Source organism: Pedobacter sp. Leaf194 (assembly GCF_001423945.1).
Lineage (GTDB): Bacteria > Bacteroidota > Bacteroidia > Sphingobacteriales > Sphingobacteriaceae > Pedobacter.
The window spans coordinates 749,731-807,401 of sequence record NZ_LMPU01000001.1 but is presented as its reverse complement, the minus strand read 5'-3'; the positions used below and the strand labels follow the sequence as shown (position 1 = coordinate 807,401).

Annotated in this window: 40 protein-coding genes and 3 tRNA genes (2 of these 43 only partly in view); 13 read left to right on the top strand and 30 right to left on the bottom strand. The window is 38.7% G+C overall.

All coding sequences use genetic code 11. The features are described from left to right. From ASG14_RS03665 to ASG14_RS03630, 8 genes are all read right to left on the bottom strand, one after another. Positions 1-2,912, bottom strand: the 5' portion of a protein-coding gene (locus ASG14_RS03665) for a TonB-dependent receptor (protein WP_056869678.1). Its footprint begins 229 nt before the window's first position; 2,912 of the gene's 3,141 nt are visible here — the first part of the coding sequence; it begins with the start codon at positions 2,910-2,912; its stop codon lies beyond the left edge, outside the window. A gap of 253 nt (positions 2,913-3,165) precedes the next feature. Beyond that, a complete protein-coding gene (locus ASG14_RS03660) occupies positions 3,166-6,081 on the bottom strand; it encodes a triple tyrosine motif-containing protein (RefSeq protein ID WP_056869677.1) in 2,916 nt (971 codons plus the stop codon). Between the two features lie 36 nt (positions 6,082-6,117). Further along, positions 6,118-6,774 (bottom strand): GDSL-type esterase/lipase family protein, encoded by a 657-nt coding sequence (locus ASG14_RS03655; RefSeq protein ID WP_056869676.1) that lies wholly within the window; start codon positions 6,772-6,774, stop codon positions 6,118-6,120. Between the two features lie 186 nt (positions 6,775-6,960). Further along, positions 6,961-7,033 (bottom strand) — tRNA-Lys (locus ASG14_RS03650). A gap of 74 nt (positions 7,034-7,107) precedes the next feature. Further along, the gene (locus ASG14_RS03645) at positions 7,108-7,473 is read right to left on the bottom strand and encodes a hypothetical protein (RefSeq protein ID WP_056869675.1); all 366 of its coding nucleotides are present in this window, start codon (positions 7,471-7,473) and stop codon (positions 7,108-7,110) included. A gap of 63 nt (positions 7,474-7,536) precedes the next feature. After that, on the bottom strand, positions 7,537-9,984 hold the full coding sequence (locus ASG14_RS03640) for a TonB-dependent receptor domain-containing protein (RefSeq protein ID WP_056869674.1): 2,448 nt from the start codon (positions 9,982-9,984) through the stop codon (positions 7,537-7,539). 139 nt (positions 9,985-10,123) lie between these two features. Beyond that, positions 10,124-11,875 carry a PspC domain-containing protein gene (locus tag ASG14_RS03635; protein ID WP_056869673.1) on the bottom strand — a complete coding sequence of 584 codons (1,752 nt, stop codon included), beginning with the start codon at positions 11,873-11,875 and terminating at the stop codon, positions 10,124-10,126. Between the two features lie 20 nt (positions 11,876-11,895). Beyond that, positions 11,896-12,231, bottom strand: coding sequence for a PadR family transcriptional regulator (locus ASG14_RS03630; protein ID WP_056869672.1), 336 nt, complete (start codon positions 12,229-12,231; stop codon positions 11,896-11,898). Between the two features lie 495 nt (positions 12,232-12,726). On the opposite strand from ASG14_RS03630, the gene ASG14_RS03625 reads away from it, so the two are divergent. Beyond that, entirely contained in the window at positions 12,727-14,163 is a 1,437-nt protein-coding gene (locus ASG14_RS03625) for an amino acid permease (RefSeq protein WP_056869671.1), read from the top strand. Positions 14,164-14,533: 370 nt separating this feature from the next. On the opposite strand, the gene ASG14_RS03620 is transcribed toward ASG14_RS03625, so the two are convergent. The 5 genes from ASG14_RS03620 to recO form a co-directional block, all read right to left on the bottom strand. Beyond that, positions 14,534-15,181 (bottom strand): class I SAM-dependent methyltransferase, encoded by a 648-nt coding sequence (locus ASG14_RS03620; protein ID WP_056869670.1) that lies wholly within the window; start codon positions 15,179-15,181, stop codon positions 14,534-14,536. Between the two features lie 94 nt (positions 15,182-15,275). Next, the gene (locus ASG14_RS03615) at positions 15,276-16,184 is read right to left on the bottom strand and encodes a hypothetical protein (protein WP_056869669.1); all 909 of its coding nucleotides are present in this window, start codon (positions 16,182-16,184) and stop codon (positions 15,276-15,278) included. Positions 16,185-16,364: 180 nt separating this feature from the next. After that, positions 16,365-16,439, bottom strand: a tRNA-Val gene (locus ASG14_RS03610). A 61-nt stretch (positions 16,440-16,500) separates the two neighbouring features. Then, positions 16,501-16,575, bottom strand: a tRNA-Val gene (locus ASG14_RS03605). Positions 16,576-16,638: 63 nt separating this feature from the next. Continuing rightward, complete coding sequence (gene recO / locus ASG14_RS03600) at positions 16,639-17,364, bottom strand: DNA repair protein RecO (RefSeq protein WP_056870227.1); 726 nt, start codon at positions 17,362-17,364, stop codon at positions 16,639-16,641. Between the two features lie 122 nt (positions 17,365-17,486). On the opposite strand from recO, the gene ASG14_RS03595 reads away from it, so the two are divergent. Beyond that, positions 17,487-19,838 (top strand): RND family transporter, encoded by a 2,352-nt coding sequence (locus ASG14_RS03595; RefSeq protein WP_235528503.1) that lies wholly within the window; start codon positions 17,487-17,489, stop codon positions 19,836-19,838. Between the two features lie 381 nt (positions 19,839-20,219). Here ASG14_RS03595 and ASG14_RS03590 read toward each other — a convergent pair whose 3' ends face one another. After that, positions 20,220-20,492, bottom strand: coding sequence for a hypothetical protein (locus tag ASG14_RS03590; protein WP_056869668.1), 273 nt, complete (start codon positions 20,490-20,492; stop codon positions 20,220-20,222). 267 nt (positions 20,493-20,759) lie between these two features. Between ASG14_RS03590 and ileS the strand changes: the two genes are divergently transcribed. From ileS to ASG14_RS03570, 4 genes are all read left to right on the top strand, one after another. After that, positions 20,760-24,212, top strand: a complete 3,453-nt coding sequence (gene ileS / locus ASG14_RS03585) for an isoleucine--tRNA ligase (protein ID WP_056869667.1) — start codon at positions 20,760-20,762, stop codon at positions 24,210-24,212. Between the two features lie 30 nt (positions 24,213-24,242). Beyond that, a complete protein-coding gene (locus ASG14_RS03580; protein WP_056869666.1) occupies positions 24,243-24,626 on the top strand; it encodes a TraR/DksA C4-type zinc finger protein in 384 nt (127 codons plus the stop codon). Beyond that, positions 24,626-25,228: a lipoprotein signal peptidase gene (locus ASG14_RS03575; protein WP_056869665.1), complete on the top strand. Its 603-nt coding sequence runs from the start codon at positions 24,626-24,628 to the stop codon at positions 25,226-25,228. The genes ASG14_RS03580 and ASG14_RS03575 overlap by 1 nt, the downstream gene beginning before the upstream one ends. A 208-nt stretch (positions 25,229-25,436) precedes the next feature. Further along, positions 25,437-25,955 carry a DUF4269 domain-containing protein gene (locus ASG14_RS03570; protein WP_056869664.1) on the top strand — a complete coding sequence of 173 codons (519 nt, stop codon included), beginning with the start codon at positions 25,437-25,439 and terminating at the stop codon, positions 25,953-25,955. A gap of 57 nt (positions 25,956-26,012) precedes the next feature. On the opposite strand, the gene ASG14_RS03565 is transcribed toward ASG14_RS03570, so the two are convergent. The 4 genes from ASG14_RS03565 to ASG14_RS03550 form a co-directional block, all read right to left on the bottom strand. Continuing rightward, positions 26,013-26,372 carry a DUF2809 domain-containing protein gene (locus tag ASG14_RS03565; RefSeq protein ID WP_056869663.1) on the bottom strand — a complete coding sequence of 120 codons (360 nt, stop codon included), beginning with the start codon at positions 26,370-26,372 and terminating at the stop codon, positions 26,013-26,015. Between the two features lie 171 nt (positions 26,373-26,543). After that, positions 26,544-27,773, bottom strand: a complete 1,230-nt coding sequence (gene odhB / locus ASG14_RS03560; protein WP_056869662.1) for a 2-oxoglutarate dehydrogenase complex dihydrolipoyllysine-residue succinyltransferase — start codon at positions 27,771-27,773, stop codon at positions 26,544-26,546. Positions 27,774-27,890: 117 nt separating this feature from the next. Then, positions 27,891-30,689: a 2-oxoglutarate dehydrogenase E1 component gene (locus ASG14_RS03555; RefSeq protein WP_056869661.1), complete on the bottom strand. Its 2,799-nt coding sequence runs from the start codon at positions 30,687-30,689 to the stop codon at positions 27,891-27,893. Between the two features lie 186 nt (positions 30,690-30,875). Then, positions 30,876-32,150, bottom strand: coding sequence for a DASH family cryptochrome (locus tag ASG14_RS03550; RefSeq protein WP_056869660.1), 1,275 nt, complete (start codon positions 32,148-32,150; stop codon positions 30,876-30,878). Positions 32,151-32,326: 176 nt separating this feature from the next. Between ASG14_RS03550 and ASG14_RS03545 the strand changes: the two genes are divergently transcribed. From ASG14_RS03545 to ASG14_RS03535, 3 genes are all read left to right on the top strand, one after another. Beyond that, entirely contained in the window at positions 32,327-33,973 is a 1,647-nt protein-coding gene (locus tag ASG14_RS03545; protein ID WP_056869659.1) for a DUF4139 domain-containing protein, read from the top strand. 100 nt (positions 33,974-34,073) lie between these two features. Next, on the top strand, positions 34,074-34,994 hold the full coding sequence (locus ASG14_RS03540) for a TIGR01777 family oxidoreductase (protein ID WP_056869658.1): 921 nt from the start codon (positions 34,074-34,076) through the stop codon (positions 34,992-34,994). Between the two features lie 30 nt (positions 34,995-35,024). After that, entirely contained in the window at positions 35,025-36,365 is a 1,341-nt protein-coding gene (locus ASG14_RS03535; RefSeq protein ID WP_056869657.1) for a deoxyribodipyrimidine photo-lyase, read from the top strand. Here the strand turns inward: ASG14_RS03535 and ASG14_RS03530 are convergent. The 8 genes from ASG14_RS03530 to ASG14_RS03495 form a co-directional block, all read right to left on the bottom strand. After that, positions 36,362-37,294, bottom strand: coding sequence for an FKBP-type peptidyl-prolyl cis-trans isomerase (locus ASG14_RS03530; protein ID WP_056869656.1), 933 nt, complete (start codon positions 37,292-37,294; stop codon positions 36,362-36,364). The genes ASG14_RS03535 and ASG14_RS03530 overlap by 4 nt on opposite strands. Before the next feature lie 3 nt (positions 37,295-37,297). Further along, positions 37,298-37,750: an FKBP-type peptidyl-prolyl cis-trans isomerase gene (locus ASG14_RS03525; RefSeq protein ID WP_056869655.1), complete on the bottom strand. Its 453-nt coding sequence runs from the start codon at positions 37,748-37,750 to the stop codon at positions 37,298-37,300. Further along, a complete protein-coding gene (locus ASG14_RS03520; RefSeq protein WP_235528502.1) occupies positions 37,750-38,253 on the bottom strand; it encodes an FKBP-type peptidyl-prolyl cis-trans isomerase in 504 nt (167 codons plus the stop codon). The genes ASG14_RS03525 and ASG14_RS03520 overlap by 1 nt, the downstream gene beginning before the upstream one ends. A gap of 173 nt (positions 38,254-38,426) precedes the next feature. Next, positions 38,427-40,220: an acyl-CoA dehydrogenase family protein gene (locus tag ASG14_RS03515; protein WP_056869653.1), complete on the bottom strand. Its 1,794-nt coding sequence runs from the start codon at positions 40,218-40,220 to the stop codon at positions 38,427-38,429. Positions 40,221-40,297: 77 nt separating this feature from the next. Next, positions 40,298-40,651 carry a four helix bundle protein gene (locus tag ASG14_RS03510; protein WP_056869652.1) on the bottom strand — a complete coding sequence of 118 codons (354 nt, stop codon included), beginning with the start codon at positions 40,649-40,651 and terminating at the stop codon, positions 40,298-40,300. 109 nt (positions 40,652-40,760) lie between these two features. Then, positions 40,761-41,936 carry an acetyl-CoA C-acyltransferase gene (locus tag ASG14_RS03505; protein ID WP_056869651.1) on the bottom strand — a complete coding sequence of 392 codons (1,176 nt, stop codon included), beginning with the start codon at positions 41,934-41,936 and terminating at the stop codon, positions 40,761-40,763. Between the two features lie 321 nt (positions 41,937-42,257). Further along, complete coding sequence (locus tag ASG14_RS03500; RefSeq protein ID WP_056869650.1) at positions 42,258-44,663, bottom strand: 3-hydroxyacyl-CoA dehydrogenase/enoyl-CoA hydratase family protein; 2,406 nt, start codon at positions 44,661-44,663, stop codon at positions 42,258-42,260. A gap of 96 nt (positions 44,664-44,759) precedes the next feature. Next, complete coding sequence (locus ASG14_RS03495; RefSeq protein WP_056869649.1) at positions 44,760-45,194, bottom strand: MarR family winged helix-turn-helix transcriptional regulator; 435 nt, start codon at positions 45,192-45,194, stop codon at positions 44,760-44,762. A gap of 109 nt (positions 45,195-45,303) precedes the next feature. On the opposite strand from ASG14_RS03495, the gene ASG14_RS03490 reads away from it, so the two are divergent. Next, positions 45,304-46,281, top strand: coding sequence for a hypothetical protein (locus tag ASG14_RS03490; protein WP_056869648.1), 978 nt, complete (start codon positions 45,304-45,306; stop codon positions 46,279-46,281). A gap of 53 nt (positions 46,282-46,334) precedes the next feature. Here ASG14_RS03490 and ASG14_RS03485 read toward each other — a convergent pair whose 3' ends face one another. The 3 genes from ASG14_RS03485 to ASG14_RS03475 form a co-directional block, all read right to left on the bottom strand. Further along, positions 46,335-47,654: a DUF6089 family protein gene (locus tag ASG14_RS03485; RefSeq protein WP_056869647.1), complete on the bottom strand. Its 1,320-nt coding sequence runs from the start codon at positions 47,652-47,654 to the stop codon at positions 46,335-46,337. A gap of 94 nt (positions 47,655-47,748) precedes the next feature. Next, the gene (gene ggt / locus ASG14_RS03480; protein ID WP_056869646.1) at positions 47,749-49,467 is read right to left on the bottom strand and encodes a gamma-glutamyltransferase; all 1,719 of its coding nucleotides are present in this window, start codon (positions 49,465-49,467) and stop codon (positions 47,749-47,751) included. Further along, positions 49,439-51,214: a long-chain fatty acid--CoA ligase gene (locus ASG14_RS03475; protein ID WP_056869645.1), complete on the bottom strand. Its 1,776-nt coding sequence runs from the start codon at positions 51,212-51,214 to the stop codon at positions 49,439-49,441. Before ASG14_RS03475 ends, ggt begins: the two co-directional genes overlap by 29 nt. Positions 51,215-51,467: 253 nt before the next feature. Between ASG14_RS03475 and ASG14_RS03470 the strand changes: the two genes are divergently transcribed. After that, positions 51,468-51,935 (top strand): hypothetical protein, encoded by a 468-nt coding sequence (locus ASG14_RS03470; RefSeq protein WP_056869644.1) that lies wholly within the window; start codon positions 51,468-51,470, stop codon positions 51,933-51,935. Between the two features lie 76 nt (positions 51,936-52,011). Here the strand turns inward: ASG14_RS03470 and ASG14_RS03465 are convergent, their stop codons facing one another. Then, on the bottom strand, positions 52,012-53,841 hold the full coding sequence (locus ASG14_RS03465; RefSeq protein WP_082491321.1) for a M61 family metallopeptidase: 1,830 nt from the start codon (positions 53,839-53,841) through the stop codon (positions 52,012-52,014). Between the two features lie 279 nt (positions 53,842-54,120). Here ASG14_RS03465 and ASG14_RS03460 point away from each other — a divergent pair, with 279 nt between their 5' ends. Together ASG14_RS03460 and ASG14_RS03455 are read left to right on the top strand one after the other, a co-directional pair. Beyond that, complete coding sequence (locus tag ASG14_RS03460; protein ID WP_056870224.1) at positions 54,121-55,218, top strand: efflux RND transporter periplasmic adaptor subunit; 1,098 nt, start codon at positions 54,121-54,123, stop codon at positions 55,216-55,218. A gap of 2 nt (positions 55,219-55,220) precedes the next feature. Further along, a protein-coding gene (locus ASG14_RS03455) for an efflux RND transporter permease subunit (RefSeq protein ID WP_056869643.1) crosses the window boundary here: on the top strand, positions 55,221-57,671 show its 5' portion. The gene runs 660 nt beyond the window's last position; the window shows 2,451 of its 3,111 coding nt (coding positions 1-2,451); it begins with the start codon at positions 55,221-55,223; the stop codon falls past the right edge of the window.

Here is a 57,671-nt window from a genome sequence, read left to right as displayed (position 1 = left end):
CTGAAATAATCTCCTTTTTCTAAATATAATGAAGAGAATTTAGTTAAGTTTTTATTTAAATCTGCATCTGTTAAGCGTGGTTGAGTAGTTGATGGGTTTGTTGGAGTCCATCTATCTAACCTTGTAGTTAAATAATTGGCATTCGGAATGTCCAGTCTTCTCAAACCCTGGAAGATCATATTTCCGGCAACACCGCTACCAAAAGCAATTAAATCCCAATTTTTGTACGTTAAGTTTATCGTTAAGCCATAAGTAAAATTAGGCAAGCCGTTTCCGATAAAGTCTCTATCGCTTTCATTGATGGAATTATCGCCGTTTAAGTTTGCGAATTTAACATCACCAGGTTTAGCCAAAGGTTGCAATGGCTGACCATTAGGACCAACGTATGCATTGATTTCTGCTTGCGATTGAAAGATACCCTGATTTACATAACCGTAAAATTCGTTATAAGCATGGCCAATCTGGGTACGGGTAATGTTACCTAAAGTCTGGAATGTTGCCTGGTTATCATCTATAAAGTTAACACCTGGACTTAGCTTATCAATTGTGTTTTTAATGAACGAGCCGTTACCACTAACATTTAAACCAAACTCACCGATTTTTTTGCGGTAAGAAACCTCAAATTCAAAACCTTTGTTAGACATATCTGCAATGTTTGCAGCCGGACTACCGCTACCAATATAACCTGGAACAGGAGGATTTTGTAGAATACCAACAGTTTTCTTATTATAGATATCGGCTGTTATGGTAAAATCTTTGAAAACCGTTGCATCAATACCTAAGTTGGTCGATCTTGTTTCTTCCCATTTCAAATCTGGATTTGCAGACGCGTTAGGACTGTAACCAATGTTTACATTGTTAGAATTACCAAAAGTATAGTTTCTACCACTTCCAACAGTTGGCACATAAGTAAAATCGCCAATACCATCGTTACCGGTAACACCGTAACTAGCTCTTATTTTTAAGAAATTAACGTAATCATTTTGCGGGAAGAAATCTTCTTTTGTTGGTACCCAACCAATTTGACCCGATGGGAAGTAACCATATCTGTTGTTTGCACCAAATCTTGATGAACCATCACGTCTGATTAATGCAGAAAATAAATACTTCTCGTTATAATCGTATGTTAATCTAGAGAACAAAGAGAAAATTTTGTGGTCAGTGCCTTCACTACCGTCAGATGTTCTGTTCGCAGCTACTGGCTTAAATCGCATAGAAGCCGAATAGAAATCGGTTGCAGGTACATCAAAGAAGGTTGTACTTACACTTCTGCTGAATCCATCACTATATGATCCTTGTCCTAACAATAAACTTAAATTATGATTTCCTAAACTTTTAGAATACGATAGCGTGTTTTCTAAATTGTAAGTCATTACATAATTAATATTTCTTGAAAACTGCGTTCTGGTATTAGAAGTTGATGAGTTCAAATAATAAATCGGGTTAAATCCATCGCCTCCGTAAAAAGCAAGTTTAGAACCTAAAGTAGAACGAAAACGCAAACCTTTAATTGGTTCTGCTTCTAAGAATGCGTTACCAACAATATTGTGATCCCAATCGTAGTTGCCAATCTGTCTTTTAATGCTTGCCAGCGGATTGCTAATTTCCTGAGCTACTCTTGTAGAAATTCCGTAAGGAAATCCGTTAGCATCTCTAAATACCGGTTGGTTGCTGTATGGAGGCAAACCGTAAACCGCAGGATCGGTTATGATTGCAGGCGTTAGCGGATCTAAATTTATAGCAGAACTTAACGGACCACCAAACTCACTATTTGTGTTGCCAATGCCGTTTGTTACCGAGTGACTATAACCCAAATTTTCGCCAATGGTTAACCATTTAAACAGTTTATGAGTAGTGTTAATACGAATGTTGGCCCGGTTATATTTCGAAACATCTGTAGAAACGATACCATCAACCTTAAAATAACCAAACGACAGGAAGAATGTAGATTTCTCACTACCGCCACTTATCGTTACTTCGTGGTTTTGACGGGCTGCACTGTTGTTAAAAATTAACGACTGCCAATCTGTACCTTCACCTAACGAAGCAGCATTTGGGTATGGCAATACTGGAGTTGTTCCGGTGTAATCATTAAGGTAAGATTCATTTCTTAATGTGGCATAGTCTGTAGAATTTAAAAGATCTAGCTTTTTAGCTGCACGTGCTACGCCATAATAGCCATTGTAAGTTAAATTCAAACTACCAGCCTTACCTTTTTTAGTGGTAACTAAAATTACCCCTGAAGCAGCACGAGTACCATAAATTGCAGCAGATGCACCATCTTTTAAAACCTCAATCGATTCGATATCAGATTGATTTAGATAGCCAATACCGCCATTATCTACAACTACACCATCAACAACCCAAAGTGGGTTATTTTTTGATCCGAAGGAAGTAAATCCACGCAACCTTACTGTAGATGCCGAACCCGGCTGACCTGATTGAGCAGCAATTGTTAAACCTGAAGTTCTTCCTTGTAATGCCTGTTCAAGGCGGGTTGTGGTTGGCTGGTTTTCCAAATCTGCGGCTTTAACGCTTGATATTGCTCCAGTAACAACACTTTTCTTTTGCACACCATAACCTACAACAATAACCTCACTCAAATCTTTAGAATCTGTTAATAGTGAAACGTTAATTTTTCCACCAGCTGGAACCGTTACGGTTTGCGAAACCATGCCTAGTAAGCTAATAGATAATCTAGAACCCACGGCGGCCTGAATGGTAAATACGCCGTTTGGATCTGTAGATGCGGCTCGGGATGTGCCCTCAACTTTGACTGTAACACCTGGAAGCGGAGTGCCGTCTTTCTGGTCTGTTACCTTTCCTGTTACAGCAATATCCTGCGCAAATAATGCTAAGGGAAATGCCATGATACAGTAAATGAAGAATACGAATGTAAATCTTCTTCTCATAGAAAATAATTTTAAGTTAAAATTTGGTTAGTTCACGCTATGGTTTGGTGCCATAACTCGATTCAAATCTATATACAGCGCAGAATATTGTGTAATATTCTTGTGCTACACAAACACTACAAAGCGTAATTTTCAGCGTTTAGGCACTACTTTTGGCACTACATAAGCACTACACATCAACCTTAATATGTTGATTTACAGCAATTTGAAAAATACATTGATAAAATAAGAAGAAATCGATTAACGGATGATTTTAAACGCTTTTTTGCCTCGAAATCTCCATCAGGAACTCATAAAGATTCGTTTCGGGCTTAAGATTTAGCTTTTTTCTTAGGCGGTATCGCCCTACTTCTACAGCTTTTATGGTGATGTTCATCAGCTGTGCCATTTCCTTTGATGATAAGTTCATCGAAAGATAAGCGCAAAACTTCAAATCGTTCTGACTTAAATCCGGATATAAATCTTTTAGCTTATTGAAGAATTCTGTATTAACATGGTTGAAGTGGACACTGAGGTGATCAAGCTCCTGATCTTTTTTCTCAACGTCTTTTATCAACCTGATGAGGTGGCGAAAACTTGGAGAATTTTCGGTTACATTTTCCTGATTTTTAATTACTGAAGAAATTACCTCCTTAATTTTCGCAAGTACCTTTCCGCGTTGAACCAGGTGCATAGTCATTGTAGAGAGTTCCTTGTTCTTGTAAGTTACATCAGCTTCAAGCTTTTCGTTTTGCAACCTAACTATTTCCTTTTCCGTTCTATCGAGTTCCAGCTGGTGCAAATAGCTCATTCTTTCCTGTTCCTTGATATGTTTCTTTTTTTGCCACCTAATCAAAAGCCTAATCAACAATAAAAATATCACCAGGTAAGCAAGTTTCATCCAAATGGTGCTGTACCAGGCAGGTAAAATCACAAATGTATAACTTGCCACAGCAGATTCATTTCCAACATCGGTTCTTGCTTTCACATTAAAAGTATATTCACCATGCGGCAAGTTGGTATAATCCTTTTCGCTTTTGGAAGTCCATTCAGACCAGGAATCATCAAAACCAACCAGCTGATAACTGAACCTTGTATTTTTTTCATGTTCGAAAAGTGTTGATGCAAATTCGAAATGAATGGAATTTAAGGCGTTTTTATATTCGGGAATTCTTGAAATATCCTGCTTTGGGATGGCAAGTCCGTTTTTTGTGAAGTAACCGCCAAAAACAAGGCTATCTTTTTGACCGAACAGTTTTATAGAACCAATAACAACCCGCGGTTTACTCAGGTTTTTCAAGTATTTTTTGTAGTTTACGTGGTAAGCACCTTTGTTAGCGCCTATAAAGATATTCTCATTATCAAGTGTGTAAATAGATTCGAAGCCACCAACAACTTTACCATCCAATTCTGGAAGGTAAATCATGGTGAAAGGCCTGTTTGCGGTGCTTTTTGAAAAGTCTGCAACGCCAACCTTTTTATTACTTACAAACCAAACGTTACCATCATTATCTTCCTTTAAGTACTGAATGGAAATATTGTCGAACGCATTACCAAACAGCTTAAATTTGTAGAAATGATTTTGTTTTTCATCGTACTCATAAATTCCATTCACAGTGGCAATAACAACTCTGTTTTTTATCCTGTAAACGTAATTATATAACTTTGAAGGCAGCCCGTCTTTGTCCGAAAACAAAGTTGTTTTAATCACCTTTTTCCTATCAGCTGATAGCTCAATCTTGTAGACGCCATGGTACGGATGCGAGGCCCAGATTTTGTCATCGTTGCCAACAACAATGAATCTTAAAGTTTCTGATATGCCTTGTATTTTATCGCCGTTTGTGAATACTCCATTTGCGAAATTGATGGTTTGCAAACCAGAATAAGTGCCCACGAGCACATTTTTTGCCGGATAGACATTTTGCAGCGGCTGAAACATCCAGGTTCCGGGAAGCGCATAAACTGGCTTGGCAACGTCGGCGTTAACAGTAAAGGCGCCATCCTCATGAGCCATTAACAATTGGTTATTAATCTCATCTAAACCCCAAACCTGTCCTTTGGTATTTACAACTTCGCCGAAGCCGGTAGTTGACAGGCTTAAATCTGCACTTCTGTTATCTAATTTAGAGGTATAAAGACCATTTGAAGTACCAATGTATATACGCTGGTTTATTTTTCTAAAAGCATAACTTGTTATCTGCTTGTTTCTATCCGGTGAAATATTTTTTATTGCGCTATTAATCGCTACATAAGCAATTCCATCATCCAATGCAAGCCACATATTTTTGTCGCTATCTAACAAAATTCCTCTTACATTATTGTTTTGAAGTCCTTCGCGATAATTATACCGCTGAACAAGCTCGCCTTGCTTATTTATTAAATATACGCCGCCGGATGTGGTACCAACAGCATATAGATTCTTGTTCATCTGACTCGCAAAAAAAACACGATCATTAAAAAAGACGTCATCAAGCTTTGTTTTAAACGGAACAAGCTGGTTGTTGCAAATGAGGAAAAAACCTTTCTTTAAAGTTGACACCAGCAATGTATCGCCGTTGTATGCAGAAATGGAAGTGATTGAAGATTCTTTTAAAACCGGGTGGGAACAAACCGGTTTCCATATTTCTTTATCATAAAAAAATAAGCCTGCGTTTTTTGCCTGCGCATAAATTTTGTTTCCTGCCTTTCCTAAGTATGACCACGTATCTGCCGGCTTGTAGATTTTTATTATACCGTCTTTATATTGAAGAATGGCATTTACCGAGCGAAAGAAAACCTCGTCGTTTACGATGGAAATGTCCCAGATGTCAGCAATCTTACGAAGATTTTCGGGTAGTAGTTTTACTAACGAATTGTACTTTAAAACACCCTTAGTGTCAGGAAAAAAATAACCAATTTCATCCTGTGCGCCGATAAAGATTCTGTTTTTAGAATCGATAGCGATAGAACGTACTGAAGTAAAATTTGGCAAACGGTAAATGCTCCAGTAACGGCCATTAAAAGTTAATAGGCCTTCGTTATTGCCAAAATATAAAATGCCGTTCTTGTCTTGCTGTACGTCCCAGTTTTGAACGCCGCCATTGTACTGTTCATTATTGTAATTTACAACTTGTGGAATACCCAGCAAATCTTGGGCGATTGCAGAAAAAGCAGGCAAAAACAAGCTTAAAACCAGCAAAATTTTCTTCATGGTTACCTCGGATGATAGGAAAATAAATATATGGATTTATTTTATCAGATAAGGCTTGACAGCTTTTTCCCAAATTTTATAGCCCTCAGGGTTCATGTGCAGCATATCACCCACAAATAATTCGCTTCGTGATTTACCATCCTGTAGCATTTTAGGAAAAATATCAATAAAGCTGGTGTTTTGCTCGCCGGCTAAAAATTTCTTAATCAATTCATTTGATGCTATTGCCTTTTCTCTGAATTTATCGCGACTAGGGCTTGGTTTTATGGAGATGTAAGCAATGGGCGTAGCAGGCAATTTTGCCCGTATGGCTTTATAAAGAATTATGGTTCGATTTAGAACCGTATCTGCGGTAACCTTATCGTTTACAATATCATTCTCACCTACGTAGAGTACAATTTGGCGTGGCTGATAAGGGAAAACAACATCATTCAAATAAAAAGTAATGTCGTTAATTACCGCCCCACCTATGCCACGTTTTAAGGCATTGTATTTAGCAAAAATCTGTGTTAAGTTATCCCATTTCCTTATAGATGAACTCCCAACGAAAAGCACCGGGTTAACTGGTGGCTTAAACATTTGGTCGTACTTTTTAATGGTTTGAACATCATCCCAAAATGGTGGCTTTGATTGTGCATGCGCAGTAAAAATAATTAAGTAGCAACAGGTGATGAGCAGAAGGAATTTTTTCATTTTGGTTAGGATTGATTAACTGCAAATTTGCCAATAGAAACTGATTTATCAAACTTCCATGCAGATTAATTCAAAAAAAAGGCATTTGTGTTATAGCAAACTTTAATTTGAGTATGTAGCGGCCAAAATATAATGACGGGGGTTTTCGAAAATTCTCAATCAGCGAACAGCCCTCAATGTAATTAGTGACCCCTCAGGGGTTCGAACCCTGGACCCACAGATTAAGAGTCTGTTGCTCTACCAACTGAGCTAAGGAGTCTGGTACTAAAATCAAATATAAATGAAAAAGGGCGATATAACTAAATACATCGCCCTAATAATCAATAACAAAATCTAATTCGCCTTCAAAATATCACTAATGCCCGCTGTTAGTTTTTTAATTTCGCCATAAGCCGTTTGCTGATTATCTGTTTTATCAAATCGGATACTCAAAACCCCTTCAGTTGCTGATAGCTTAAACTTTTCGCCACCCCTCAAAATCACTATCCGGTCGGTAGCCTGGCTCAAAGGCAATTTAATATTTGTGTGTTTGGCAAAGTATTCAGCTAGCCGGGCAGTCTTATTTGCAGGATATTTTGCATCATAAGTATACTTTGTATCGGTGTCTTTAACCTGAATACTCAAGTTACTGTTGTTTGTTTTACAGCCAAAGTTTAGCGAAATTATTAAAGCCAAAATGGCAAAGATTATCTTTTTCATCTTTTTGATTTGATGGTGAATACAAATTATTTATGTTTTTTTTATATAGTTCTAGTTTGGCTTTTATCCTCCAGCCCGTCCTTTTATATCCTCTGTGGCAGTATTTCTTGTTCTGGCAGATTTCACATTCTGGTTACCAAAGCCATAACTGATGCTGAAATTTGCTCGTCTGCTGGTGTAGTGATTTGTAACCTGCAAATTTACATTCTGGTAGTTAAGCGCTCCTTTCCAATAATTAGTTAATAAAATATCATCCATGTTTAGCCTTAATTTTAGTTTTTTGTTAAGCATGCTTTTCTGGATGCCGGCATTTAATGCATATTGCGGAATTGTAGTTTGCTCCACACCATAAACTTTTGGAGAATTGTACCAGAAACTCACTTCTACAGTAAAGTTATTTGGCAAAATAAATGATTGTGAGGTATTAAAATTGTAAGCTAATTTACCTGCACTGTAAGTCGCACCCGCAAGGTTTCCATCAGAAAACTTGTTGTAATATAAACTTGCATTGTTTTGCATACTCCACCATTTTGCAACCTTCACCGGGAAATACAAATTGGCCGAATAGTTTTGCGCCCGCCCAAGATTCTGCCTGATTACGCTCACAATTCTCGTTACTTCATCTTGCTGACTAATTTGCGTAATCAAATCCTTAGTGTTTGAATAGTTAACAGAAAAGGAAATTTCTTTGTAGCTATAACCAACTTCGAAATTATCTGTAAACTGTGGCTTAAGGTATGGGTTGCCCTGGTCTACCGCATATGGGTCCATGTAGAAGGCAAACGGATTAAGCTGCTGGTAGTTTGGCCTGTCTACCCGGCGACTGTAAGAGTACCTGATGTTGTTATTAGCATTAATTTTTTGATTTACAAAAGCTGTCGGAAATAATGAAAGATAATTCCGGTCTACCTCTTTATTGCTGGTAACAGAATTTCCGTTAGAGTGTGTATGTTCTGCTCTTAAGCCCAACTGTATCTGCCAAACTTTCCATTCTTTTCCGAAGTTTACATAAGCTGCATTAATGTTTTCCTTGTAAATAAAATTATTCGATTTGCCTAAATCGTTTTGCCACGCACCAGCCAAAAATTGTTCTGATAGGAAATCATTATGGGTTATAACGTAACTGCTTTTTAAACCAGCTTCGAACTTCATCGTTTTGTTAACCGGTAATGTTAAATCGGTTTTAGCCGCAAAAATATCGATGTTAGCATCGGTGTTATTTCTCAATAAGGTATTATTGGTTTGCTGCCCGGTTTGATTTAAATACCTTGCATCAAATTCCTCATTTTTTTTGTTGTTAAAATTTGAATAATCAGCATCGAAAGTGATGTTTTTGCCCGTTTTATCGAAATCGTGTTTAACATTAAAGTTTGCTGTCAAATTATTAGTGGGCGATTTTGAAAAGGCATTTTGCAGAACTGAATTATTGCTGGTGATGTTAGATTGGACTTCGCGGATGAATGTATTGCTAAAATTATCCAACCTCGTATTTACGGTGTTTGCATCCACCATTACCCCAAAAACCGTTTTTTCTGAAGCATAATAATCGGCACCCAGCTTTCCCTGCACGCCAACGCCCTTATTTTTTCTATCAAAATCTTGTGTAAAATCACTTGCCAGGCCATTTGCAAAAGTAGTACGCGTTAAGTAGGTATTGTTAAAATTTGCTTTTCTGGCCACTGTGCCATTTCCGAAAATATTCCATTTTCCTTCGCGATGATTCAAATTCAAATTCACGCCTGCACGAACCAGGTCTGTAGGCGAATCGGGCATAATTCCTTGTCCGCCGTTTACCGATACCGTTCCATTCGTACCAAATGCCTTATTTCTTTTGAGTTTTATATTGATGATACCAGCGTTTCCGGAGGCATCGTACTTTGATGAAGGATTGGTAATCAGTTCAATTGTGGCAATCTGGTCGCTACTCATGTTACTCAACAAAGTTGTCACATCGGCACCCGATAAAAAGTTAGTTTTACCATCAATCATTATGGTAACGCCCGATTTGTTATTTAGCTTTATCTGCTCACTTTGGCGGTCAACCTGTACTCCAGGTGCTTTTTCCAAAACCTCAAGAGCCGTACTACCGGAAGAAACAATGCTGTTTTCAACATTTAAAACGGTTTTATCCATTTGGTGCTCGATGTAAGGTTTCCGACCCTGAACGCTAACCTCTTTAAGCTGTTTGGCATCCCCTTCCATTACAACGTTTGCAATTTTCAGTTCGCCGCTTAGTTCAAATGAGGCAGTTTTTTTGGTTTGGTAACCCATCATCGAAATCGACAACTGGTAACTGCCATTTTTCAACTGGTCGAACATAAATTCTCCATCAACACCGGTAGAACCGCTTTTTACTACTGTTGTATCAGGAGAATTTAAAACTCTTACGATAGCGAAGGGCAAACCCTGACCTTTTTCGTCGACAACTTTCCCAGAAAGCTTTCCGATTTTTTGGGCAAAGGAAGCCCCACACACCACAAGGCATGCAATTAGCATAAATAATGTTTTCATAGATTTCTTTCTTCTGGTATTTGCCACGTCTACCCTAAACCGCAGCAATGTTTTTATCGCGGTTGGCAGAAAGCAGGCTTTTTAAGTCTTGGTTGGCTTTATTGAAACTGATTTCTTGCGGTGATAGTGGAGGTTAATGTTATTGATTTTCATCAACGTTAATACCCAACTCCTGCTTCACTTCTCTAATTCGATTCGAAACAGAATCTTGGTAAATCGTATCTGCAACTTTGCTTTTTTTCATTGCTTCCAAATCAATCAGTTCCTGATTTAACTTCTTTTTCTGTACAGCTTCTTCTTTCAATTGCGCAACACACTTCAAGCCATCGTCCGTCATTATCCAGGTACTGTAATCATTCGAATCACTTTCTTTATCGTCGCAATCCCAGGTTCCGTAATTATTAACGTAGCGGTAAGCATCTCGTTTAATAACCAACTTTGTACCCACAGGTACTTCGAGGTTTATCCAAACTTCCTGATTTCTCCAAATCGTACCCTTCCTTAACTGAAATCGTGGGTTGAAAACCAAAGAAGCATCTTTTGAGCTGTAACTATAACTAATGTTTTGTGCATTCTGCAAGGCACTACGAAAAGTTTTTCCCTGCGATTCGTACTTTTGAACAATACGGCTTACACCATTTTCACTTTTGTTGATGTTAATGCGGATGTTGTTCGGCGATACAAACGGACCATCTTCAAAATCATCAACCACAACCTGGTTTTTTTGATTTGCATCAATGTGGTAAGCGATGCTATCCTCCCGACTAAAATACTTGCTCTTATCAATATCGATAATATAAGTTGGCAGGGTTTTAAGTTCCGTAGTCTGCGTTAGTTCTGCATGCTGCTTAAATTCTGAAGAAATTTTTGCGGCCTGATAACCAACCGCGGCAGCACCTGCCAACCATATAATTAACAGTGCGAACGAAAGGGTTTTGTTTATGGCTTGTTTGCCAAAAGCAACCCTGATGGAGAACAGAACAAGGGCTAACACAGGGATGAAACAAACAATAAAAGCGCTGAACAAAATTACGCCGCGGTTACCTTCGTTAACAATAGAAAAAGGGAAGTATTCATAAATGCTTGCATCCCAAAAGCCTTGAAAAGCAGCCACGCCAACAATTAACCCCAACAAAAACAGCACGCCGAAGATGACAATTACAATGGCAATGAGCTTAAAAATAACCTGTCCTGTTCCTGATATAAAGCGGCCAAGCCATTCAACAAATTCGCCTATGAAGTTGCCTAAACGAGCAAAAACGGGTTGCGCATGTTTGTTTGCTTCAGATAATCGCTCCCTTACCGCCTGTAATTCTTCATCTAAGTTCTTCTGAAAACCCTGAAGATTTGCTGGTTCGCCTTTCATTTCCATTTTTTCGATCCTGGAAGTTGCCTTTGGCATAATAATCCATAACAAAGCATACACCAGAATACCGGTTCCTCCCAAAAAAACCGTTAAAACTGCAGCCAGCCGAATCCATTTTACATCAAAATCAAGGTAATGCGCAATACCTGCACAAACGCCCGCAATAACACGTTCGTCCATATCGCGGTAAAGTTTTTTACCGGTAGGCTGTGCCTGGAAACTTGCATTAACAACCGGCTCTTCTTCTGTCGTAGCTTCCGCGTTATCAAAATCCTGAACACGGCCCATCTGGCCAATTACAAAATTGACATTGCCTGCATCAACTACCTTTTTTTTCTGTTCTTCTAATTGTTCAGTTAACAGTTCTGCAATCCGGTTTTCGATATCTGTAACAATTTCCAAATCATCTGCATGATTGGCAAAATATTGTTTTACTTCGTTTAAATAAGCCTTCAAAAGCTCGTAGGCACTTTCCTCAATGTGGATTATCGTGTTGCCTATATTTATGATGATGGTCTTTTCCATTTCTTTGCGGTTATAATTTTTTACGAGTTGGCTCCTTTTTGTGAAATACCCACAGCATAAGCCAGCTCCTGCCAGGTTTGGTCTAATTGAGATAAAATGCCCTTACCGGCTTCAGTTAAGGTGTAGTATTTGCGGGGCGGCCCTGAGGTAGATTCTACCCAGTTGTAGCTTAATAAACCATTGTTTTTAAGCCTGGTTAATAATGGATATAGTGTGCCCTCAACCACCAAAAGCTTTGCCGACCTTAATTCAGCAATAATATCCGAGGCATAAATTTCTCCTCTTGCGATGATTGATAAAACACAGTACTCCAGAATTCCCTTCCGCATTTGTGTTTGCGTATTTTCTGCTATCATAAAACAAAGATATATGTTTTATACAATACTATGCAATACATAGTACTAAAATAATTTTACTTATTTACATAAAGTCTTATAAATCAATTGATTATTTTTTGATAAAAATTTTTGTGCTCAGGTTTTGTGCATTATTTCTCTGATTTTTTTGTAAAGCTGGTTCAGTAATTCGTCGGTTTCAGTCGTCCCGCTATCCCCCATAGTCCCGATTTTAAAAAAGAAAATCGGGTGCTATTTGGCTCTATCGGGTTTAAACTTTTCAGGTCTTTGCAAAAAACCTCCGAAGCCTGTGCTGCTAAAAAAAGTGGTTGCAATAATGGGTCTGTTTAAAAGCGTAAAAATTTCCGGGGAGTCATAATTCTGATGTACAAGAGAAGGAGCCATCACATCACACCAAAATATAACAGCGGGTAGCAGTAATATCTTCGCAAAAAATATACAAACAAGGTAGATTTAATATATTTTGATAATTTTGCGGAACCATAACTTATTTCGATGAAAAAATCAATTGCGAGCATTGTTGCAGAGGCAAATCAAAGTGGAGAAGGAACGCTGAAAAGAACCTTAGGGCCGGTAAATTTAATATTGATTGGTGTTGGCTTAACTTTAGGTGCAGGGCTATTTTCGATAACGGGACTGGCTGCAGCAAACCATTCTGGTCCTGCGGTAACGCTTTCTTTTGTAATTGCAGCGTTGGGTTGTGGGTTTGCAGCATTGTGCTATGCAGAGTTTGCATCAATGATTCCTGTCGCTGGTAGCGCTTATACCTATTCTTACGCGACAATGGGCGAGCTGTTTGCCTGGATAATCGGTTGGGATTTAGTGTTGGAATATTCTGTCGGTTGCGCAACTGTTGCAATAAGCTGGTCGCAATATTTAACACGTTTCCTCTCAAGTATGGGCATTTACCTGCCGCCGCAACTTACTTTATCGCCTTTCGAAACGGCAAAACTTGCTGACGGTTCTACCGTGAACGGAATCGTAAATATTCCAGCTGCTTTGGTGGTGGTGTTAATGACCGCCATTCTAATTCGTGGTACAAAAGGCTCTGCTATTGTAAATGGCATCATAGTATTTTTAAAGGTTGGGGTGGTGTTGGTCTTTATCGCCCTGGGTTGGCAATACATCGACCCGGCAAACTATCACCCCTACATTCCTGAAAACACGGGCACCTTTGGCCATTTCGGCTGGAGTGGAGTTCTACGTGGTGCGGGTTTAGTTTTCTTTGTGTTTATTGGCTTCGATGCTGTTGCCGCTTCTGCCCAGGAAACCAAAAATCCGTCAAGAGATTTACCCATTGGTATTATTGGGTCGTTGTTGGTTTGTACGGTATTATTTGGCTTATTTGGCCACGTGATGACCGGTTTGGCAAACTACAAGGATTTTGCGAACAGTGGCGCTCCGGTAGCCATCGCTATAGAAAAAACACCATATGGCTGGCTGAGCCAGGCCATTATACTGGCTATTTTAATTGGTTACACTTCGGTTATCTTAATCGATTTAATGGCGCAGTCGCGAATGTTTTATTCCATCAGTAAAGATGGTTTGCTGCCAAAAATATTTTCAGATGTCCACCCAAAATTCAAAACCCCATGGAAATCGAATATTATGCTCTGCATTTTTATCGGATTGTTTGCGGCGTTTGTGCCCATGAATGTGGTCGGCGAAATGACGAGTATTGGCACCCTGTTGGCGTTTCTTATGGTATGCGTAGGGATTCTCATTCTCAGAAAGACAGACCCGGAGGCTAAAAGGCCATTTAGAGTTCCATTTGTACCTTTAATTCCTATCCTTGGTATTTTAGTTTGTCTTATTATGATGGCTTTCTTGCCATGGGAGACCTGGTTAAGGCTTGGGGTATGGCTTGTTATCGGCCTTGCAATCTATTTTTGGTATGGTAAGAAGAATAGTAAATTGAAATCAGGAGGATAAATTAATGATTGGCTTCCCGTACAGAAAACAGCATTAACCTGTTTCGTTTTTCATACAACACACCTTTTTAAAGATTGAAATTAATAACGGGCAAAAGTATAAATATCAATTAGTTAACAAAGAAATACGAGTTATTAACAATTCAACATTTTAAGGAGGTTTTGGCCTGGCTTTTGTTTTATCGCAAATAACCTATAAAAACATTTGCCATGATCATTAAATTAGACACCCAAGTTTTCAAATTTACCAGGCAGAAATCACACAGTGAATCTCAATTGGGAACCCCTTTAACCAGAGCTCAATGGATTAATGCTGACAGAATAGTGATGGCAGCAATGTTCATCGCAACCATCGCAGGTTCACTTTTATTCTAAGCCTTTTTGCACTCATCATGCTTTTTGAAAACAGTCGATTTGATAAATCGGCTGTAGTAAAGTCGTTGTTCGAGCATTGTATATTTTTCCGTTAAAAAGTAAGGTTCCATATCTATCAGCCTTTTGGCCTCAACAATTTTTAGCAGTCTGAAAAACAAATACATGGATTTGAGCAACATCCACTTCCACCACTTTCCTCCTTTTTCCTTTAAAGTAAAATCTACCAACAGCCAAAGGCCATTTGGTTTTAACCTGTTATGTAGTAGGTAGAATACTTCTTCACTTCTCGATGCGTTGAAATTATCAAACAAAAACGGCGTTGAAATTACATCGAATAATTCTTCTGAATCGAATTGTTCTATAGCAAAATTCACAAATTTAACGCTGTTGCCACTTATAGCCCTTACTTTAGAGAGCGCTATCATTTTTGCGGATATCTCTACATAAGTAATTTTTATGCCTGATGGATGAATTTTTGAAATTTCTTCCAAAATCCACCCGGTACCACCGCCAACGATAAGCACTGAACCACCTTTCGGAATAAATTTTAACTGATTAATCTGGGCGTTTACCTGTGCTTTCCCATATATTAACCGGCTAAGCTTGTCGTAAATATTCGCTATTTTGTCGTAGTTGTTAAGCATTGCTAATTAAATATTTTGAAGCTGGATATCCCACTTTTGAATTCAGTTTCTAATGTAAGGTCAAATTATCTGCCGTTTTGAGTAGATAAATTGGCTATTGCACTAACTGCATACCAATAATGCCGCAAATGGCTTTAAAAAGAATCAGCCCATCAATCACCATCAGATAATACAGAATATTTTTTCTTTTGTGCATGGAATAGGCCACGTAAATGGTTAAAAGAAAAGGCAGAATATTGCAAAGAACCTGTGGCCATCCAAAACCTTTATAGCTTGCAAACACGCCTAAAGAAATTAGCCCGATTATCAACAAAGGTATAAGAATACTAAAAATTGTTTTTCGCAGTCCATAACGCACTACAAAGGTTCGCAGGTGTTTATTAGCATCCGTAGGATAATCTTTAATATCGAAAATGATCGCATTGACAGTACAAAACATCCAGTTTTTGATAAACAGCCAGGTCCATAACACAGAATCGTGATAGCCGATACCCGTTTCAATTTTTAACATTATTAGTGGTAACACATTTGCGCAGCATGCCCAAACAAATCCAATAACAAAGGCTTTTAACCAGCCGGTATTACGAAGGCTAAAGTTCAAAAATGATTTTGGCAATAAACCATAATATAAAATGCCGGCGGTTATAATCATTGCAATCGCTATCCAGTAACTCACCGGCAACCTGAAGATATTACTGAAGTTTTGATAAAGGAGATTTACCGCCAATAACATACAGATGATAAACAAAATCAGCTGACTCCAATTGATGAAGTTTTTGTGCTTGAAATACCATTTGTTTCGTGGATTTGTAGTTGCTGGGTTGGTAGAAACCTTATTGTAAGCGTAAGTGTAGTAAATGGTCGGCGCTAAAAAAAGTAATAGATAATAGTTGACCGAATTGAAAGGCAAACGTAGCTGAAATGTAGCTTCTATTGTTAAAGCAACGGCCAAAAGACCTACAAAGTAATTTCCAAAAAAAATAAAGCGGATTATTTTACCCATGTATTTATACCGCCTGCTGGCTGATTATTATTTGCCAATTTCGGATATAATATTGAATAATACCGAATAAATAAATCAAAAAGCACAGAACATTTACGACTAACTTATTGGTAAATTATCCCATCGAACTTCGGGATTATTAAAAGAAAAAAGCCTCTCAGTTTTCTGAAAGGCTTGGTGTGGGAAATGAGGGGTTCGAACCCCCGACCCCCTCGGTGTAAACGAGGTGCTCTGAACCAGCTGAGCTAATTTCCCTTTTTTAAAGGATTGCAATATTTTATAAAAAAACCCTTTAGTTAAACTAAAAGGCTTAGTGTGGGAAATGAGGGGTTCGAACCCCCGACCCCCTCGGTGTAAACGAGGTGCTCTGAACCAGCTGAGCTAATTTCCCTTTCCTTTTGGGAATGCAAATATAGCGCTATAATCTTGTTTCGCAAATCTTTTTTATTTTTTTTCAACTCAACAAAGTCTCCAGTATTTTATGAGATTGTACCTCACCAAACGAAGCGGTATGTAAGGTGTAGAAAACCAATATCTTATCCAACAGGAATCTCCTCTGTTGGTTGCTCATTTTAATTTCAGAAATCTTTTCAAGCGGTGTGTTAAACAACAACACAAAACTCATGGCATCTTCTAATTGCAGGTAATTAGAATGTATTGGAACTCTTGATACAAATTCGCCTTCCTGTAAATCAAAATAAATCTGGTCGGTTCTTCTTCGCTCATTAGGAGAAAAACCTAAAAATCGTGTCAGTTTTAAAAGGAATGACAAATGGAAATTTGGATTAAGTTCTTCACTCTCATCAAACCACGCTACTGAATTAAATATATAATCGAACAGGCTATCATCTGCAGATTGCTGCCTGATGCTTTTATACAGCACTTCGTTTAAAAAAATCACAATGCTGGTTTTTACCATATCATATGGAATACTTTTAAAAACCGGCGTCTGCCGTACTTCAGAAACCCTTTGAATATTGGTATTTACTTTGTGATAAACCACCATATCCAGCAGGTGCAGAGACTGCAGCATGTTCATTTTTATTTTTGCCTTAGGCTTTTTTACACCGTTTATGAGGTAAGATTGCATACCGAACTTATCGGTTAATACCTGAACAATTACACTGCTCTCGCTGTAACTAGTCGTTTTTAAAACAATACCCCTGACTTTGTGCAACATGCCACTAAAACAATTTTTCCAAAAGTATGTTATTTGTGCAAATTTAATTACGCAAAAAATCATTCCGATTTGTAAATAACATTAGTTTTGCCGTTATCATTATAATTTAAACTAGACTACTCATGTGGGTTAAGCTATCGAGGTTTATTCTTCAAAACCGTATTGCAATTATCGTATTTTTTGTTCTGGGTACACTTTTCATGGCTTATCAAGCCAAAAACGTTAAGCTCTCTTATACAGGGAGTAAAATCCTGCCGGTAACTGATAGCGCCTTTATTAAGTACAATAATTTCAAAAAAACGTTTGGCGAAGATGGTAGTGTGATGGTTGTTGGTATTCAATCGCCAGAAATATTTAAGAAAGATATTTACAATGACTGGGTTGAACTCTCAAATGAAATACAAAAGTTAAAAGGCATAAAAGCTGTTTTGTCATCCGGCAAAATTTTCCAATTGGAGAAGGATACCGTTGGACAAAAATTTGTACTTAAAGCAATACCTGGCGGCATGGTAAAAACCGATGCTGAAATGGATTCTATTAAGAATGTTTTATTTAACACGCCCTTTTTTGAAGGATTGGTGTACAATAAGCAAAATGCTACTTTGATGGCGATTACTTTTGATACCAAAATTTTAAATACGGCGCAACGAAATCCAATTCTAAAACAAATCGAAGAAAAAGCCCTGGCTTTCCAGGCTAAAACAAAAATACAGGTTCATATCTCTGGCCTGCCCTACATCCGTACAGCGGTTAGTAAACTCGTTAGCAACGAATTTGTGCTGTTCTTAGGCCTATCAATTTTAGTTTCTGCAATAATTTTGTTGATTTTTTTCAGGAAATTCTATGCTGTCTTCTTCCCCATTTTAGTGGTTGTGATGGGTGTTATCTGGAGCATAGGTACGCTCGTTTTATTCGGCTTCGAATTAACAATTTTGACCGGACTAATTCCGCCACTTATCGTAATTATTGGTATTCCGAATAGTATTTTATTGCTCAATAAATACCAAAACGAATTGAGGAAAGATGGTAATAAACAACGGGCGTTGAGCCTAACCATCGAAAGAATTGCGGTTACAACGCTTATTGCCAACATTACTGCCGCAATAGGATTCGGAGTTTTATACTTTACCGGCAGTGAGTTATTAATGCAGTTTGGAAGCGTTGCATCCATCAATGTAATGATTACCTGGCTAATGTGTTTATGCTTAATCCCGATTATTTTTAGCTATTTGCCTGCACCAAAGTTGCAGGCACAAAACCATGTAGAAGAAGGCTTTTTGCACAAGTTGCTGGTTAAAACCGATAACATTGTTCAGCATAAAAGCAGCCTTATTTATATTGGAACCATTATTATTTCTATAGTCGCTGTTATTGGCGTGCTAAAAATTAATGTAAATGGTTATGTAGTAGATGATTTGCCAAAAAGCTCCACAATATTAACAGACTTAAAGTTTTTTGAAAAAAATTTCGAAGGCATTTTACCGCTCGAGGTAAGTGTGGATACTAAGAAGAAGAACGGCGTATTTAACCTAACGAATTTAAAGCGCATGGAAAAGATGGAAAAAATGATTTCCGCTTATCCAGAATTTTCGCGTTCTATTTCCGTAAATATGGGTTTAAAGTATGCAACCCAGGCTTTTTACAACAACGACTCAACTTTTTTTCGCCTGCCGGATAACATGGAGAAAAATTTCATTTTAGCATACATTGCAAGTGGCGGTAAAGGAAATGCAAGTTTGTTAACCAACTTCGTTAGTAAAGACAATCAAAGCACAAGAATCAGTTTCCAAATGGCCGATGTTGGTTCAAAGCGTTTAGATGCGATTATGGCAGAACTAAAACCCCGCATTGACAGCATTTTGCCACCCGATAAGTTTGATGTTGAACTAACAGGCTCGAGTGTAATTTTTTCAAAAGGGACGGATTATATGTTAAGGCATCTGTTCGAGAGTATTGGCTTAGCAATCGTTTTGATTTCCCTGTTGCGCTTAGCACAGTTTAAAAGTTTGGGCATTATGTTTATTTCGTTATTGCCAAACATTGTACCCCTAATTATCACTGCTGGTATTATGGGCTACTTCGATATCTCGCTGAAGCCATCAACAATTTTAATTTTTACCATTGCCTTTGGATTAGCGTCTGATCAAACCATATATTTTCTTACCCGCTATCAGCAGGAAATGAACTCAACTAACTTCAGCGTTCCGAAGGTGGTTACGGATACGATAACAGAAACAGGCGTAAGTATGACGCATATTGCCTTAATTCTTTTCTTTGGTTTCGGTATTTTTACGGCATCAACTTTCGGCGGTACAGTTGTTCTTGGTCTCCTCCTCTCTATAACCTTATTTGTAGCGCTCATTTTTAACTTAACATTATTACCGGCACTGGTTTTATGGTTAGATAAAAAGAAGGTGAGAAATCTAATTTCTGATGAAGAATCGGCGAAAAATATTGGCGAATTTGACCATTAACTTTTTAGGTTAAAGGCTTGTCTGTAGCTTTTAGCTAGAGCTAACATTGCCGCAAAATATAAGGCAGTGGAGTAAAGCGCAACAAACATAACCCGCGATTTAAATCTGGTTATATGATTAGACGGTGAGTTAGACGGCTGACCAGGATTTTTCATCAAAGGCAGTTTAAAAGAAACCTAACCTACGTGTAACAGCTTAAGTTAGTTAAACCTGATGGCAGCGAACAGCAGCGAAACTTTTTATTGAGCGACTAAAGCGAACAGCAGGACTAACGTTAATCAGATTACTGCATTTGCTTTTCAAAATAATTAAATGAAAACTTCTCTGTAGAGAAATCAGGAGAGAATAACTAGCCAGGTGTAACCAGCAAATAAACTCGTATTACTCTGTTGCTGGCTTTTCTTCTTCCTCATCTACAGGAGCCTCAACAGTTGGGTCGGTAATAATCTCTGCGTTCCCGTCATCGTCTTTTTTAGCGAATAAAATGGGATACAACATCCAAAGCGCACCTACCATAACTAAAACGCCTGCTAGAATTTGAAAATAACGGGCCCAACTTACCTCATTAGCTTCCAAAACACGGTAAGCAATGTACGAAAGCACGCCAAGAATGAGAACGAACACGGCTTTTTGTAATTTGAGGAGCTTTATCATGGCGAATTTCTTTTGAGTTTGATGATATGGACTAAAACAAAAACAAGTCCAATTAGTTCGAGCAGGCCACAGAAATAAAATGCGTAAAGCACAAAATCGCGGTTGGCAGGATTAATGACAGCAAAAACTGGTAGTAAAATTATAGCAAAAATCATTACAGAAAGCCCGATATTAAATAATTTCACGTTAAAGTATTTACACCAAAACTACCAAATTTGAGCGAAAAACTTTAACTTTGCAACCTTAATTTTTTGAGGTACTTGATTGATGTATAGCGAATTTAAACAATTAGACCTTGCCAAAATAGGGCAAGAAATACTGGATTTTTGGAAAGAAGAAAACATCTTTGAAAAGAGCATTTCATCGCGTCCTAAATCCAATCCGTTTACTTTTTACGAAGGACCGCCCTCTGCTAACGGTATGCCGGGGATTCACCACGTAATGGCTCGTGCTATTAAAGATATTTTTTGTCGCTATAAAACAATTAAAGGCTACCAGGTTAAAAGGAAAGCAGGTTGGGATACCCACGGTTTGCCTGTTGAATTGGGTACCGAAAAAGAACTGGGTATTACCAAAGAAGATATTGGCAGAACAATTTCGATCGAAGATTATAATGAGGCCTGTAAAAAAACAGTAATGCGTTACACAGATGTGTGGAACGACTTGACTGAAAAAATGGGTTACTGGGTAGATATGGACGACCCGTATATTACCTACAAATCGAAATATATGGAATCGGTTTGGTGGCTTTTAAAACAAATTTACGATAAAGGATTAATTTATAAAGGTTACACCATTCAGCCTTACTCGCCAAAAGCCGGTACAGGTTTAAGCTCGCACGAGGTTAACCAACCTGGTGCCTACCGCGATGTAACCGACACCACAATTGTTGCGCAATTTAAAAGCATTGCTTCCTATTCTGGAGACATTGATGTAAATACCGTAACCAAAGCCTTTAACATCTCGCCGGAATTAACCGGGATGGATGAAGTATTTTTCCTGGCCTGGACCACCACGCCCTGGACTTTGCCATCCAATACTGCTTTAACCGTTGGACCGAAAATAGACTATGTTTTGGTTAAGACTTTTAATCAGTATACTTTTCTGCCTGCATATGTTATTTTAGCTAAAAACCTTGTTGGCAAACAGTTTGGAAAGATTTTCTTTGAAACTAATGAAGCCGGAGACTTTGCAAACTTTAAGGCTGACGATAAAAAAATACCTTACCAGATTCTTGCTGAATGTAAAGGAACTGAATTAGTTGGCATTAAATACGAGCAGCTTTTAACCTACGCATTACCATACACAAATCCTGAAAATGCTTTCAGGGTAATTGCTGGCGATTTTGTAACGACGGAAGACGGAACCGGCATTGTACATACTGCTCCTACATTTGGTGCAGATGATGCTAAAGTGTCAAAAGAAGCGGTGCCCGAAATACCACCAATGCTTGTTATGGACGATAACGACGTTCTTGTACCACTGGTAGATTTGCAGGGAAAATTTACAAAGCATGTTGGCCCTTTTGCAGGCAAATACGTTAAAAACGAATACTACAGCGCAGGCGAAGCACCAGAAAAATCGGTAGATGTGGAGCTTGCAATTTTATTAAAAGAAGAAAACAGGGCTTTCAAAGTTGAAAAATATGTACACAGCTACCCACACAGCTGGAGAACAGATGAACCGTTGCTATATTACCCATTAGATTCGTGGTTTATTAAGGTTACGGACGTTAAAGACAGAATGTTCGATCTTAATGAAACGATAAACTGGAAACCAAAATCTACAGGAGAAGGGCGTTTTGGCAATTGGCTAAAAAACGCCAACGACTGGAACTTATCACGCTCGAGGTATTGGGGAATTCCCTTGCCAATCTGGCGAACGGAAGATAAAAAAGAAGAAATTTTGATTGGTTCTGTTGAGGAGCTTTACAAGGAAATCGAAAAATCTATCGCTGCAGGTTACCAGAAAGAGAACCCGTTTAAGGGTTTTGAAATTGGTAACATGTCTGAAGAAAACTATGATTTGATTGACCTGCATAAAAATGTAGTTGATAAAATTGTTTTAGTTTCGGCGGCTGGCAAACCGATGACCAGGGAAAGCGATTTAATTGATGTTTGGTTTGATTCTGGCGCCATGCCGTACGCTCAGTGGCATTACCCTTTTGAAAATAAGGAAAGCATTGATAGCAATGAAGATTTTCCGGCAGATTTTATTGCTGAAGGTGTAGACCAAACACGTGGCTGGTTTTATACTTTACACGCAATATCTACACTTGTTTTTGATAAGGTAGCCTATAAAAATGTGGTTTCAAATGGCTTGGTGTTAGACAAAAACGGACAGAAAATGTCTAAACGTTTGGGCAATGCCGCAGATCCTTTTCAAACCATTAACGAGTACGGTGCCGATGCAACACGCTGGTACATGATTTCGAATGCAAACCCATGGGATAACCTAAAATTTGACATCGAAGGAATTGCGGAAGTTCGCCGTAAATTTTTTGGAACGCTGTATAACACTTATGCATTTTTCGCCTTATACGCAAACATCGACAAATTCGAAATCGACAAAAATAATTTAAGTAAAGTTGAAGACAGAACGGAGTTAGACCGTTGGATTTTATCCCTTCTACAAAACTTAATTAATGAAGTTGATGATGCCTACAATGCATACGAGCCAACAAAGGCAACACGCTCCATTCAGGCTTTTGTTGATGAGCATTTAAGCAACTGGTACATCAGGCTGAGCCGTCGACGCTTTTGGAAGGGTGAAATGACTGATGATAAGCGTGCTGCTTATGAAACACTCTACACCTGCCTTGAAACCCTGGCACAACTTATGAGTCCGGTTGCGCCATTTTTTGCCGATTGGTTATACAGAAATCTGAGCGTAAATGATAAAAATGCCGAGCAATCAGTGCATTTAACGCTATGGACGCCTGCAGATGAAAGCCTAATTGATAAAGATTTAAACGAGCGAATGGTTTATGCGCAAAATATATCTTCAATGGTATTATCGTTGCGTAAAAAGTCCGGCATCAATGTTCGTCAGCCTTTAGAGAAAATTTTAATTCCGTCTTTAAGTAATGATTTTGAGGAAAAGATTTCAAAAGTAGCTGATTACATTCTTTCAGAAACGAATGTTAAAAACATTGAATTTATTACCGATACGCATGGCATCGTAAAGAAGAAAGTAAAGCCAAACTTCAAAGTGCTGGGTGCAAAGGTTGGTAAAAATATGAAAGCAGTTGCAAACGCAATTAATAATTTTAGTCAGGAAAACATTTTTACGTTAGAAAATGCAGGACAAATAGCAATTGAAACTGACCCCGAATTTGGCGAAACGATTTCATATGAAGTACAGTTGACCGATGTTGAAATCATTGCAGAAGACATTCCGGGATGGCAGGTTACAAATTTAGGCAGCTTAACAGTTGCGCTGGATGTGACAATTTCTGAAGCGTTGAAACAAGAGGGAATTTCCCGTGAGTTGGTTAACAGAATTCAAAACTTACGTAAGGATTTGAACTTCGAAGTAACCGATAGGATTAAGGTAGCTTTACAAAATGATAACCTTGTAACTACCGCGGTTAATAAAAACATGGCATACATTTGCGCAGAAATTTTAGCCGATGAACTAGAATTAACGGATACTGTAACTAATGCAAACAAAATCATCATTGATGATGTTGAGTTAAGCATTTCAGTAACTAAAATATAAATCCATATATTAGAAAACTAAATTAAAAGCATGGAAAATAGTAACAAAACACGCTACTCAGACAGTGAACTTCAGGAATTTAAAGAATTAATTCAAGATAAATTACGCATAGCGAAAGAAGAGCTTAATGCACTAACGTCGTCATTAAGTAACCCAAATGCCAATGGTACGGAAGATACTTCAGGCGCCTACAAAACGCTGGAAGATGGTTCTGCAACCATGGAAAAGGAGCAAATTAACCAACTGGCTGCCCGTCAGAAAAAATTCATTGATAATCTTGAAAATGCGCTGGTACGCATCGAAAACAAAACCTATGGCATTTGCCGCGAAACTGGCAAATTAATTCAGAAAGAACGTTTACGTGCGGTTCCACACGCTACTTTGAGCATGGAAGCTAAATTAAAACAGAATTAATGAAAGGCTATACAAAACCTTTATTAGTAATCTTTTTAGTTTTACTTGCCGACCAGCTGCTTAAAACGTGGATTAAAACCCACATGTTTCTTGGCCAGGAGTTTAACATTATCGGCAAATGGTTTATAATCCATTTTACCGAAAATAATGGGATGGCGTTCGGGATGGAGTTTGGTGGTGAGTTTGGAAAATTAGCGTTATCGTTGTTTAGAATTGCTGCTGTTGCGGGTATTGGTTATGGTTTACACTACCTAATTAAACACAAATACCACCGCGGTCTGGTTTTAAATGTCGCCTTGATTTTCGCCGGCGCTTTGGGTAACATTATCGATTCTGTATTTTATGGAAAGATTTATGGATACGAAACCTGGTTTCATGGCCGGGTAGTAGATATGCTCTATTTCCCGATTGCGGAAGGACACTTTCCAAGTTGGATTCCTATTTGGGGAGGTGATGAGTTTGTGTTCTTTAGGCCGGTTTTTAACCTTGCTGATGCGGCAATTTCGGTGGGTGTAATCCTAATCCTCATTTTCCAAAAAAATTATTTTAAGGAAGATGTGAAAGATGAGGTAAGCATTAACAGTGAAATTGTTGAAGACTAAAACTTACGGCTGAATTGACATAAGATATTCACTGCCCATTTCTTTATCGAGATGGGCTTTTTTATGCTCCATTTTTTGTTAGGCACCGAAACCCAGGCTTGGTAGTGCAAGCTAAAACGGCAATAACAGCAATAAACCGGCGTTGAACACCACAGAACAGTTTTAAATTTTTCGGCAACAAGATGATACAGCAAAATATCAATTACAAATGATAAACTTCCTCGACATATCTTACTTAAAATCCGGAAATGAGAAGCAAAGAAATGCTTTTCAGGTTTTAACTTCCAATCGAATTTTAGAGAAACTGGCCGACTTTCAACCAATTTTAGTGGGTACCATTCCAATAGAAATAGATATTGAAACCAGCGATTTAGACATCGTTTGTTATGTTCAGAACAGCGAAGATTTCAAAAGAATATTAAGTAGTCACTTTCAGGATGAGCAATACTTTCTGATCTCTGAGGTCAAAAATCTTTGTGCGCTAAAAGCTAAATTAGTTATTGGTGGTTTTGAAATTGAAATTTTTGGTCAAAACATTCCCGTGGAAAAACAGGATGCTTATCGCCATATGCTTACTGAACACAAAATACTGATTGACAAAGGCGAAGATTTCAGGCAAAAAATAATAGCACTAAAAAATCAGGGATTTAAAACAGAGCCTGCTTTTGCTAAATTATTAGCGCTGAAAGGAGATGCCTATAAGGCAATGCTGGAGCTGGATGTATAATTAGCCTAGTAACCTTAGGCATGCAATTATTTGAGAAAAAATATCAACCCGCTGATTCTATTTCTTAAGCAACAGGCAGAGCAAATAACCCACAAAATAAGCAAGCAAATCGTACACACTGAAATAGGTGCCAAATACAATGCTCCAGAACCTGTTATTTTGCAAACCCAACCAATTTACATAATGGAACGCTTGCAAAATCTCAATAAGAAAAGAGAAAATCAAAACGCCTAAGGCTAGCTTTGTATAATTTGTTTTCAAAAATATCCTGAGAAAGGCATAAATCAAAACGACCACCAATACATCGCCACCAAACGGGCGGATGTAAGCATCGTGCAAATATTTCGCAATTAATATTTCAACAATAAATATTGCAAGGAAAATGAAGAGGAATTTAAGATTGAAAGTTAATTTCATGCCCAAATATATAACAGAATATCGTCATTTCGAGCGGTAGAAGAAATCCTGGAGTGTTGATGAGCAAATTTTCCCATCGGTTCGCTTTGCTTACATATCATTTACGAAAGCAAACTCAAAAAAAAAGCCTCAACTATTAGCTGAGGCTTAAATACTTTATGATAATGACGCTTACACGCCTAATAATAATCTTGCCGGGTCTTCTAACAACTGCTTAACACGAACAAGGAATCCAACAGACTCACGCCCGTCAATAATCCTGTGATCATATGATAAAGCAACATACATCATCGGACGAATTACAACTTCACCTTTTTCAGCAACAGGGCGCTCAATAATGTTGTGCATACCTAAAATAGCCGATTGTGGTGCATTGATAATCGGTGTAGACATCATTGAGCCAAAAACACCTCCATTGGTTATTGTGAAGGTTCCGCCAGTCATTTCCTCAATGGTTAATTTACCATCGCGGGCTTTCAAGGCAAGTGCCATAACAGATTTTTCAATTTCAGCCAGACTCATGCTTTCTGCATTACGAATTACAGGAACAACCAAACCTTTTGGTGCTGAAACAGCGATCGAAACATCAGCAAAATTGTTGTAAACAATCTCCTCGCCATCTATACGAGCGTTTACCGCAGGGAAATCTTTTAACGCCTCAGTAACAGCCTTTGTAAAGAAACTCATAAAACCTAAACCAACACCGTGCTTTTCTTTAAATGAATCTTTATACTTCGCACGCAAATCCATGATCGGCTTCATGTTAACCTCGTTGAATGTGGTTAACATCGCTGTTTCATTTTTAACAGCAACAAGTCTTTTAGCAACTGTTTTACGCAATGGAGACATTTTCTCACGACGCTCAGAGCGTGGGCCCGCAGGCACACTAGCAGCAACCGGAGCAGCTTTAGGCGTTTCTGCCTTAACGCTTCCAGCATCTGCTTTTACAGCGTCATCTTTAGTTATACGCCCATCAATACCGGTACCTTTTACAGCAGCGGCATCTATGCCTTTTTCAGCAAGAATTTTTCCAGCCGCCGGAGACGGAGTTCCTGTAGCATAGCTATCTCCAGATGCCTTTTCAGCAACCGGAGCCGAGGTTTTTTCTTCAACAACGGCTGCTTGTTCCGCTGCTTTCGGTGCTTCAGCTTTAGCAGGCGCTGCGCCACCATCTTCAATTTTACAAACAACTGCACCAATTGCTAAAGTATCACCTTCAGCAGCTATGGTTTTTAAAGTTCCTGCCTGTTCTGCAGTTAATTCGAATGTAGCCTTGTCTGATTCTAATTCAGCAATAACTTCATCCATTTCAACCACATCGCCGTCTTTTTTTAACCATTGTGATAAAACAACTTCCGTTATCGACTCACCAACTGGTGGAACTTTTATTTCTAAACTCATAATGTTTAATATATGTCTTTACTAGCTTCTAATTTCTGTTTTATTGCCAATGTTCCATAATCAAATTCCAATGTCACATAGACTTCAACATCGGAATTCGTTTGTCGGATACTATTTTTAATCGGCTTCTGCCAATTTTTTTGTGGCTTTTTTGGTCGCCGCTTTTACTTCTTCGGTTTTAACAGCAACTTCAAGCGCTTTAGCCAAAATGTATGCCTGTTGGTTAGCATGTTGTTTAGCAAAACCAGTTGCAGTACTGCTACTTTCTTTTCTTGAAATTACATCAATGCCTTTTAAGCCTGTTTTATACAACTTCCGGAAAAGATATGGCCATGCGCCCATGTTTTCTGGCTCTTCCTGCACCCAGAAAACCTCTTTAGCATTTTTATATTTTGCTTTTATGGCTTCCATTTGGTCAACAGGTGTTGGATATAGTTGTTCAACACGCACAATTGCAACATGTTTCACCGCATCTGCCTGTTGTTTCTCCAACAATTCGTAATAAATTTTACCGCTACAGAAAACAATCCGCGTCACATCTCCAACCTTAACGTTTACATCGTCGATAACCTCTTTAAATCCACCTTCGGTAAATTCTTCAAGTTTTGAAACACAGGCTGGGTGGCGTAATAAACTTTTTGGTGTGAAAACGATTAACGGCTTACGGAAATCGCGTTTGAACTGGCGGCGTAAAACGTGGAAAAAGTTAGCGGGTGTAGTACAATTTGCAACCTGCATATTGTAATCTGCACAAAGCTCCATAAAGCGCTCAATACGGGCCGAAGAATGTTCTGGCCCCTGCCCTTCATAGCCATGAGGCAGTAACATTACCAAGCCATTTTCACGTTGCCATTTTGTTTCAGCACTTGCGATATACTGGTCAACAACAATCTGCGCTCCGTTGAAGAAATCGCCAAACTGAGCTTCCCAAATGGTTAAAGCATTAGGGTTTGCCATTGCATAACCATATTCAAAACCTAAAACACCGTATTCTGATAAATGCGAATTGTAGATATCAAATGTTGCCTGCTGGTCTGAAATATTGGCTAAAGGCACATACTCTTCCTCGCTATCCTCTAAAGTTAGTACCGCATGGCGGTGAGAAAAGGTGCCACGCTCCACATCCTGGCCACTTAAACGAACACGTTTGCCTTCTGATAATAAAGTACCATAAGCCAGCTGCTCGCCCATTGCCCAGTCGAAAACGTTGGTTTCATTAACCATCTTAGTACGTTCAGCAAACAATTTCTCGATTTTTTTGAAGAACTTTTTATTTGATGGTAAAGTGGTAATGCGTTTACCAATTTCTAATAAAGTAGATTTTTTTACGGCCGTTACCGGAGAAGTTTCGAAATCTTTTGGAGTAGCCATACGCAAATCTGCCCAGGCGCCGCCGAATTTAACCTCCGCATTACCCGCAACATATTCTTTGGCTTCATTTAAGCGTTCCTGCAAAATACCACGAAAATCTTTTTCCAGTTCTTTTGCCAGGCCAGCCTCTAACTTACCTTCTTTCGTTAATTGGTCTATATAAATTTCCCTTGGATTAGGGTGTTTTTCAATCGTTTTGTACAACAAAGGCTGTGTGAATTTTGGTTCATCAGATTCGTTGTGCCCGAAACGGCGGTAACATAAAATATCAATAAAAACGTCGTTTTTATATTTCTGGCGATATTCCATTGCTAAATTAATAGCATAAACCAACGCTTCAGGGTCATCGCCATTTACGTGGAAAACCGGCGACAACGTTACTTTTGCAATGTCTGTACAGTAAGTGCTTGTACGTGCATCTTTATAGTTGGTGGTAAAGCCGATTTGATTGTTAATTACCAAATGTATAGTTCCTCCGGTTTTGTAACCTTCCAGGCCTGCCATTTGAATTACTTCGTAAACAATGCCCTGCCCAGCAACCGATGCGTCGCCATGAATTAAAATTGGTGCTAAACGACTATTGTCTCCGCCATATTTGAAATCAATTTTGGAACGGCTCATGCCTTCAACAACACCGTCAACAGTTTCTAAGTGAGATGGATTTGGGCAAAGGCTTAAGTGAACACTTTTACCAGCAACCGTGGTTACATCAGTTGAGTAACCTAAGTGATATTTTACATCGCCTCCGAATGGAGTTTCCGGGTTGTAACTTTTACCTTCAAATTCTGCAAAAATATCTTTGTAGGTTTTTTGCATAATGTTGGCAAGCACATTTAAGCGGCCACGATGGGCCATCCCGATAACAAATTCTTCAATGCCTAAATCGGCTCCTTTTTCAATTACCGAATCTAATGCAGGAATTAAAGCCTCTGCGCCTTCTAAAGAAAAACGTTTCTGACCCAAAAACTTGGTACCCAAAAAATTCTCAAAGCTCACCGCTTCATTTAATTTTCTAAGTATTCGTTTTTTCTCATCGATGGAAAAATTAGGCGTATTGCGGGCACTTTCCATTTTTTGCTGAATCCAGTTCAACACTTCCGGTGTACGCAAAAATTTATATTCAGCTCCAATTGAGCTTGCATAGGTTTGATTTAGAAAAGCAACGATATCTTTCAATTTTGCTGCGCCAATGCCGATCTCAACGCCAGAATTAAAAACGGTTTCTAAATCTGCATCAGATAAGCCAAAATTTGCAAGATCTAAAGTTGGCAAATGTTTGCGTCTTTCACGAACAGGATTAGTGTGCGTAAACAAATGACCACGACTGCGGTAACCATCTATTAAATTTAAAACACTAACCTCTTTTAAAAATTGCTCAGGAGTTTCAGCATTTGTTGCAGGCGTTTCGGAACCTCTTCCAAAATCAAAACCTTCAAAAAATTTCTGCCAACCAAACTCAACTGATTCAGGATCTTGCTGATACGACTGATATAAAGAATCTATATATTCGGCGTTTTCGCCGCTAAGATAAGATAAACTACCCATTATTTAATGTTTACTATAAGCCTTACAAAATTAGAATTTTACCTTATATAAATGCTAAAAAACTCGATTAAAATGAGATTTATTAAAGTATGGAAATATTATTTACAAATGATTGAATTTTGAATGTAAGATTGAGCGAATATTAAGTTAATGCAAGTAGTCAAAACTTAATCATTCCATTGTTTTTTAGGAGGCCCAGGTTAAAGCATAACTGCCTTTTGGATCCAGATTTTTAATGTTTTTATCTAAATCAAAAACGCTTTTTGACTTTTGGTCATTACCAACGCCCGCAATATTCGCCCAGTTTCCCCAATTGCTTGCAGGGTTATAATCGATAAGCTTTTCCTCAAAATACGCGGCACCTAAAACCCAGGTCACCTCTAAATTATTTATCAGGTATAAAGCTGCCGTTTGGCGTGCAATATTTGAAATGTATCCGGTTTGGTTAAGCTCGTTCATAACAGCATCCACAATGGCAAAACCGGTTTGTCCGTTCTTCCAGCTATTAAAATTCTCGTCCGTATTGGCTTCATCGGTTATACCCTGACTACCAAAGCCATCAGGCTTAAAAAAAGTATTGCCGTATTTTTTAAACATAAAACGGAAGTAATCTCTCCAAAGCAAACCCAATAAAACGTGGTTAAACATCGCCTTGGTATTTGGCATGCCTTCCATCTTTTTTATCTCCCAATACACCTTACGCGGAGATAAACAGCCCATTGCCAACCAGGCAGAAAGCTTCGAGGCCAATATTAGATTTTTAGTTGTTGCCGCCTGCTGCATGGCGATAATAACCTTCTGCAAAGTGCTGATTCCTTCAGCTTCGCCACCGATAAATTCAAAATCGGAACGGGTATCTTTTTCCTGAAGTGCCAAATTTAAATCTGCAAGCAAAGGAATATTACCCCAATCGATAACTTCAGCAACGTTGATTCTATCTGGAGCTAAAAAGCAGGGCTTGATGATTGCATCACGTTCAATTTTCTTTTTAAACTGATTAAATGCATCAGGGATATCTTTTATCGGAAAAGGCAAATCCTCTTTGTTGTAAAGGGTGTGGCCTATAAAATGTTTTAGGTTTACCCGTAACTTCCAAAGCTCGTTCTCAACCGAACTTGAAATCTGGGTTTCTTCTTCCGCTACTTCCCTATGGTGATAAACCTCATTAATTTCATATTCCTGAACAAGAACGGGTATAATTTCTTCAGGTTTTCCCTCGGCTACCAAAAGATTGCCGCCAATTTGTTTTAATGAATTCCGCAGCGCAGCAATGCTTTCTAAAGTAAACTGCGCCCTGATGCTTCCTGTTTTTAAGGTGCCGTACTTAGTCGGACCGAAAAATCTCGGATCGATGATGTAAACGGGCAAAATAGAATCCGATTTAGCAATCGCCTCGACCAGCATTTCATTATCATGCAAACGAAGGTCGTTTCTAAACCAAACAAGAATTTTTTTTGACATCTTTTTTATGGAAAAAGGGTGTTAAGAACGATTAACAAATTTATCTTATTTTTTTTTCAGGAACAAAAACGGGGATAATATTTACAAACGACCAACAATTTGTAAACTTATTATGGAAAATGATCTCGGTTATCATCTCTTCATAAATAAATCAATACACATAATAAGAAAAAATAATGAGAAAACTGCTGATTAGTTTGCTATTTCCGCTGAGCGTATTTGCACAACAACAAATTAAAACAAAAGCCATTTTGGAAAGCGTAACGGTTTATAACAACGGCGCACAACTGAGCCACAAGGGAAAGGTAAATTTACCAGCAGGAACTTCAGAAATTGTGATAAATAACATTTCTGGCAGAATTAATGAAAATTCAATTCAGGTTGGTGTATCACAAGGGGTTACTATTTTGGCAGTACAATTTAACCGGGATTTCCTTAATACCGATGCTGCGAACCCTGAAATTAAAAAACTAAACGACAGTTTGAAAACTGTTTCAGCAGAACTGACAAAAACCAAAAATGCGAAAACGATTGAAGAACAAACGTTACAGCTTTTAGATGAGAACCGAAAATCTGGCGGAACAGCCAGCGGAACCAATGTTACTGAACTGGCTAAACTCACCGAATATTATCGAACTAAAAACGCAGAAACCAGAAATGCAATTGCCGCCCTAAACCTAAGCGAAGAGAAACAGAATAACAGACTAACCGCACTGCAGCAACAAATTGCTGAGTTGAGGAATAATCCAAGTCAGCAATTAGGGCAATTGGTTTTACAATTAATGACCAAAGAAAATACTGAAGCCAACTACAATGTTTCTTACGTTACACCGAGTGCAAGTTGGCTGGCAAGTTATGATGTTAAGGCAATTAATACTTCCAATCCTTTGGCAATTGTTTACAAAGCTGCAATTGTACAAAGCACAGGTTTAGACTGGAAAAAAGTTAAGCTTTCACTATCAACAGGAAACCCAAATTATAACATTACCGCACCAAACTTAAATCCATGGTTTGTGTCTGCCTTCAATCCTGTGCCGCAAGCGTTAGCTGGAAAAATATCTGGCATTCAAATCAGAGGAATGGCCTCACCTGTTTTAAATGATGAGCAAGCCCTTAATGAAGTTGTGGCTGTTGGCTATGGAAAAGTGAATCGGAAGGCAATGAGCGCAGCAAAGGTTTCGACTGTTAACGATTACACCTCGATAAACGAAACACAACTCGGCGTGACTTTCGAAATCGACATACCTTATGATATAAACAGTGATAACAAACCACATACGGTGGCATTTAAGGAATATCAGGTACCTGCAAATTACAGGTATTTTGCCACGCCAAAATTAAGCAACGATGCGTATTTATTGGCTGATGTAATTAATTGGGAAAAGTTAAACCTCCAGGCAGGAGAGGCGAATATAATATTTGAGGGCGCTTACACCGGCAAATCTTATATAAACCCAGCCAGCATACAAGATACGATGAGCTTAAGTTTGGGACGAGATAAAAAAATCATTATTACGAAAGAGAAACAGGAAGATTTTAGCAGCACCAAATTTATTGGAAGTAACAAAAAGCAACTGTTCACCTATTTGATAAAAATAAGAAATACTAAGAAAGAAGCTATAGAAGTGTTTTTAAAAGACCAATATCCGTTGTCAACTGAAAGCGATATCGAAATCGAATTGTTGGAGAGCAGCGGTGCTGAAGTAAATAAAGAAACAGGTATGCTTTCGTGGAAGTTGAAGATTGCACCAAATGAGACTAAAACTTTGAAACTGAGCTATTCTGTGAAAGCACCAAAAAGTAAAATAATTACAGGATTATAATTGATACTCAAAACCGAGGTTAAGGGTTGGGAAAGTCTCAACCTAACCTTTAACCTTTAACTTTAAAAAAACCCTTTCGTATCTTTGTTGTTTCCAAAAGATGGCTAAAAAAATTCTTATTACAGGAGCAACGGGTTTAGTGGGTTCAGCACTTAAGAAAAGACTGCTAGGCATTGGATATGAGGTTAATACCCTATCCCGAAAACCTGAAGGTAAAAACGCATTTGGTTGGGATGTGTATAATCAAAAAATAGATGTTGCCGCGTTAAATGGCGTTGATGCAATCATTCATTTGGCTGGTGAGCCTGTAGCTGATAAGAAATGGACCGCCGAACGCAAAAAACAAATTATCGATAGTCGCGTAAAATCTGCTGTATTACTTTTTGAAGCCATCAAAAAGTCTGAAAACCACAAAATAAAGTCGTTTGTTTCGGCCTCAGCAGTAGGGTTTTATGGTGATTGTGGCGATGAAATTTTGACAGAAGATAGTCCGAATGGTTTCGGTTTTTTAGCTGAATGCTGTAAGCTTTGGGAACAAGCCGTGGATGAAGGGAAGAAACTAAGCTTAAGGATCGTAAAGCTCCGTACCGGAATCGTTTTAAGCAAAGATGGCGGCGCCTTGCCGCAGCTGGATTTGCCTGTTCGCTTGTTTGCCGGCTCGGCTATTGGCACGGGCAAACAATGGACGCCCTGGCTGCACCTTACCGACATGGTAAATATGTATGTCGAAGCTGTCGAAAATATACAAATGGAGGGTAGCTACAATGCCTGCGCACCTTTCCCGGTAACCAATAAAACTTTAACAAAAGCGATTGCAAAGCAACTGCATCGTCCTTTCTGGCCAATGAAAGTGCCTAAAGCGGCCATCGAATTATTACTTGGAGAAAGAGTTGAGGCCGTTTTAATGAGCAATAATACTTCTGCACAAAAGCTTTTAGATGCTGGTTTTAAATTTACATTTACAAACCTTGAAGAGGCATTAAAAGATATTTACAGTCCCAATACTGATCGAAAGTCTTAAAGGCAAACCTGAAAAGGCAAGATAAAATATATGCAAAATCACGCAAGCGACAACAATTCAACGTCCTCATCAGAAGATTTAGGTATAAGTATTTTCTGGTTTCGCCGGGATTTACGTTTGGAAGATAATGCCGCATTCTATCACGCCTTAAAAGGCAAACATCCTGTTCTTCCATTATTTATTTTCGACAAAAATATTTTGGATAAGCTTTCGGAAGACGATGCGAGAGTAACCTTTATTTATGAAACACTCGCTTCTATTAAACAGGACCTTCAAGCCAAGGGTTCCGATGTCTTAATTAAATATGGCAAACCTGAAGAAGTTTGGCAAGAGGTTTTAAAAGATTACGAGGTTAAAGAAGTTTACACAAATCATGATTACGAACCATATGCCCGCGAGCGTGACGATAATATGTTCGAATTTTTAAACAGTGAAAACATTGTATTTAAAACTTTTAAAGACCAGGTTATCTTTGAGAAAGGTGAAATCTTAAAATCGGATAAAACGCCTTACACTGTTTTTACCCCCTTTTATAGACAGTGGCAAGCAAAGCTAAATGATTTTTACACTAAGCCTTATCCAACCAAAAAATACATTAAAAACCTATTTCGAACTAAGAAGATCTCCTTTCCAACGCTGAAAGAAATGGGTTTTGAAAAAAGCAAGCTCGATTTCCCAAAAATAACCTATAAAACCAAGCTGGCCGAGTATGCAAAAGAACGCGATTATCCTGCTTTAGACGGTACAACACATATTGGCTTACATTTACGATTTGGAACATTGAGCATCAGGAAAGCTGTGCAAGACGCCATTGATGCTAAATCGAACGTTTGGTTATCGGAGTTAGCCTGGCGTGAATTCTACATGACGATACTCTGGCACTTTCCTTACGCTGCTTTTGATTCATTCAAAAAACAGTACGACAAAATTAAGTGGCGCAACAATGAAGAGGAGTTTAAAGCCTGGTGTAAAGGCGAAACAGGTTACCCTTTGGTTGATGCCGGTATGCGCCAGTTAAATGAAACTGGCTGGATGCACAATCGGGTAAGAATGGTTGTCGCAAGTTTCTTATCTAAACACCTTTTAATAGATTGGCGTTGGGGTGAAACCTATTTTGCTGCAAAGTTACTGGACTACGAAATGGCAAGTAATGTGGGTGGATGGCAATGGGCTGCAGGGTCAGGCAATGACGCGGCACCGTATTTTAGGGTTTTTAACCCTGAGTTGCAAACTAAAAGATTTGACCCGAAATTTGCCTACATTAAAAAATGGGTGCCAGAATTTGGCACAAAAAAATATGCCCAACCAATAGTTGAGCATACATTCGCACGAGAAAGAGTGCTTAAAGTTTTTAAGGAAGCGCTGTCTTAGTTTGTAACGCTTACAATTTGGATATCGAAATCCAAATCACTATTTGGTACTATGATTGCATCTAATCCACGTTGCGCATAGGCCAATCTTGAAGGAATAATCATCCTTAATTTTGTACCTGCTGGGAACTTTGGAATAATTACTTTCCAACCGTCAATTAATTGGCTTGCTGTTGCAAATCCTGTTGAGAAAGAGCCGTCAGAAAGTGATTGAAATACGGTTCCATTTAGTATCCGACCTGTATAATTAATTACAGCACTACTTGTCTCCTTATCTGCAAATGCAGTGCCTGTACCTAAGGTATTAACAATATAATAAATACCTGATTGATCTTTAATAGCAGAGCTCGTTAACCCTTTGGCAGCTAAAAATTTTGTGATTCTATCGTCATCCAAAAGCGCTTGCTTTTTAAATGGATATGTAGTAACTGTAACATCCAGTACCGTATTGGACGGAACATTTCCAGCACCGTTTTTTCCAAATGCCAGATAAGATGGCAACAAAATTCTGGCCGTGCCACCTGGCTTTAATGCAGAAATAGCAGCTCTAATCGCAGGAATATCATACTTCGTTTTTGACAAATCTGGCCAGTAAAATGAGTTTGAATATCCAACATAGTTTGCCAAATTTCCCGTAACAGGAGTTTGCAGATAGCCAGTACCATCTTCCAAAGATTTGATGTTAATGTTATACAAAACCGAATCTGTATTTTTGAACGTATCGCCGGTTCCGGCAGTTAAAACCTGATAGTAAAAGCCAGTTTTCTCCGGGTCCTGCACCATAACGCTGCTCAAATTATTTTTTTGAATGTAGCTCGCGATCTTGCCGTCATCTATCGTTTGGCTGGAATCATACTCCTTTTTACAGGAAGCAAACATCAGGGCAGCCAATAAAACGGTTAACAGGCTAAGTTTTGTAAAGTTCTTCATTAATTATTGTACGTTTATTAATTGTATCGTAAAATCTAAAACAGAGTTTGCAGGTACAGGTCCGGTTGCCTGAATGCCGTAAGCCAAATTAGGCGGAATAATTAACCTGATTTCGCCACCTTTTTGAATAAGCGGGATACCAATTTTCCAACCTTCTATTAGTTGATTTAAAGCAAAAGTATTCTCTTTTCCACCACCGTTATCAATTACAGTTCCATCTAACAATCTACCTTCGTATTTTATTGTGATTTGAGTATTTGCCGGATAGCCAAAAGAACCTGAACCTGGTTTAATAATTTGATAATATAGTCCTGAGGAATGTTTAACGGCACTAATATTATTCTTTTGAATAAAATCAGTAATCTGTTTATCACTGTTTTCTTCCTTTTTGCAAGAAGCAAATCCAACTGAAAGTAAAAATAAACTGCAGAAAATAAATTTTAATGTGTTAGTCATTAATTGGTAGCATTGTAAAGTGTGATGGTAAAATCGAGAGGCGAATTTGCAGGCACTACCGCTTGAGGGCCAGGTTTTGTAACGTTACCATAAGCATAATAAGATGGTATCAGTAACCTGATTTTACCTCCTTTTTGAATGTATGGAATTCCAATTTGCCACCCGGGAAGTAAATTCCCTAAAGTAAGTGATAGGGGAGTGCCGTTTGAAGAATCAAAAACAGTCCCTGATAAAAGCCGGCCCTCGTAATCTACATTGATACCTGTTGAAGCATTGTATACTAAGTTGCCACTTCCAGGTGCAATAATTTGATAGAAAACCCCATACTGTTCATTTTTAAGAACGGGGATATTATTCGCTTTAACAAAAGCTCTGATTGTGGTTGTGTCTGCCTTAAATTGCGCAACTGCATCATAATTGCCATCATTTGTTTCAAGTTTTTTACATGCAGCAAAGCACGCAACGATGCTAACCAACAATAAAAAGTGCTTAATCTTAATCATAGTCCGCAAAAATAAGCTTTTAATACGGATGCTACAATTTTTAACCAAATTTAACATTCACGTTAATAGTTGTAAGTTAGGGATTGCGAGTTAAAATTATCAACCGGTAAAATTTAATATACCGCCGTCGAATCATCAACATCCAAACCTTAACTTACAACATAAACAATAACTTAGAAAATATACTTGTTCGCCTCAATAAGTTGCTTCGCAACCCTTTGGCGGGCATCTTTAACATTAAATGGTTCAACTTTGGTAAATCTTCGCAAACCAACCAACATCATCCGTTGCTCATCACCTTCGGCGAAGGCCCAAAGTGCTTCTTTACCTGCTTTTGCGATACCGTCAACAGCTTCAACCATGTAAATTCTTAATAAATCCAGTTGGCCTGATGTTGCAGCCTCACCCTTTGTAGCCACTAATTTTTCAGTTCTTAACAATGCAGACTCGAACACATAAACATAACCAGCCATATCCGCAATATTCATTAAAATTTCCTGCTCTTTGCTCAAGGTCATCATCAGTTTCTGCACTGCGGCACCAGCAACCATTAATGTAGCTTTCTTTAAATTAGCTAAAACCTTTTTTTCCGCTGCAAATAGTGTATCGTCTTCTTCACCGAAATCAGGGATACTCATTAATTCGGCAGCAACAGCCGTGGCAGGTGTCATTAAATCGAGCTCACCTTTCATTGCTCGCTTCAACATCATATCAACGGTTAACAACCGGTTAATTTCATTTGTTCCTTCAAAAATTCTGTTGATACGGGCATCGCGATAAGCCCTATCCATTGGCGCATCGGCACTAAAACCCATTCCACCATAAATCTGCACCCCTTCATCAACAGTATAATCTAAAGCCTCAGAACCCCAGACTTTTAAAATAGCACATTCAACAGCAAATTGCTCAACAGATTTTAGTCTTGCCTTTCCAGATTCCATTCCGCCGGCAACCAGCTGGTCGTAGGTATCATCAATGTTTTGTCCGGCACGGTAATTTGCCGCATCAACAGCATAAAGTTTTGATGCAATTTCTGCGATTTTGAAACGTATTGCGCCATATTTCGAAATCGGGCGACCGAACTGACTACGCTCGTTCGAGTAATTAATTGCTGTACTTAGCGTTGCTTTTGATGCGCCAACTGCAGCAGCCGACAATTTAATACGACCAATATTTAAAATATTTACCGCGATTTTGAATCCATTCTCTCTATCGCTCAACATGTTCTCAACCGGAACAGGGCAATCGTTGAAGAAAACCTGGCGGGTAGATGAACCTTTTATACCCATTTTGTGCTCTTCAGGATTCATAGTGATGCCACCGAAATCCTTCTCAACAATAAACGCAGTTAAGTTCTTATCATCGTCAATTTTTGCGAAAACAATAAAAATATCGGCAAACCCACCGTTGGTAATCCACATTTTTTGTCCGTTGATGATGTAATGTTTACCATCTTCACTTAGCTTCGCTTTGGTTTTTCCGGAGTTAGCATCCGAACCCGAATTTGGTTCAGTTAAGCAATAAGCCGCTTTCCACTCTCCAGAACCTAATTTTGGAATATATTTGGCTTTCTGTTCCTCATTACCATAATAAAGAATTGGCAAAGTGCCGATTCCTGTATGCGCCGAAAGCGCCACCGCAAAAGAGTGTCCGGCGCCAACAACATCGGCAACCAGCATCGAAGTATTAAAGTTTTTACCAAAGCCACCATATTCTTCCGGCACAGACACGCCAAGAATTCCCAGTTCGCCCGCTTTGGTTAAAAGCGTTGGCATTAACTCCGGGTCTTCTTGTTTATCAATTTTATCTAAATTTGGATAAACCTCGGCTTCCAGAAAATCGCGACAAGTTTGTGCAATCATTTGTTGCTCTTCATCAAACTCCTCAGGGATGAATACATCCTGGTAAACGGTTTCTTTAACTAAGAATTCGCCGCCTTTAATTGTCTTTTTTTCAGTTGTTTCCATTTTTATAGTATCTAGTAGCGAGTATCAAGTATCAAGACAGGGCTCGAAAACTAGATATCTCTAAGTTTTAATATTTTTTAGGTGTTAATGCTTTTACCTAAAGAGTAAACCATTTTTTGAATCTCAGTTGTTTTTTCTATCAGATTAGCAGCAAGGCTGTCATCTAAAAGTTCAAGCCTACTTGAAATAATTAATTGTGTTTCCAACTCAAAAGCTGAACCTTGGCTAATTGTAAGAAAGTGTTTAAATTGAGCATTACTTCCTCTACCCGAACCCTCTGCAATATTCGAAGGAATTGAAACACAACATCTTTTCATTTGAGAAATCAAACCATATTTTTCATCATTTGGTAAAAATGAAGCTGCTTTATAAACTTCAACCGCTAGTTCAATCGACTTTTGCCAGACTTTTAAATCTTTAAAATTGTGCACTTGTTTTAGTATTTAGATTTGAATAAAATATTTGGGATGATTTTTTGAAGGATTTTTTTTACCTATCGCTATTCATCTTGATACTTTATACTCATATCTTGATACTAAATTAAAACAATTCAAAAATCCCGGCTGCTCCCTGCCCCGTACCTACACACATGGTTACCATACCGTATTTTTTGTTCTGTCTTTTAAGCTCATTCATCATTTGCACAGAAAGTTTTGCTCCGGTACAACCCAGCGGATGACCCAATGCAATTGCACCGCCGTTTACGTTAATAACATCCGGATTTAAATCCAATGTTCTAATAATGGCTAAAGATTGTGATGCAAAGGCCTCGTTTAATTCAATTAAATCAATATCATCCTGTTTCAAACCGGCTTGCTTTAGTGCTTTCGGAATAGCTTCAATTGGGCCAATACCCATAATTCTCGGTGGCACACCCGCAATTCCGTAACTCACCAGCCTTGCAATTGGCTCAACATTCAGTTCTTTCATTTTCTTTTCAGAAACCACTAAAACAAATGCTGCACCGTCTGACGTTTGCGATGAATTACCCGCCGTTACGCTACCAACCGCATCAAAAACAGGCTTTAATTTTGCTAGTTTTTCTAATGTCGTATCTGCACGTGGCCCCTCATCTGTATCAACTACATAAGAACGGGTCTTCTTTTTCATGTTTTCATCAAGGTAGTTTTCGTTTACCGTGATTGGCAAAACACCATCTTTCAAATGACCGTTTTTAATGGCATTAATCGCCTTTTCATGCGATTTTAACGAAAACGCATCCTGGTCTTCTCGACTTACATTGTATTCTTTTGCTACTGCTTCGGCCGTTAAACCCATTCCCCAATACCAATCAGGGTTATTTTTGGCAACCTCTGCATTTGGTACAAGCTTCCATCCGCCAAACGGCATCCCGCTCATCACCTCTACGCCGCCAGCGATGATACAATCGGCCATTCCGGCTTTAATTTTTGCAACCGCCGTGGCAATAGTATCCAAACCTGATGCACAATAACGATTTACCGTAACACCCGGAACCTTATCAGTATCCAAACCCATCAGCGAAACCATGCGGGCAATATTTAATCCCTGTTCGGCCTCTGGTGTGGCATTCCCCACAATTACATCATCTATTTGTTCTTTATCTAAATTCGGAACCGATGCCACCAAAGCTCTAATCACTTCTGCAGCCAGGTCATCGGCTCTCGTAAAACGGAATACGCCTCGGGGTGCTTTACCCACTGCTGTGCGATATCCGGCTATAATATATGCTTCCATTTTATTTAGTATCTAGTAGCTTATTAGTATTCGTTTGCGATTGTCAAATGTCAAGACCAAGCTTAAGCATGAAAATCGCCCAATGTTTTATTCTATCAATATTTAGAAAAGCAATACCTGCATTTCATCGGTTTAACCAGTCCCGCTATTCGTTTCAATCTTTTTATGATTGTCAGTTTGAGCTCGTCCAAGATCTGCAGCAAAAAGTATCTTCACTTCTATCGGGTTTAGCAAAATAGGCTCGGTTTCCAAAAGACCTCCTTCTGCCCCCTCAAGGTTTTCAAGCATTCAATTTCTGATACTCATATTTTGATACTAACCTTAATTCCTCAACGGCTTTCCTTTGGTTATAATCGACTGAATTCGCTCTAATGATTTTCGTTCTCCCGCAAGAGATAGAAAAGCTTCTCTTTCCAAATCCAGCAAGTATTGTTCACTAACTTCTGTTGGCGATGATAAATCGCCACCGCACATTACATAACCAAGTTTTTCAGAGATTTTTTTGTCGTGCTCAGAAATAAAATGACCTGCATACATGCTATTAGCTCCGGCATACACTATTCCCAACCCTTGTTTGCCCAGCACTTTAATATCTGTGCGCTGAACTGGTTTCGTATACCCTGCATCCGCCAGCTCAATCGCTTTTGCTTTAGCATCAGCCAGTAAACGATTGCGGTTCATCGAAATCGAAAACTTATCTTTTTGCAAATAACCTAACTCATAAGCCTCGTAACCGGAAGTAGAAACTTTCGCCATTCCAATGGTTAAAAAGCGATCTTTTAATGCATTCTGCACAATCTGGTCATCCTTATATTCATCAGATGCCCTAAGCGCAAACTCCTTTGTTCCGCCGCCACCCGGAATAACACCAACACCAAATTCAACCAAACCCATATAAGTTTCTGCAGAAAGCTGAACATGATCTGCATGCAAGCTAAATTCGCAACCGCCGCCTAATGTTAGGTTGTGCGGTGCAACAACTACCGGAATCGACGAATAACGAATTCGCATTGAAGTATTTTGGAACATTCTTATGGCCATGTTCAATTCATCCCACTCCTGCTCTACTGCCATCATAAAAATCATCCCCACGTTTGCGCCGGCAGAAAAGTTTGCGCCATCATTACCAATTACCAAACCACGGTAATCTTTTTCGGCCATATCAATGGCTTTGTTAATTCCAGAAATTACATCACCACCAATCGTATTCATTTTGGTGTGGAATTCAACATTCAGAATTCCGTCTCCCAAGTCGATGATCGAAACTCCGGAGTTTTTCCAAAGGGTTTTATTTTCGCGGATGTTATCCAAAATGATAAACTCATCCGTACCTGGCAAAGCCTTGTAAGATTTAGATGGAATATCATAGTACTTTTTAATGCCCGCCTCAACTTTATAAAAGGAAGTATTTCCGGCATCCAGCATTTCATGCACCCAAGCCGCAGCTTTGTTGCCATATTGTTCCATGGCCTCAATTGCTTCTTTAACACCAACGGCATCCCAAAGCTCAAAAGGCCCAAGTTCCCAACCGAAACCAGCACGCATTGCATCGTCTATGCGGTACAATTCGTCCGAAATTTCCGGAATCCTGTCTGATATATATTCAAACAAGCCAAAAGAAGAGTGACGGAATAATTCGCCCGCTTTATCTTTTCCTTTAGCAAAAATCTTCATACGCTCACGAAGGTTTTCTACCGGCTTAGTCATTTCCAGCGTGGCCGACTTAACCTTTTGCTGAGGTTTGTATTCAAGCGTTTTTAAATCTAGCGCCAGAATTTCTGTTTTGCCTTCTGCAGTTTTTGTCTTCTTATAAAAACCTTGTTTAGTTTTATCTCCGAGCCATTTTTGCTCCTCCATTTCTTTAACATATTCAGGGAGCTTGAATAGTTCGTGCGCTTTATCATCGGGGCAATTGTCATAAAGTCCTTTAGCCACTTTAATCATGGTATCTAAACCAACCACATCCGACGTGCGAAAAGTAGCCGATTTTGGTCTGCCCAAAGCCGGACCAGTAAATTTATCTACCTCTTCTACGGTTAAATCGAGCTTTTCTACTAAATGCAACAGAGCCATAATGGAATATACCCCAACGCGATTTGCAATAAAAGCAGGCGTATCTTTGCATAAAACGGTCGTTTTACCTAAAAATTTATCACCATAATGCATCAGAAAATCAACAATTTCAGGCTTGGTATAAGGCGTTGGAATAATTTCCAGTAATTTTAAATACCGTGGAGGATTGAAAAAATGGGTTCCACAGAAATGAGCCTTAAAATCTTCACTTCTTCCCTCGGCCATCAAATGAATCGGGATACCAGAGGTATTTGAAGTAATTAAAGTTCCGGGTTTGCGAAATTGCTCAACTTGTTCGAAAACTTTTTCCTTGATGTCAAGGTTTTCTACAACCACCTCAATTACCCAGTCAAAACCAGCAATCTTCGACATATCATCATCAAAGTTTCCCGTTTTAATCTTGTTTAATACTTTTTTGGAATAAACGGGAGATGGATTTGTTTTTACGGCCGTTTGTAAGGCCATATCTACAATCCGGTTTTTTACCGCTGGTTTATCTAAAGTTAATCCTTTTGCCTGCTCTTCGGGTGTCAGTTCTTTTGGCGCAATATCTAAAAGCAAAACCTCTACACCAATATTGGCGAAGTGGCATGCAATACGCGACCCCATAATTCCCGAACCTAAAACAGCAACTTTATTAATGCTTCGTTTCATCAGTCTATAGTTTTTTATTTTGTTCTGATGGAACCTGCTTTAAAATTGAGCCCTTTTTAAAACTCAGGCAAAGCAGGTTTCATTTATAGGTAATGTTTAATCAACAGTATAAGCAACTGTTATATCGTTTAGTTTTATCAACAAATTAATGAACGTTTCCTTTTCTTTCTTGGTAAAATGTTCATCAAGATACTCGTTAAATTTTCGAACTACGCCCTTTGCCAGGTGCTTTTTTTCTTTACCAAAATCGGTAAGAAAAACTTTTACAGAACGCTTATCGCCAACAGATGTTTCCCGGTAGATAAGGTTAGCTTCTTCCATGTTGTTTAACATGCGAGACAAGCTTGTCGCCTTAACCCCAAGCAGGGCGGCAAGGTTGGAAACGGCCGTTCCATCAACATCATCAATATTTATAAGCATGTAACCAATAGCCTGGGTAATACCAAAAGTAGAAGCCATTTGGTTGTACTTATTAAACATGTTCTGCCAGGCAAACTTAACATGGTAATCTAATGTCTGTAGTTGCTTCATTTGGTTAATTTTATTATGCTTGCATAACAAAGCTAATGAATGTATTTTGTTATTGCAAGTAGAAAATTCAAAATAATTGTCAAAAGATTCCTATAATAGATCAACACAAATGAAAACACGAAATATGCGGGAAATGAAAAAAATATTGCTCCTTGGCGCAATGGTATTGTCGGTTTCAACTTTGAAAGCACAGGTATCTTATTTTGGAAATGAAGCGACTAACATCGAAAAATTAAAGATTTTAAAAAACACCACAACTTTATTTACGCTTACATATAGCGACTATAGCGAACTCGCTAAGTTTGACGAAGCCATAAAAAAAACGTGGACAATTACACCTTACAAAATTATCAGGCCGGAAGAACTTGCGGTTTACGATAAATTGGAACGCTACTCTTTCTTCTACTTTGATGCCTACGCAGAAACTAGAGATACCATAACAAATGCCAATGTCGTTTATACGCTGAAACTGATTAGCCCGTCAGACAAGCCGAAGCAAAGAGATGAAAGCATTTTCGCTATGGTAACACTATTTCCGGATATTTATACCGAACAGACTGTAAAAGAAATTGGTGATAAATCTGGTGCGAGAAGAAGCATCAAGAAAGAGTTGCTGAATTCCCTCTATAATAATGCGCAGTTCATTAACTGGTCTCCAGGCTTGTTAGCCGGTTATCTTAAGCAAATAAACGATGGCTTACTCGCTCAGGAAAGCAGGGAATTAGACTACCAGTTTTACAATAAGGTTAGGTTACCAAAACTGGCGACCGAAACACTATATGTTCCGGAATACGTTCGTGAGGTTTTCTCCTTGCAGCGGATTAAACTACCAACATCTAACACAGCACAGGAACAGTATAATTACAAGTTGAAATTTTTGCCTTTTAAAGAATTAGATAGTCTGATTTTGAGTAAAACTGAAGGCATTAAGTATTTAGTTTACACACGCCGTTCGAAAGATAAAATAATAAGCATCTATGATAGCAAGGATGACAAAATCATTTATCAAAAGTTTTATTTTCAGACGCCAGAATTTGAGATGGATGATTTAAACGACATCAAAAAAGTTGTAAAATCAATTAAATAAAAAAAGGCTCCTGATTTGCATCAGGAGCCTTCGCATTTATATCTTAAAATCTACTAGTAAAGTGTAAACTCTACACGACGGTTTTGTTGACGACCAGCTGCAGTTTTATTTGTTGCAATTGGTTGAGCTTCACCGTAACCTGTAGCTTCAATTCTTGATGCATTTGCACCTTGAGAAACTAAGTATGCTTTTACAGATTCTGCTCTTGCTTTAGATAAACGTAAGTTTAAAGCATCAGAACCAGTATTATCAGTGTGACCTGCTAATTTCAAGCTAAAGTTTTTCTGTACTAATAAAGCGGCAACTCTATTTAAAGATGCATAAGATTTAGAACGGATTGTTGCTTTGTTTAAATCGAATTCTAAGTTTTTAATGGCCGCAGCTACAACTTTACGATCTTCTTCCGTTACAACTACTTTCTCAACAACTTTTTCTGGAGTTTTTAAAGGACAACCAGCACCATCAACTACAGTACCAGCTGGAGTACCCGGACATTTATCCAATTTATCTGCAACACCATCGCCATCAGTATCTTTCAGCAAATCAGCCATTTCAGCACGCAATCTTGCATTTTCAGCTTTTTGTGCATCTAAATCGCCTTTTAATGCGTTAGCTGTATTTTTTGCTGCTAAAGCTTCATCATAAGTAGCGGCAACTGGATTGTGGAAAGCCAATTGTTTTCCTTTACCTAAAGCAAATTCTAAACCAGCATAAGCATAATTATATTTGTCATTACTAGCACCTTTGTATAATCCGTCAAGGTTATCACCATCAACAAAATTTACTGTCCAGCCTAAATCGATGTTTACACCGTCTGACACTTTAAATTTTGCGCCAACGCCAACAGGAATAATTAATTCACTGATTGTTTTATCACCTGCGTATGCCGATGTACCTGCAGCTGTTGTAATCGTTGGTTTGTAACCAGCTAAACCAGCACCTGCTGAAGCATATAATTGAACTGCATTTTCTTTTCTAAACATGTCGATGTTAAACATATTTACAACTGCACTTAAGCTGGCAGAATAATTAAGTTTAGTATCGAAAGCAGAAACAGGACTGTTGTTAATATAGCCACTGTCATAAGCTTCACTGTTATCACCTTTTAACTTACCCATAACTCCGTCTAAACGAAGAGAGAAATAGTTTGTTAATTGTTTTTTCACGTATAAACCGTAACCGAAACTAGTTTTGTTATTACTGAAATCGTTTTTTCCACCTAGAGGAGAAAGTGGAGTAAGGCCACCAGCATTTACACCGATTGACCATGTTCTGAATTGAGTTGTTGGAGCAGTATCCTGAGCCATTGCCGCAGTACCTGCAAATAATCCGGCTAGCACTACCGGAAGTGATTTAAATAAATTTGCTTTCATATTTTTAAGTTTAACGTTAATAAGCGTCGCCGACTTCTTACAACTGTCATACCAAAAAAGGATTTTAGGCAAAATATTTTAAATTTTCCAAGTATTAATACCCAATTGCCTTGTCATCACCACGTGGATCTGCCCCACCCTGGTACGTATTCCACTTAGTTTTAAGGATTGCATCAACCCTACCAATTGGGCCCCGAAACTGAGTTTTATAGCCTTTAGCCTTCAATTTCTCTGTGGTAAGGCTGTCTAATGCATCTTTCTCTACAGTTACTTCATCTGGTAACCATTGGTGATGAAATTTCTTCGCAGTTACGGCAGATTGCATGGGCATTTCAAAATCTATTACGTTTATAATGGTTTGAAAAACAGACGTTATAATTGTAGAACCTCCAGGTGTACCAACAACCATAAACAGGTTGCCATTCTTTTCTACAATAGTTGGTGTCATCGAACTAAGCATTCGTTTATTTGCTGCAATTGCATTTGCTTCTCCACCAAGTAAACCGTACATATTAGGTGCGCCCGGTTTAACCGAGAAATCATCCATTTCATTGTTCAAGATAAAACCACCACCTTTTACCACAACTAGCGACCCATAGGAGCCGTTTAACGTAGTGGTTATGGAAACTGCATTCCCTTCTCTATCTACAATCGAGAAATGAGTTGTTTCTTCGTGCTCATTTTCCTTAAAAGTACCAGCCAAAACGGTGCTGCTCGGGGTTGCAGCATCCCACTTAAAATTAGCCATTCGCTGCTTATTGTAATTTCGATCGAGCAGTTTGTTTGTTGGTACCGAATAAAAATCCGGATCGCCAAGATGAGTAGCCCTATCAGCATAAACCCTTCTTTCCGCCTCAACCATAACCTGAACTGTAGAATCTGCATTATGACCCCATCTTTTTAATGGAAAAGGTTCTACACTTTGCAGCAATTGTATCAAAGCTATCCCACCACTTGATGTTGGCGGCATTGTTATAATTTTGTAACCACGATAATCGCCGGTAACAGGTTTACGCCAAATCGCGTGGTAGTTTAGCAAATCGTTCTTCGTTATCAAACCCTTGCCTTTTTGCATTTCTGCAACAATAGCATCTGCAGTAGCGCCTTCATAAAAACCGGCCCTGCCCTTCTGCTGAATCAACTTTAAGGTATTGGCCAACTCGTTTTGAATCAACAAATCATTCTCTTTCCATGTACTCTCCAGGTTAATAAATACAGCTCCGTCAGGATTATACTTCATAAAGTTTCTATGGAGACTGTTTAATTCTGCAGCTTGTTGTTTAGTTAGCCTGAAACCATTTTCAGCCAAATCGATGGCTGGCTGAACAACTGCCGACCAGCTTAATTTGCCGTATTTTTTGTGCGCTTCTACCATTCCGTCAACCGAACCCGGAACACCAACAGCCAAATGGCCATAAAGGCTTTTGCTTACAATTGGATTTCCTGCAGAATCGAGATACATGTCTCGAGAAGCAAGTGAGGCTGCCTTTTCACGAAAATCTAAAGCATTGATTTCGCCTTTTGCAGACCGATAAACCATGAAGCCACCACCGCCTAAGTTGCCGGCGTTTGGATATACCACTGCCAAAGCAAACTGAACCGCAACTGCAGCATCAACCGCGTTGCCGCCCTTCTTTAAAATTGCGATACCAACTTCCGACGATTCGGGATGTGCGGATACCACCATTCCATTTTTATATTCACCACTGTTGTTTTTGCCTAACTGACCACCAACACAGCCCGATGCAACCGATGCTGCTAAAACACAGCTGAAAAGAATTGCACTAATTTGGTGCTTTGTAGTCTTCCGCATCCTTGTAAATTTTGTCAATTAAATTATTGTTTTTCTCGTTAATTACCTTACGTTTCAAACTTAGTTTTGGTGTAAGTTCGCCTCCATCAATACTCCATTCTTTTGGCAGCAGTGCGAACCTTTTTACCTGTTCCCATTTACCAAAACCAACACTAGCAGCTTCTATCACTTCATTAAACTTCGCTAAAACCTGCTCATTTTTAATTATTTCATCATTCGATGTAAAGCTAATTCCCTTCCTTCCAGCCCAGGTTTTCAAAGTCTCAAAGTTAGGTACAATTAATGCTGACGGAAACTTTCTGTTTTCGCCCAGCACCATTATTTGTTCAATAAAAATCGATTCTTTGTACTTATTTTCGAGTATTTGTGGAGCAATATACTTCCCACCCGCTGTTTTAAACATTTCCTTTTTCCTGTCGGTAATTCGTAAGAACCGGTCATTAACAAGTTCGCCAATATCACCCGTGTGGAACCAACCATCTTTATCAATGGCTTCGGCGGTTAAATCAGGGCGGTTATAATAGCCTTTCATCACCTGATGACCTCTTGTTAAAACTTCACCATCCTGAGCAATTTTGACTTCAACACCTTTTATAACTTCACCAACCGAACCGAACATGGTGCCGCCAAAGTGGTTAACGGTTATAACAGGCGATGTTTCTGTAAGTCCGTAACCCTCGAAAACCGGCATACCCGCAGCCCAAAAAATTCTCGCTAAACGCGGATTTAAAGCTGCGCCACCAGAAACGATTACGACAATTTCTCCACCTAAGGCTTCCTGCCATTTCTTAAAAACGAGTTTGCGGGCAATGTTTAGCTTAAAGTTATACCAACTGCCCGCATCAGTTGCATACTTTTCTGCCAATGAAACCGACCAGAAGAAGATGCCTCGTTTTATACCAGTTAAAGCTTTACCCTTTTCCATTATTTTATCGTATACCTTCTCAAGCAAACGCGGCACGGTAGAAAACGAATTTGGTTTTACATGCTGAATGTCTGCAACAATGGTTTCCATACTTTCTGCATAATAAACAGAAGTGCGGTTAAACAGGTACAAATAAATGATCATCCGCTCAAAGATGTGTGATAGCGGAAGAAAGCTTAGCCCTTTCTTCACGCCTTCGGGCATAACAACCGCAGAATTTTCAAAATTTGCAACCAGGTTATTATGCGTAAGCATTACCCCTTTGGGTGTCCCTGTTGTGCCCGAGGTATATATTAGCGTAAGAATATCTTCTGGCTTAACGTTTTCCCTGTAATCATCAAGGTTGATTTGGGTGCTCGCTTTACCATCATCAACAAGGGTTTTCCAGTTTTGCGCACCAGCAACCTCACTAAATGAATAAATTTTTATTTCCGGATTTACTGCCGCTATGTTAGGTTTAACTTTGTTATATAAATCCTCATCCGCAACAAAAATTAGGGCAACTTCTGCATCTTTTAATATAAATTGAATATCATGATCAGCTAAGGTTGGGTAAAGCGGAATTTGATAGGCACCAATTTGATTGGCTGCAAAATCTGCAATGTTCCACTCTGGTCGGTTGTGCGACATTACCGCAACACGGGCACCTTTACCAATTCCCTGGTTTATTAACCCGCGACTTAAATTATCTACCGCATCGCAAAACTCTTCGGTTGAATAATTAACCCATTTTCCAGCGATTTTACCATTGATGAATTCTTGCTGAGGTTGCTCAAGGCTAAATTTTAGAAGATCAAAAACCCGTGTAATTGCTGCAGCCATAGTATTATAATATTTGGTTAAGTTAAAAAATCAAACATAAAGATCAGCGTCTTTATGTCGAAAAACAGGAAAAAAAATACCGATTCCTGAACACTTATTTGAATGCGGTTTGAAAATTTTACTAAACTTAGCAATTCCAAAATTACTATGCAAGCATTGTTTTTATCCATCTGAATTTTTACCTTAAAAACATAATCGGCATTAAAGTTGTTAGGCAGATATTAATTAGAAAACGTTAACAAATATTTAGATTATGAAAAAATTACTTTTTACTATTTTCGGATGTGCGGCCTTATTCGCAGTGAGTACTACAGAAGTTAAAGCTCAAAATTACAAAACAGGCGTGGGTTTAGGCCTCGATTTTGGTGATGGTGCAACGCTTGTTGGTCCTTCATTAAGACATCACTTCAGTAGAAAAGGTGCAGTTCAGGGTGAGGTTTTGTTTGGTGGAAACTCAACAATTATACAGGCATTTCTTCAATATAACACCCCTATTAAAGGCGCTGCAGGTTTAGATTTTTATGCCGGTGGTGGTCCGTCAATTCAATTGTATGATGGAGGTTCTAGCTTTTATCTGGTACCTATGGCTGGTTTAGATTACAAATTTAACGGTGCTCCATTAGCATTGGCTTTAGATTGGAGACCAAGATTATACATTGGCGACAATGATAGCGACTTTAACGCTGGTCGTTTTGGACTCGGCTTTAGATACACTTTTTAAGCCTCAAATAAATAAAAAAAGCCCGCCCGAAAAATTTTTCGGGCGGGCTTTTTTGTTGGCAGGCATCAATTTTGAATTAAATACCCATCCATTTTTTTAGTACAGTTTTTTGCGCAGCTGATGCATTTTCATCAATTGTGGCTTTAAGGCGAACACTAGGATTTGCTTTTAAAATCAGGTTGATTTCCTTTTCAACTCCATCGCGTTTTACCTTCAGTTTTAATGTATCGCCAATATTCTTCTTAGCTACCAATGGTAAAACTTCGAGCGAAACCATTGGCGAGCGTAATTTTATGTTACTCAAGGCATCGCTTACAGAAGTATCATCAAGCGAAATGATAACATCATTAACATTTAAGCCAGCATCCCAGGCTGCAGAAGCTCGGGTGGTAGAGGTAACTGTTAAACCATCGTTGCCGAGTTGTGCCGCTGCACCCGTTACTGGTTTATCTGGCGTAGCATTTTCAGTTGAAACATTAACGCCCGCATACCCAAAGTACTTTACATATTCTGCATCATCAACCCCGTTAACATATTTCGCCCAAAAATTTGTAAAACTGATACCAGAAATCTTCTCAACCATCGCCTTAAATTCCGCATCTGTGTAACCACGCTTAAGGGTTTTGCATTGCAAATACATGGCCTTCATCACATCATCCAAACTTTTTGCGCCTTTCGTTGCATTAATAATTTCCAGGTCCATTAAAATACCGATAACCTCGCCCTTGTTGTAGTAAGAGATTGAGTTATTTTTTGAATTTTCATTGGGGCGATAACCGATAATCCATGCATCGTAACTAGATGCTGATGCAGATTGAATTTTTGCACCAGGTGTATTCAGAACCGTTGCAATTCCGCCTGCAAGTGCATTAACAAATCCATTGGGATCACTAAAACCTGCCCTTAAAATGTATTTATTTTCATAGTACGATGTAAAACCTTCGGCAACCCAAAGATTTGTAGTGTAATTTTCGTTATCGTAGTCGAATGGGCCCAGGGCAACCGGGCGTAGGCGTTTCACATTCCAAAGGTGATGGTATTCATGCGCAACTAACCCTAAAAACCCTTTGTAACCAGCATCTGTACTATATGCATTCCTACTGGCACCCAATGTAGTTGAGTTTAAATGCTCTAAACCGCCACCACCACGAGCGAAATTATGCACGATGAATAAATAGTATTTATTTGGATTTTCGCCGTAAACTGCAGTTTCCTGTTCCACAATTTTCGCCATATCTACTTTCAGCTTTTCTTTATCGTAGTTACCGCCGCCATACATGGCAACTTCATGGCGTACGCCAGAAGCCATGAATTCAAATGTATCCTGATTGCCAACTTCGATTGGACTATCGTATAAAATATCGAAGTCGCTAGCTTTATAAGTAAAAGTTTCGCCGGCTACCAAAGGCATGCCTGTCGAAACCTTTGTCCACGATTTATATGGAATAATTTTTACGGTACTCGGAGATTTTATCATGCCAGCAGGATGCATAAAAATACCTGTTGGCGATAAAAATGCGTGAGACTCATCTATGAAAGCAGTTCGTACAGAAATTTCGAAAGCGTACACACGGTAGTTTATTTTAATATCATTTGCTTTCGCTGAGAAAACTCTCCAAATGTTTTTCCTAACTTTTTCTACCTTAAGTTTTTTTCCGGCGGCTGATGCAGTAAATCCTTCTACACTCTTTTCAAACTCACGTACAAGGTAAGAACCGGGGGTCCAAACGGGCATTTTAACATCTACATAATCTTTTGCCAATCCGGAAATATTCATTTGCACCTCGGCATAATGCGCCTGAGGTTCTTTAAAGGAAACCTCGAAACCTATTTTAACCTGCGCCTTCGCTGCCATAATGCTTGTTAGTAATACAACTAAACCTAATATCGATTTTTTAATAAACATATAATTGTGTTTTGCCACAAATTTATATTTTATCACCTTGCTTTAAAATTTTATTCGGTATGGAGGCGTAAAATAATTAATACAAGGAAGATTTTATTCATCTGGTTTACTAATTTATAAGCAACGCAAGAAAATGTGTTTGAGCAATATTTTGAGGAAACAGGCTGTAACATCCTTAATACAACAAATTTATGATTAAACTAATTGAATATTTTTACAAGCTTTTTTGGTTACATTTTAAAAATTGATGTTCCCATAAAAACGACTACACACATACAAATGAAAAAAAGATACATTATTTACATTGTTTTGGCGCTGGGCCTGGCCTATCTGGTTTATTACCGAATAAATGCAAACAAAAAATTAGAGGGTAAAGGTGGCGCCCCTGGTGCCGGAAAAGAAGGGAAAGGTGGCAAAGATGGTAAGGGCGCTCCTCCAATGGTTGTAGACGGTATTGTTGTTAAACTATCGAAATTCGATAACGACCTGGAAGTTACCGGGGCAATTGAAGCGAACGAATCTGTTGTACTTAAAAGCGAGGTTTCAGGGCTTGTTACTGGTATTTATTTTAAGGAGGGCACAAATGTATCAAAAGGAAGCGTTTTGGTTAAGGTTAACGATAGAGACATTCAGGCGCAGTTGCAAGATGCGCTAACTAAGCAAAAACTATCGGGAACTAACGAAAACCGTGCAAAACAACTTTTGGCTAAAGGTGCAATCAGTCAGGAAGAGTATGACACATCACTTGCTGATTTAAGGTCTTTTCAATCTCAAACCAATTTAACAAGGGCCCAACTTGCTAAAACAACTATCCGTGCGCCGTTTAGCGGTAGAATCGGCTTACGCAGTATTTCTGCAGGCACCTATTTAACACCGAGCACGGTTATTGCGAATCTGGTAAGCACAAATCCGGTAAAAATCACTTTCTCCGTTCCCGAAAAATATGCGGGCCAGATTAAAATCGGCTCAGAAATTTCGTTTACTACCGATGGCTCATCAAAACAAAATACGGGGAAAGTTTATGCAATTGAACCTGGAATAAATACTGCAACCAGAACATTACAAATACGTGCTTTAGCACCAAATGGCGAGAATGATTTGCTGCCTGGCTCCTTTGCTAAAATAAAACTGGCATTAAATACCTTGCAAAATGCTATCCTTATCCCAAATGAAGCTGTAATTCCGGTGTTGAAAGGGAAAATTGTATACGTACAAAAAGATGGCAAAGCACAGGAAGTTAAAGTTGAAGCAGGAACCAGGACCGATGAAAACATCGTTATCACTTCAGGCTTAAAGGCTGGCGATACCGTTTTAACCACCGGTTCTATGGCTTTGAAAAAAGATGCGCCTGTTAAAGTTCATTTGGTTAAAGAATAATTATGAGTATCTCAACCACGAGTATAAAAAGACCGGTTCTTGCCATAGTTATGAACCTGCTTATCGTCCTCTTCGGGATAATAGGGTATAATTTTTTGGGTGTTCGTGAATACCCTTCTATTGACCCAACGGTTGTTTCGGTAAGAACATCCTATCCGGGCGCAAATTCGGATATTATCGAATCGCAAATAACAGAGCCACTGGAAAAATCGATTAACTCAATTGATGGCATCAGGAACATTTCATCTTCCAGTAATCAGGGAACAAGTAACATTACAGTAGAATTTAACCTCGATAAAAATATCGAAGAAGCCACCAATGATGTTCGGGATAAAGTATCGCAAGCCGCCAGAACTTTACCAAAAGATATTGATGGTTTGCCAACAGTAAGTAAAGCCGATGCCAACTCGGATGCTATTCTATCGATGACCATCCAGAGTGATAAACGAAATACTTTGGAATTGAGTGATTTTGCGGAAAACGTAATCGCCGATAGGATTCAAACGATTCCAGGCGTAAGTAGCGTGCAGATTCAGGGACAGCGAAAGTATGCCATGCGTATTTGGATGGACCCAAACAAATTGAGTGCTTATGGATTAACCTCTCAGGATATTGTAACCGCATTGGATAATGAAAACGTGGAGTTGCCTTCGGGAAAGATTACCGGTGCTACAACAGAACTTACTGTAAAAACATTAGGAAAACTAACCAACGAAACGCAATTTAACAACCTAATTTTAAAAACAGACAGCAACCAGGTTATTAAACTAAAAGATGTTGGCTATGCAGTTTTAGGGCCTGAAAATGAAGAAACAATTTTACGGGAATCCGGCCTTCCAATGGTTGCAGTTGCTATAATACCACAACCGGGAGCAAACTACCTGGATATTAGCAAAGAGTTTTATAAGCGTTTTGATAAGCTGAAAGCAGATATCCCGAAAGATATAAAACTGAAAGTTGCTTTAGATACCACACTTTTTATCAAACGTTCTGTTACCGAAGTTGCCGAAACAATAGGTTTATCTTTGGTGCTCGTAATTTTAATTATTTATCTCTTCTTCAGAGATTGGGCAATTGCATTCCGACCGTTAATCGATATTCCGGTTTCGCTTATTTTTACCTTTTTTATAATGTACGCTTTTGGTTTCTCTATCAACGTACTGAGTTTACTGGCAATTGTATTGGCCACTGGTTTGGTGGTTGATGATGGAATCGTGGTAACTGAAAATATTTTCAAGAAGGTTGAAGAAGGCATGTCGCCATTTGAGGCAGCAATAAAAGGATCAAACGAAATTTTCTTCGCTGTAATTTCCATTTCAATAACCCTTGCTGCAGTTTTTTTACCTGTGATATTTTTACAAGGCTTTGTAGGAAGGCTGTTTAGAGAATTTGGAGTGGTAATCGGGGCTGCCGTTTTGGTTTCGGCTTTCGTATCGCTCACGCTTACACCGATGCTTAATGCCTACCTGATGAAGAAAGGCGGACATAAGCCATCGAAATTTTACAACTGGACAGAGCCCTACTTTGTGAAATTAAACGAAGCTTACGAATCAAACCTGAATAAATTTTTAGATAAGCGATGGCTATCAATCCCAATCATTGTGGTTTGTATGGGTATGATTTTTCTGTTTTGGAAAATTTTGCCGAAGGAAACAGCTCCTTACGATGACAGAAGTGCGATAAACATTAACGTAACCACACCTGAAGGTTCATCATTTACCTACACGGATAAGTTTATCATGAAAATTAATCAAATGGTAATCGATTCTGTGCCGGAAAAAAATGTGAACATCACCATTACCTCTCCGGGATTTGGAGGCGCCGGTTCAACCAATTCCGGTTTTGTTAGAATGGGATTGGTAAACCCTGAAGACAGGGAACGCTCTCAAAAGGAGATCGCCGATATGTTAACCAAAATAACTAAAAAGTATAGCGAAGGGAAAACAATCGTTAACCAGCAGCCTACAATTTCGGTTGGCCGCCGCGGGGGATTACCTATCAGCTACATTATTCAGGCACAGAACTTTGAAAAACTTCGTGAAAAAGTGCCATTGTTTATGGATGCGGTTAGTAAAGACCCAACTTTTACGGTTTCTGATGTAAATCTTAAATTTAATAAACCGGAAATTAACTTAACAATTGACAGAGACAAAGCTAAGAACCTGGGCGTTTCCATATCTGCAATTGCGCAAACATTAAATCTTGGTTTAAGCGGTCAGCGCTTTTCATATTTCTTTATGAATGGAAAGCAGTATCAGGTTATCGGCCAGTTTGATAGAAGTGACCGCAAAGACCCACTGGATTTAAGCTCGGTGTATGTTCGAAGTGATAATGGAACGCTGGTTCAATTGGATAATGTAGTTACTGCGAAAGAAGAAAGCAGTCCGCCGCAGTTATATAGAAACAACCGCTTTATTTCGGCAACCGTTTCTGCCGGCCTTGCTCCGGGCAAA

Bases quoted from the DNA above. Each gene is read 5' to 3' on its own strand.
- ASG14_RS03660 (WP_056869677.1), bottom strand. From the start codon at position 6,081: ATGAAGAAAATTTTGCTGGTTTTAAGCTTGTTTTTGCCTGCTTTTTCT.
- ASG14_RS03655 (WP_056869676.1), bottom strand. From the start codon at position 6,774: ATGAAAAAATTCCTTCTGCTCATCACCTGTTGCTACTTAATTATTTTT.
- ASG14_RS03645 (WP_056869675.1), bottom strand. From the start codon at position 7,473: ATGAAAAAGATAATCTTTGCCATTTTGGCTTTAATAATTTCGCTAAAC.
- ASG14_RS03640 (WP_056869674.1), bottom strand. From the start codon at position 9,984: ATGAAAACATTATTTATGCTAATTGCATGCCTTGTGGTGTGTGGGGCT.
- ASG14_RS03635 (WP_056869673.1), bottom strand. From the start codon at position 11,875: ATGGAAAAGACCATCATCATAAATATAGGCAACACGATAATCCACATT.
- ASG14_RS03630 (WP_056869672.1), bottom strand. From the start codon at position 12,231: ATGATAGCAGAAAATACGCAAACACAAATGCGGAAGGGAATTCTGGAG.
- ASG14_RS03625 (WP_056869671.1), top strand. From the start codon at position 12,727: ATGAAAAAATCAATTGCGAGCATTGTTGCAGAGGCAAATCAAAGTGGA.
- ASG14_RS03620 (WP_056869670.1), bottom strand. From the start codon at position 15,181: ATGCTTAACAACTACGACAAAATAGCGAATATTTACGACAAGCTTAGC.
- ASG14_RS03615 (WP_056869669.1), bottom strand. From the start codon at position 16,184: ATGGGTAAAATAATCCGCTTTATTTTTTTTGGAAATTACTTTGTAGGT.
- recO (WP_056870227.1), bottom strand. From the start codon at position 17,364: ATGTTGCACAAAGTCAGGGGTATTGTTTTAAAAACGACTAGTTACAGC.
- ASG14_RS03595 (WP_235528503.1), top strand. From the start codon at position 17,487: ATGTGGGTTAAGCTATCGAGGTTTATTCTTCAAAACCGTATTGCAATT.
- ASG14_RS03590 (WP_056869668.1), bottom strand. From the start codon at position 20,492: ATGATAAAGCTCCTCAAATTACAAAAAGCCGTGTTCGTTCTCATTCTT.
- ileS (WP_056869667.1), top strand. From the start codon at position 20,760: ATGTATAGCGAATTTAAACAATTAGACCTTGCCAAAATAGGGCAAGAA.
- ASG14_RS03580 (WP_056869666.1), top strand. From the start codon at position 24,243: ATGGAAAATAGTAACAAAACACGCTACTCAGACAGTGAACTTCAGGAA.
- ASG14_RS03575 (WP_056869665.1), top strand. From the start codon at position 24,626: ATGAAAGGCTATACAAAACCTTTATTAGTAATCTTTTTAGTTTTACTT.
- ASG14_RS03570 (WP_056869664.1), top strand. From the start codon at position 25,437: ATGATAAACTTCCTCGACATATCTTACTTAAAATCCGGAAATGAGAAG.
- ASG14_RS03565 (WP_056869663.1), bottom strand. From the start codon at position 26,372: ATGAAATTAACTTTCAATCTTAAATTCCTCTTCATTTTCCTTGCAATA.
- odhB (WP_056869662.1), bottom strand. From the start codon at position 27,773: ATGAGTTTAGAAATAAAAGTTCCACCAGTTGGTGAGTCGATAACGGAA.
- ASG14_RS03555 (WP_056869661.1), bottom strand. From the start codon at position 30,689: ATGGGTAGTTTATCTTATCTTAGCGGCGAAAACGCCGAATATATAGAT.
- ASG14_RS03550 (WP_056869660.1), bottom strand. From the start codon at position 32,150: ATGTCAAAAAAAATTCTTGTTTGGTTTAGAAACGACCTTCGTTTGCAT.
- ASG14_RS03545 (WP_056869659.1), top strand. From the start codon at position 32,327: ATGAGAAAACTGCTGATTAGTTTGCTATTTCCGCTGAGCGTATTTGCA.
- ASG14_RS03540 (WP_056869658.1), top strand. From the start codon at position 34,074: ATGGCTAAAAAAATTCTTATTACAGGAGCAACGGGTTTAGTGGGTTCA.
- ASG14_RS03535 (WP_056869657.1), top strand. From the start codon at position 35,025: ATGCAAAATCACGCAAGCGACAACAATTCAACGTCCTCATCAGAAGAT.
- ASG14_RS03530 (WP_056869656.1), bottom strand. From the start codon at position 37,294: ATGAAGAACTTTACAAAACTTAGCCTGTTAACCGTTTTATTGGCTGCC.
- ASG14_RS03525 (WP_056869655.1), bottom strand. From the start codon at position 37,750: ATGACTAACACATTAAAATTTATTTTCTGCAGTTTATTTTTACTTTCA.
- ASG14_RS03520 (WP_235528502.1), bottom strand. From the start codon at position 38,253: ATGATTAAGATTAAGCACTTTTTATTGTTGGTTAGCATCGTTGCGTGC.
- ASG14_RS03515 (WP_056869653.1), bottom strand. From the start codon at position 40,220: ATGGAAACAACTGAAAAAAAGACAATTAAAGGCGGCGAATTCTTAGTT.
- ASG14_RS03505 (WP_056869651.1), bottom strand. From the start codon at position 41,936: ATGGAAGCATATATTATAGCCGGATATCGCACAGCAGTGGGTAAAGCA.
- ASG14_RS03500 (WP_056869650.1), bottom strand. From the start codon at position 44,663: ATGAAACGAAGCATTAATAAAGTTGCTGTTTTAGGTTCGGGAATTATG.
- ASG14_RS03495 (WP_056869649.1), bottom strand. From the start codon at position 45,194: ATGAAGCAACTACAGACATTAGATTACCATGTTAAGTTTGCCTGGCAG.
- ASG14_RS03490 (WP_056869648.1), top strand. From the start codon at position 45,304: ATGAAAACACGAAATATGCGGGAAATGAAAAAAATATTGCTCCTTGGC.
- ASG14_RS03485 (WP_056869647.1), bottom strand. From the start codon at position 47,654: ATGAAAGCAAATTTATTTAAATCACTTCCGGTAGTGCTAGCCGGATTA.
- ggt (WP_056869646.1), bottom strand. From the start codon at position 49,467: ATGCGGAAGACTACAAAGCACCAAATTAGTGCAATTCTTTTCAGCTGT.
- ASG14_RS03475 (WP_056869645.1), bottom strand. From the start codon at position 51,214: ATGGCTGCAGCAATTACACGGGTTTTTGATCTTCTAAAATTTAGCCTT.
- ASG14_RS03470 (WP_056869644.1), top strand. From the start codon at position 51,468: ATGAAAAAATTACTTTTTACTATTTTCGGATGTGCGGCCTTATTCGCA.
- ASG14_RS03465 (WP_082491321.1), bottom strand. From the start codon at position 53,841: ATGTTTATTAAAAAATCGATATTAGGTTTAGTTGTATTACTAACAAGC.
- ASG14_RS03460 (WP_056870224.1), top strand. From the start codon at position 54,121: ATGAAAAAAAGATACATTATTTACATTGTTTTGGCGCTGGGCCTGGCC.